The organism is Streptomyces nitrosporeus, from assembly GCF_008704555.1.
GTDB lineage: Bacteria > Actinomycetota > Actinomycetes > Streptomycetales > Streptomycetaceae > Streptomyces > Streptomyces nitrosporeus.
In genome coordinates, this window is record NZ_CP023702.1 from 2,513,452 (window position 1) to 2,571,122 (window position 57,671).

Consider the following 57,671-nt stretch of genomic DNA (forward strand, 5'->3'; position numbering starts at 1 on the left):
GAGGGCTTCTCGTGGACGGTCTCGGCCCGGGCGTTGATCATCCGGGCGGCGCCGTCCGGTGTCTTCGCCCAGGAGGGCACCAGACCCCATCTCAGCGTGCGCAGCTGGCGAACCGGACGCCGGTCCCCGGCGTCCTTCACAGGACGCTCGAGAACGGCGTGGACCTCCTTGGTCGGCGCCACGTTCCAGTCGGGCTCCAGGGCCTCGGCCGGTTCCCGTTTCTCCACTCCGAAGAGCCCGGCCAGTTCCTCCGGCCGCCGGCTCGCTGCATACCGTCCGCACATAAGTGCCAGACTGCCACGACCCGCGGGGCGAGCGGACGTCTTCGCCCCGCGTACACCTTCGTCCCGCGTACACACCTTCGTCCCGCGTACACCTTCGCCCCACATACACCGAGGAGCCGCCCCGTCATGGACAGCACCGAACTGGGCGGTCTGTGGGATCGCGTCTTCGGCACCCAGCCCGCGCCCGAGCAGTGGCTGGTGGTCGTCACCGCCACCGCCGCGCTCGTCGCCGTCGTACCGAACGGCCTGTGGCGGCTGACGCGCAACGCGATCACCATCGCGCACGAGGGCGGCCACGGGCTGGTCGCCCTGCTGACCGGGCGGCGGCTCACCGGCATCCGGCTGCACTCGGACACCAGCGGCCTGACCCTCAGCCGGGGCAAGCCGGCCGGTATCGGCATGATCCTCACCGCGGCGGCGGGCTACACCGCTCCCCCGCTGCTCGGGCTCGGCGGCGCCCGGCTGCTGGCCGACGGACGGATCACCCTGCTCCTGTGGCTGGCCACGGCGCTGCTGGCGGCGATGCTGGTGATGATCCGCAATCCGTACGGGGTGCTGACCGTCGTCCTCACCGGGGCGGCCTTCCTGCTGGTGTCCTGGCTGACCTCGTCCGAGGTCCAGTCGGTGTTCGCGTACACCGTCGTCTGGTTCCTGCTGCTGGGCGGGGTGCGCCCGGCCTTCGAGCTCCAGTCGGCGCGCCGCCGCGGCGGCGCGCCGGACTCCGACGCCGACCAGCTCGCCCGGCTCACGCACGCCCCGGCCGCGATGTGGCTCCTCCTCTTCCACGCGGTGTCGCTCTGCTCGCTGATCGGCGGGGGCGGCTGGCTGCTCGGGCGGTGACGGCACGGCACCCGGGGCCGCACCCACCGCCCCTGCCCGGCTCGCCCCGCACCGCCCCAGCCATCCTTGCGTTACGACCAGGTTTCGCCCCTTTTGTTGGAGATCTGTGTTCGTGGTGAGCCACTAAAGTGAGGGCATGACCGAGAGTTCCGTGCACCCCGCCCTCTGGCCTGCCCCCCACGCGACGGAGGCCGTCGACGCGACCGTCACCGTGCCCGGATCGAAGTCGGTCACCAACCGCGCCCTGGTCCTCGCCTCGCTGTCCTCGGAGCCGGGCTGGCTGCGCCGCCCGCTGCGTTCGCGGGACACCCTGCTGATGGCCCAGGCGCTGCGGGCGATGGGCGTGGGCATCGAGGAGGGTGTCGGCCCGGACGGCTCGGGCGAGGCCTGGCGGGTCATCCCGGCCGGTCTGCGCGGCCCCGCCTCCGTCGACGTCGGCAACGCCGGGACCGTCATGCGCTTCCTGCCGCCCGTGGCCGCCCTCGCGGACGGCCCCGTCCACTTCGACGGGGACCCCCGCTCCTACGAGCGCCCGCTGCACGGGGTGATCGACGCGCTGCGGGTGCTGGGCGCCCGTATCGACGACGGCGGCCGGGGCTCGCTGCCGCTCACCGTGCACGGCGCGGGGGCGCTGGACGGCGGAGCGGTGTCCGTCGACGCCTCCTCCTCGTCGCAGTTCGTCTCCGCGCTGCTGCTCTCGGCCCCCCGCTTCAACCAGGGCGTGGAGGTGCGCCACACCGGCTCGGCCCTGCCGTCCATGCCGCACATCCGGATGACGGTGGAGATGCTGCGCGCGGCCGGCGCCCGGGTCGACGAGCCGGAGACCGGCGGTGAGCCGGACGTCTGGCGGGTCTCCCCCTCCGCCCTGCTCGGCCGCGACCTGACGGTGGAGCCCGACCTGTCGAACGCGCAGCCGTTCCTCGCCGCCGCCCTCGTCACCGGTGGCCGGGTCACCGTCCCGGACTGGCCCCTGCGCACGACCCAGCCGGGCGACGCCCTGCGGGAGATCTTCACCGCGATGGGCGGCAGCTGCGAACTGACCGGGCACGGGCTCACCTTCACGGGCTCGGGCCGGATCCACGGCATCGACGTCGACCTGGGCGAGGTCGGGGAGCTGACCCCGGGCATCGCGGCGCTCGCCGCCCTGGCCGACTCCCCGTCCACCCTGAGCGGTGTCGCCCACCTGCGGCTGCACGAGACGGACCGGCTGGCCGCGCTGACCCGGGAGATCAACGCCCTGGGCGGTGACGTCACGGAGACCGCGGACGGCCTGCGGATCGAACCCCGCCCGCTGCACGGCGGCACCTTCCGCACCTACGACGACCACCGGATGGCGACGGCGGCCGCGGTCATCGGCCTCGCCGTGCCCGGCGTCCTGATCGAGAACGTCGCCACGACCGCGAAGACCCTGCCGGACTTCCCCGGCCTGTGGACGGGAATGCTCACCTCCGATCCGGACACGGTCGGCGTGTCGCCCGGCGCGCTCGGGATGTCCCCGGAGAGGTCCGGGGCCTGAGCAGATGCGCCGCTACGGGAAGAACCCCGACGAGGACGACATCCGCGTCCGCCCCAACCGCAAGGGCAACCGGCCCCGCACCCATATCCGCCCCAAGCACGAGGACGCCCAGGAGGGCATGGTCCTGACCGTCGACCGGGGGCGGCTCACCTGCCTCGTCGGCGACCGCACGGTGATGGCGATGAAGGCCCGTGAGCTGGGCCGCAAGGCGGCCGTGGTGGGCGACCGGGTCTCCCTGGTCGGTGATCTCTCCGGTGACAAGGACACCCTGGCCCGTATCGTGCGCATCGGTGAGCGCGCCTCGGTGCTGCGCCGTACGGCGGACGACGACGACCCCTACGAGCGGGTGGTGGTCGCCAACGCCGACCAGCTGGCGATCGTCACCGCGCTCGCCGACCCGGAACCGCGTCCGCGCATGATCGACCGCTGCCTGGTCGCGGCGTACGACGGCGGGCTCTCCCCGCTCCTCGTCCTGACCAAGTCCGACCTGGCCTCCCCGGACAAGCTGCTGGAGGCGTACACCCCGCTGGGTGTCCCGTACGTCGTGACCAGCCGGGCGGAGCTGGAGACCGGGGACGCGGCCGGCCGGGTGCGGGAGCTGCTGGACGGCAGGGTGACCGCCTTCGTCGGGCACTCCGGGGTCGGCAAGACCACGCTGGTCAACGCCCTGGTGCCCGAGGACCGCCGGCGTACGACCGGTTCGGTGAACGCCGTCACCGGCCGTGGCCGGCACACCACCACCTCGGCCCTCGCGCTGCCGCTGGACGGCGGCGGCGGCTGGGTGGTGGACACCCCGGGGGTGCGGTCCTTCGGGCTGCACCACGTCGATCCGTCCCGGGTCATCCACGCCTTCCCCGATCTCGAACCGGGGACCGAGAACTGCCCGCGCGGCTGCACCCACGACAGCCGCCAGGCCGAGTGCGCCCTGGACGCCTGGGTGGCCGAGGGCCACGCCGATCCCGCCCGGCTGGACTCGCTGCGCCGGCTGCTGTCGACCCGGGAGCGCCGCGAGGGCGACTGAGGGAAGACCCCTTCCGTCCGGAACTCCTGGTTGCGGCCGCCCGACTCGCGCATGTCTGCGGGTTCCGACGGCAGGTAAGGGCATAATCGCGTCGAGCGTGCGCGCCGGACGCCGCCGGGCGGGCGGTACAGCCCTTAGTGGTCACCTACGCGGGAGGCACCTGACGATGGCGTGGTTGCTGGTCGTGGTCGCCGGACTGCTGGAGACCGGCTTCGCCGTGTGCCTGAAGCTCTCCCACGGGTTCACCCGGCTCTGGCCGACGGTCGCCTTCTGCGCGTTCGCGCTCGGCAGTTTCGGCCTGCTGACCATGTCGCTGAAGAAGCTGGACGTGGGCCCCGCGTACGCGGTGTGGACGGGCATCGGCGCGGCCGGTACGGCGATCTACGGCATGGTCTTCCTCGACGACGTGGTCTCCACCCTCAAGCTGGTGTCGATCTCCCTGGTGATCGTCGGGGTGATCGGGCTGCAGCTGTCCGGTTCCGCGCACTGAGGGATCGCGCACCAGGGGCCGTGCGCGGGAGTCGTGCGCCGGGGAGCGCGCGCCGGTGGCGGGGCGCGGTCCCGCGTAGCCCGGCCGGGTGGCCGGTGGATACTGTGGCGGCATGCCCGATTACCACGATGACCTGCGCCTGGCCCATGTCCTGGCGGACGCCGCCGACGCGGCGACGATGGACCGGTTCAAGGCCCTGGACCTCCAGGTCGAGACCAAGCCGGACATGACCCCGGTGAGTGAGGCCGACAAGCACGCCGAGGAGCTGATCCGCGGTCACCTCCAGCGCGCCAGGCCGCGCGACGCGGTCCTGGGCGAGGAGTACGGCATCGAGGGCAGCGGCCCGCGGCGCTGGGTCGTCGATCCGATCGACGGCACGAAGAACTACGTGCGGGGCGTCCCCGTGTGGGCGACCCTGATCTCGCTGATGGAGGCCGGCGAGAACGGTTTCCAGCCGGTGGTCGGTGTGGTGTCCGCCCCGGCGCTGAACCGGCGCTGGTGGGCGGCGAAGGGCGCGGGCGCGTTCACCGGGCGCAGTCTCACCTCCGCGAGCCGGCTCGCGGTCTCGAAGGTGGAGCGCATCGCGGACTCCTCCTTCGCCTTCTCCTCGCTGACCGGCTGGGAGGAGCAGGGCAGGCTGGACGGTTTCCTGGACCTGACCAGGGCCTGCTGGCGCACCCGCGGATACGGCGACTTCTGGCCGTACATGATGGTCGCGGAGGGTTCGGTGGACATCTGCGCGGAGCCCGAACTCTCGCTGTGGGACATGGCGGCCAACGCGATCATCGTCCAGGAGGCGGGCGGGCAGTTCACCGGCCTGGACGGTGTCCCGGGTCCCGGCGGCGGCAACGCGGCCGCATCCAACGGTCTGCTCCACCGGGAACTGCTGGACTACCTCAATCCGCGCCATTGAGCCGGTGCGGCACCTCTTGTGCCGGTGCGTCCGGGGATGTCACCCTGGGGGACCCCCACTTGTGAACGTGTGAATCGGTTCGGGAGACCCGGTCCACCCGGTCACCACGACGCAGGAGGTGGCTCCCTTCATGCTCGTCCGTGACGCCATGAGCACGGTGATCCTCACCATCGGCCCGGCCCATACGCTCCGTCAGGCGGCCCGGCTGATGTCGGCCCGCCGCATCGGCGCGGCCGTCGTCCACGACCCCGACACCTGCGGCTTCGGAATCATCACCGAACGCGACATCCTCAACTCGGTCGGTGCCGGACAGGACCCGGACACCGAGACGGCATCGGCCCACACGACCGCGGACGCGGTCTTCGCCTCTCCCGCCTGGACGCTCACCGAGGCGGCCCAGGCCATGACACACGGCGGCTTCCGCCACCTCGTCGTACTGGACGGTGACGGGCCGGTGGGCATGGTCTCGGTGCGCGACATCATCCGGTGCTGGGTGCCCGCGGCCCGCCGGCCGGCGAACCTGACCGTCTGACGGCCGCTGCGGCCGGGCCCGCGAAGGGCCGCCCGGACACACCGGCGGGCCGGGTCCCCCAGGACTTCCTGGGGGACCCGGCCCGCCGGGTCACGGACGGTGCTCAGCCGCGCAGGGCCTGGACCGCGGCGTCGAGCCGCTTGCCGAAGTCCCCGTCGGCCTGGCGGAAGTTGTTGATCGCGCGCTCGGCGATGTCGTCACGCGACACCTTCGCGATGAACCCGGAGAGGTTGTCGATCAGACGGACCTTCTCCTCCTCCGTCATCAGCCGGTAGAGGTTGCCGGCCTGCACGAAGTCGTTGTCCTCGGCGTGGACCGGGGTCACGTGGTTCCCGGTGCCCCCGGTGAGGGGGACGGGCTGCCAGAGCGGCCGGTCCGTCTGGTGCGGGCCGCCGAAGCTGTTCGGCTCGTAGTTCTTCGCACCCTTGTGACGGCCGTCGTACAGGTAGCCGTCCCTGCTGTTGGTGCGCGCCTCGGTGGCGTGCGGACGGTTCACCGGCAGGTGGTCGGCGTTGATGCCGACGCGGTAGCGGTGGGCGTCGCCGTAACCGAACAGGCGGCCCTGGAGCATCTTGTCCGGGGACGGGCCGATACCGGGCACGAAGTGCGCCGGGCTGAAGATCGACTGCTCGACCTCGGCGAAGATGTTCTCCGGGTTGCGGTTGAGCTCCAGCTTGCCGATCTCGATCGGCGGGTAGTCCGCGTGCGGCCACACCTTGGTCAGGTCGAACGGGTTGAAGCGGTACGTGGCCGCCTCGGCCGCCGGCATGATCTGGACCTGGACCGTCCAGGTCGGGAAGTCGCCGCGCTCGATGGACTCACGCAGGTCGCGCTGGTGGCTGTCCGGGTCCGTGCCGGCGAGGAGGGCGGCCTCCTCGGAGGTGAGGTTCTTGATGCCCTGGTCGGTCTTGAAGTGGTACTTGACCCAGAAGACCTCGCCGGCCTCGTTGTTCCACTGGAAGGTGTGCGAGCCGAAGCCGTCCATGTGGCGGTAGGAGGCGGGGATGCCGCGGTCACCGAAGAGCCAGGTCACCTGGTGGGTGGACTCCGGCGACAGACCCCAGAAGTCCCAGACGTTGTCCGCCTCCTGGGACCCGGTGTACGGGTCGCGCTTCTGGGTGTGGATGAAGTCGGGGAACTTGATGGCGTCCCTGATGAAGAACACCGGGGTGTTGTTGCCGACGAGGTCGTAGTTGCCCTCCTCGGTGTAGAACTTCAGCGCCCAGCCGCGCGGGTCGCGCACCGCGTCGGCCGACCCGAGGTTGCCCGCGACGGTGGAGAAGCGCAGGAACGTCTCGGTCTCCTTGCCGACCTCCGAGAGGAACTTCGCGCGCGTCCACTGCGAGACGTCCCGGGTGAGCGTGAACGTTCCGTACGCGCCGGCGCCGCGGGCGTGCACCACGCGCTCCGGGATGCGCTCGCGGTTGAAGTGGGCGAGCTTCTCCAGAAGCAGCTGGTCCTGGACGAGAACCGGTCCACCCGGGCCAGCGGTCTCGCTGTTCTGGTTGTCGGCGACCGGCGCGCCGGCCTCCGTGGTGAGCGGTCCCTGCGTCACGTGCGCCTCCTGCGTCATGTCCTGCGCAGTCGTCGTCTTCTGCGCAGCCTGTCCCTTGGCGAATGCCGATACCGATCCTACGATGGACTTTGTCTAAGTCAAGTGAACATCCAAAGTCACACCTATTCGGGACTCGGTCCCCTCACTGTTAGGCTGGATTCCATGAGTGACCTCCTGGAACGACTTCGCGGGCGCGGCTGGCGCATGACCGCACAGCGGCGCGTCGTGGCCGAGGTGCTCGACGGGGAACATGTGCATCTGACGGCGGACGAGGTGCACGCCAGGGCCGCCGACCGCCTGCCGGAGATCTCCCGGGCCACCGTGTACAACACCCTGGGCGAGATGGTCTCCCTCGGTGAGGTCATCGAGGTCTCCACCGACCACCGGGCGAAGCGGTACGACCCGAACGCCCACCGCCCCCACCACCACCTGGTGTGCGCGCGCTGCAGCGCGATCCGGGACGTCCACCCCTCGGGCAACCCGCTGGCCGACCTGCCGGTGGACGAGCGCTTCGGCTTCACCGTCTCGGACGTCGAGGTGACCTACCGAGGGATCTGCCCGAGCTGCGCCAAGGCCGCCTGAGAACACCGGCCGCCCGCGGCCTCCGGCTCCGCCCGCACACGGCGGGGAGCCCTCACTTCGCCTCCGGTCCTGGCCGGATCACGGCCGAGGATGCCTGACGCGCCCACACGGACATACGACGGTGGCCCGGATCCTCGAAAGGATCCGGGCCACCGTCTTCAGTAGCGGGGACAGGATTTGAACCTGCGACCTCTGGGTTATGAGCCCAGCGAGCTACCGAGCTGCTCCACCCCGCGTCGTTGTGTTCATAACCTTACGTCACCCTGTGGACCAGCGCAAATCCATTGGAGGGACACAGGGCTCCCCGGTACGAGGGCCTTCCGGCAGGCGCGAGGGCCTTCCGGCAGGGAGGGACGCCCGGCTTCAGGCGGTGAGTTCCTGGTGCAGCGCCTCCAGGAGCCGGGCGGCGCGCTCGGCCACCTCGGCCGGCCCCAGTTCGACCGCCCGGGAGCACCACCGCTGCCCTTCCGTGAGTTCGCCCCGGCGGGCGGCGAGCAGCGCCAGGCGCAGCGCGGCGCGTCCGTGGCCGTCGCCCGCCGCGCGCGTCCACCACAGGGCGGCCTCCCGCTCGCTGCCCTCCCGGGCGAGGAGCAGACCGAGGTTGAACGCCCCGTTGCGGCTGCCGGACTCGGCGGCCTCGCGGTACCAGCGGGCGGCGCCGGACAGGTCGCCGCGTGCGGCGGCCAGCATGCCCGCCCTGACCTGGGCACGCCGGTGGCCCTGTTCGGCCGCCCTCTCGTACCACTCCTCGCATTCGGTCTTCTCGGGCACCGGTTCGCCCAGCGCCGGGCGGTCGGGCGGCGGCTGGCGCAGGTCGAGCAGTCCGGCCAGCCGGAACGCGGCCTCCGCGCTGCCGCCTCCGGCGGCACAGCGCAGATGGCGTTCGGCCTCCTGCTCCTCGCCGTCGCGCAGCAGAGCCATGCCGACCTGGAGCGCGGCGTCGGTGTGCCCGGCCGCGGCGGCCCGCCGGTACCAGCCGAGCGCCGCGTCGTCCTCGTCCCGCCCGGCGTGCAGGATGCCCAGGTTGAAGGCCGCGTCCACGCTCCCGGCTTCGGCCGCCTTGGAGAACCAGGGCTCGGCTCCCGCCGCGTCGCCCGCCTGGAGGAGCAGCACGGCCAGCGCGTTGGCCGCTTCGCGGTGACCCGCGTAGGCGGCCCGGCGGTACCACTGCTCGGCCTGGGCCACCCGGTCCTGGGCCGCGCAGAGCAGGCCGAGGTTGTAGGCGCCGTTGACGTCCCCCGCGTCCATGGCGGTGCGGTACCAGCGCTCCGCGGTCTGCTGTTCGCCGCGGGCGGCGTGCAGCGCGCCCAGCGCGTTGGCGGCGTTGCCGTCGCCGTCCTGGGCGGCGCGCAGCCACCACACGGCCGCGCTCTCCTCGTCACCGGCGTCCCTCAGCAGGAAGCCCAGGGCGCAGGCGGCCCGGGGCTCGCCCTCCTTCGCCGCGGTCAGGTACCAGCGGCCGGCCTCCTTCAGCTCACCGCGCGCCTCCAGGATCGATCCGAGGTGCAGGGCCGCCCGGCAGTGGCCGCGTGCGGCGGCCTGGCGGTACCACTGCTCGGCCTCGGCGCGGCCCGTAGCGGAACCGTCCCGCTTCTCCGCGACGCCGGGTACGAGCGCGCTCAGACCCATGACGGCGCCCGCACCGCCGTCGCGTATACCGGAGGCACGGGCGCCGAAGGGGTCGGACCCGCCTCCGGACGCCCGGCGCTCCAGGGCGCGGGCCAGCCGGTAGGCGGCCTCGCGGTGGCCCTGTTCGGCGGCGGCCCGGAGCCAGCGCTCCGCTCCGACGTCCCCGCGGTGCTCCAGGAGGTCGGCCAGGGCGTAGGCGCCCAGCGCGTGCCCCTCCTCGGCGGACTGGCGCAGCCAGTACTCGGCGCCGGGCTCGTCACCGCGCTCCCTGAAGTGGCGGCCCAGGGCGTGCGCGGCCGCGGCCGAGCCGGCGACCGCGGCGATGCGCCACCAGCCGGCGGCCTCGTCGGCGTACCCGCGCTGGTGGAGCAGGACGCCCAGGTTGTTGGCGGCGGCACGGTCGCCCTCCCCCGTGGCCGCGCGCAGATATGCCTCGGCGCCGTCCAGATCCCCGCGGCGCAGCAGGAGCGCGCCCAGGACGCTCATCGAGGCGGTGTCACCGGCGTCGGCGGCCTTGCGGTGGCGGGCCTCGGTCTCCGCGGGGTCCACGGCCTCCGTGGCGTCCGGGACGGCGGCGTCCGCACCCGGCGCAGCGGCCTCCGCGGCCAGGGCACCGGTCCCCGCGGCCGGGCCCGTGCCGGTGGCGGGGCGACCCGCGGGGCGCCGGGCCGGGGAGGGCGCTCCCCCGGCACGCGCGCGGGGGACGGCTCCGGCCGGTGCGACCGTCGGGACGGGCACGGCCGGGCCGGACACGCCGGTACGGGTGTCCTGCGGGGCCATGACGGATTCCGCGGCCTCGGCGACGGCGGCGGCGAGCACCTCATCGGCCACGTTCTCCGCCGTCCGGACCCGTCGCTGCACAAACCGCCCTGTCTCCAACAGAGTTGCCCTGTCCCCCATAAATACCATCGTCCCACCACCTACAACCCGCGCACACCTGGTATACCGCGGCCAGGTAGGTCACTTCGGCGTTTTGTCGACATGCCCACAGAGAGACAAGTGAAACACGTCCGGTCTCAACTCGTGCCCCGCGAACCGCGCTTCACACGGCCGGCTTGACAAAGTCGTCCACCACATGATGAAGGCCCGGATCCTCGAAAGGATCCGGGCCTTCATCTTTCAGTAGCGGGGACAGGATTTGAACCTGCGACCTCTGGGTTATGAGCCCAGCGAGCTACCGAGCTGCTCCACCCCGCGTCGTTGTGTTCAAACCGTACCACGACGCGGGGTGGAGCCTTCTCAGCTGCTCCGGTCGCCGGCCTCTCCACCGGACCCGTCGGACGCTGCGGCGTCGGCCTTGACGGCGTCCGCCTCGTCCGCACCGGCCTTCTCGGCGTCCGCCCCGCCGGCGCCCGCGGCATCGCCCCCGGAACCGCCGGCTCCCGAACCGCCGGCCTCGGGCTGGGCCGCGGCAGCCCGCTTGAGCGCCGCCTCCAGATCCGCCTGGGCCTTGCCGTAGGCCTCCCAGTCCTGTTCCTGGAGCGCCTTCTCGCCCGCCGTGTACGCCTTCTGGGCGTCCGCGATGGCCTTCTTCAGCGCGGCGTCACCGGTGGCCGGGGGCTCGGTGGTGTCACCCGGCTCGTCGGGCTCCGTCGGCGGTGTCGGCGTATCGGAGTCCTCGACCCCGAAGACCGCGTTCAGCGCCTCCCCGAGACTGTTCTCGAAGACGATCTTCGAACCGTACGAAGCGGCCACCTTCCGCAGCAGCGGGTAGTTCTGTGTGCCACCGCGCGTGTACACCGGCTCGATGTAGAGGAAGCCCCCGTCGAGCGGGACCGTGAGCAGGTTGCCGTACTCGATGTCCGAGTCGGTTCCCTTGAGGTTCCTCACGAACTCGGCGACGTCGTCGTTGCCGTTGAGCTCACTCTGGACCTGGCCCGGCCCCTTCACCGTACTGGTGACCCTCAGCAGTCTGATGGTGCCGTAGTCCTTGCTGGCCGCGTCCGCGTCCACCGCCATGAACGCCCCCAGGTTGGGGCGCCCCTTGGGGGTGAAGGTCGTGGTCAGGGAGAACGTCTGGGTCTCCTGGCCGGGCATCTTCATGCTCAGGTAGTACGGCGGGACGGACCCCGGCTCCTTGTTGGTGGGGTCGTCCGGCACCTGCCAGGCGTCACTGCCGCTGTAGAACTGCCGGGGGTCCTCGACGTGGTAGCGGGTGAGCAGCTCACGCTGGACCTTGAACAGGTCCTGCGGGTAGCGCAGGTGGTCCATCAGGTCCTGCGGGATGTCCGCCCGGGGTTCGACCGTGCCGGGGAACGCCTTGCGCCACGTCTTGAGCACCGGGTCCTCGGTGTCCCACTCGTAGAGCTTGACCGTACCGTCGTAGGCGTCGACGGTGGCCTTCACGGAGTTCCGGATGTAGTTGACCTGGTTCTGCTGGGCGACGACCGCGCGCTGGTTGGTGGTCAGCGAGTCGGCCGTGGTGTCGCCGAGCGTCGTACGCGAGGCGTACGGGTAGCCGTTGGTGGTGGTGTACGCGTCGACGACCCACTGGATCCGCTTGCCGACGACCACCGGGTAGGCGTCGCCGTCGATGGTCAGCCAGGGGGCGACCGCCTCGACGCGCTCCTTGGGGGTGCGGTTGTAGAGGATCCGCGACCCGTCGCCGATGGCTCCGGAGTAGAGGATCTGCGGCTCGCTGAAGGACACCGCGTAGGCCGCCCGGTTGAAGGCGTTGGAGAGGCTGACGCCGCTGTCGCCCTTGTAACTGGTGGTCTTCTCACCGTCCTGCTCGTAGTCGAGCTCCTTCTGGGGCCCGCCGACGATGGAGTACTGCTCGGTCTTCTCGCCGTAGTAGATCCGCTGCTCGTACCCCTTGTCGAGCTCGCCGGTGGTCGGCAGGCCCGACTCCGTGAAGTCCGGGGAGCCCACCGGGTTGGTGCCCGTGGTGGTGCCCCGGGCCGCGATGGCGCCGTAGCCGTGGGTGTACGTGAAGTGGTCGTTGATCCAGTTCCGCTTGGGGAGGCCGTCGAGGTTCAGCTCGCGCAGGCCGATGACGGTGTCCTGCTCCTTGCCGTCGGCCCCCTTGTAGCGGTCGACGTCCAGCGTCTTGGGGAACTGGTAGTAGTTCCGCTTCTGCTGGAGCTGCTGGAACGCGGGTGAGACGACGTTCGGGTCCATCACGCGGTAGCTCGCGGCGGCGTCGGCGCCGGCCCGCAGCTTGGCGCTGTCCTCGGTCGTGCTGGTGCCCGTGTAGTCGTCGACCTTCGCGTCGTCGATGTCGTAGGCGTCCCGCGTGGCGTCGATGTTCTTCTGGATGAACTCGGCTTCCTTGGCCTGCTCGTTCGGCTGGACCTGGAACTTCTGCACGATCGCCGGGTAGAGGCCGCCGATCAGGATCGCCGAGAGCACCATCAGACCGAAACCGATCACCGGCAGCTGCCAGGTCCGGCGCCAGAGGGTCGCGAAGAACAGCACCGCGCAGATGACCGCGATGCAGAAGAGGATCGTCTTGGCCGGGAGGTAGGCGTTGGCGTCGACGTACCGCAGGCCGGTCCAGTTGTCCGTGGCCTTGAAGTCACTGGACTTCACGGCGAGGCCGTACCGGTCGAGCCAGTACGCGACCGCCTTCAGCGAGACGAAGATGCCGAGCAGCACCGAGAGGTGGCCGGTGGCCGCGCCCGTGGCCCGCGCGCCGGGGCTGGTGATCCGCAGCCCGCCGTACAGGTAGTGGGTCAGCGCGGCGGCGATCAGCGACAGCACCGCGGCGGCGAACCCGAAGCCCAGCAGGAAGCGGTACCACGGCAGGTCGAAGGCGTAGAAGGCGACGTCCAGTTCGAACTGGGGGTCCTTCTGGCCGAACGGCACACCGTTGACGTACATCAGCCAGGTCCGCCACTGACCCGAGGCGGAGGCCCCGGCGATCAGTCCGACGAGCGCGGTGATCGCGAGCAGTACCCACTTCTTGAACGGGGCGACGCTCATCCGGTAGCGGTCCAGGCTCTGCTGCTCCAGCGACATCGCGCTCAGCGGCGGCCGCAGCCGGTGCGCCAGCCAGATGTTCAGACCGACGGCGAGCGCCATCAGCAGTCCGAAGACGAGGAACAGTCCGATCTTGGTCCACAGGGTGGTGGTGAAGACGGACGAATACTCGACCGACCTGTACCAGAGCCAGTCCGTCCAGAACCCCGCGAACATGACGAAGGCCATGGCGAGAACCGCCAGGACCCCCAGTGTCATGAGCAGGGTACGGACGCGCCGGGACGGGCGGCCGACTCTGATCCGTGGCCCGGTCGGGCCTCCGCCGCGGTCCGGCATCTGGAAAGCCAACGTGCGCACCTCGAAGTTCGCGGTCGTGTGTAGCAGGCCCAGCGATCGTAGAGCCCACCTATGCAACTTACTGAGGCTTTACCTAGTTCCCGTTACCGGGGCGGAAGGAGGCAGGATATTGACCATGTCCAACGTTTCCCCCTCAGGTCCCCCGATGGCGTCCGGTCCGCTGACCGTCGCCGTCCTCGAAATCGACACATATGCCGCGAGTCTCGGCTGGGACCAGCCGGCACGGCTGTTCGCGCTCGTCGACACCGCCCGGCTGCGCGCCCAGGAGCCGGGGCTAGCCGCCCAGCTGGGCCTCGACGACCCGTCCTCGTCCGGGTCCGCCCTCACCCCCGTGGAACAGGAGGAGATCCCGGCCGGCACGGCGCTGGACGAGTTCCTCGCCACGATCGCCTGGCCCGACGCCGTGGCCGGCTGCGCCCTGACGGTGGAGCGGCTGATGCTCCCGCCGTCCGCGGAGGCGTCCGTCCCGCAGGGCCTCGACGACGGCGAACTCACCGCGTGGGTGGCCCGCCACCCCGACCGGCAGGAGGTGCGGATGACCGTGGCCGTGATGCGCGACGGGTCGCGCGACTCCGCCGTGCGCCTGCGGGAGAAGGACTCCCCCACCGAGGTGCTGACCGGTGCGGGCCTGGTGCCCGGGCTGGCCGAGGCGCTCGCCGCCACCTTCGAGTCCTGACACGGGCGCCCGGGCCGGGGCCGGGCGGTCTCAGCCCGCCGAGCAGCTCGGCAGGCCGGCCGTCTCCCCAGCGCGGATCCTGTCCAGGGACTTCTTCGCGTCGTCCAGGGTCTTCACCCGCACCAGGGTGAGGCCGTCGGGTGTGTCGGAGGCGGCCGCGGTGCAGTTGTCGTCGGGGGTCAGGAAGTAGCGGGCGCCCGCGTCGCGCGCGCCGACCAGCTTCATGTTGATGCCGCCGATCGGGCCGACCGCGCCGTCGTCGTCGATGGTTCCGGTACCGGCGATGAACTCGCCGCCCGTCAGCTTGCCGGGCGTCAGCTTGTCGATGATGCCCAGCGAGAACATCAGTCCCGCGCTGGGGCCTCCGACGTCGGCCAGCGTGATGTCGATCTCGAACGGGAAGGTGTGGTCGGTTCCCGCCTGGATGCCGACGATCGCCCGGTCCTCCGAGGGGTTCGCCGGGTCCGCGGGGGCCTTCCGCGTGGTGAGGGTGACGTCCTTCGAACCCTCGGGTTCCCTGCCCGCCTTCTCCGCCGCTGCGGCGGCCTTCGCGGGCACGACCGTGAAGACGGTCTTCTCGCCGGGCTCGTGGCGGGTGACCAGCTTCGCCACGTCCTCCGGCTCGTCCACCGCGGTCCCGTCGACGGCCTCGATCACGTCGCCGGCGTGGAGCTTCCCCTCGGCCGGGCTGTCCTTGACCACCGTGGAGACCACGACCCTGGAGGTGACGGGGATGTCCAGTTCCTTCAGGGCGGCGACCTTGGCGCTCTCCTGGGACTGGCTGAACTCCTCGGCGTTCTCCTGGGTGGACTCCTCCTCCGTCTTGCCGTCCGGATAGAGGGTGTCGTGCGGCACGATCACGCTGTCGTGGGCCAGCCAGCCGTAGACGGCCTCGACGATGTTCATGTCGTAGTCGGCGCCGGTGACCCGGACCGTCGTCATGTTGAGGTGCCCCGACGTCGGATAGGTCTTGTGACCGGAGATCTGCAGGACGGGCTCGCCACGCGCGTCACCGAGCGTGTTCACCGTCGGGCCGGGAGACATCTCCGAGTACGGCACGGGGATCAGCACGCCCGCGCAGAGCAGCGCGATCAGGACGAGTGTGGAGGCGAGCATCGTCGCGGTGCGGCGTGGCATGGAACGACAGTACGGGAAGGGCCTGTCGGCGCACCGTCGGGGCCGGTCCGTACGGAGCGGTGACGGGGGTGCCCGCCGCGGACCCCGGGCGGTTCACGCGAGGGCGGGCGGGGTGCGGGATCTGCGATTGCGTACAGCCGCCGCCTGCTCAGGCGGCTCCGGAACCGGAGTGCGTCTTCTCCATCGCCTCACGGAACCGGGCGTAGCCGGCGAGTTCGGTGACATCGCCCGTCGTGCGGTTGCGGGCCGCCCACCCTCCCCATATCGCCGCGCCAAGAGCAGCGAAAAGCGGAATCAGAAGCCAAGCGAGTACTGCCATCACGACCTCCCTACCCCATGAGCGACCGCAACGGGACGATCAGAAGATTAGCTGCGTGCGGAACCAACGCTGGTGGCAGGGGTGGGGTTACGCAAATCGGGGCTGATGTCGCCGTGGGCGGTTTGCGGTCAGCGGGCCCCGACCCATTCCTCGGTGCCGTCCGAGAAACGCTGGTGCTTCCAGATCGGAACCTCGTGCTTGAGGTCGTCGATGAGCTTGCGGCACGCCTCGAACGCCTCACCCCGATGGGCGCAGGACACGGCGACGACGACCGCCAGATCGCCCACCGCCAGATCACCCACCCGGTGGACCGCGGCGAGGGCCCGCACCGGGTGGTCCGCCACGACCTTCTCGGCCACGCGCCGCAGCTCCGCGAGGGCCGTCGGGTGGCAGGAGTACCCGAGCGCGCCGACGTCCTGGCCGCCGTCGTGGTTGCGCACCGTGCCGACGAAGAGCGCGGTGCCTCCGGCGGCGTCGTCGCCGACGGCCCGGAAGACCTCGTCGACGCTCAGCGGCGTCTCCCGGATGTCCAGGAGCCGGATCGGGTCGTGGGATGCCTGCTCACCGGGGTGATCGTGGGTGCGTGCCATGGCCCCATCGTGCCGTACGCCACCGGCGTCGTGGAACAGCCGTTTCATCCTGTGGCGCGCCTGCCTTCCCGAAGGCTCCTGCGAAGACGGCGCACGGCCAGGCGGCCGCCCCGCTCAGAACCGGCGGCGGGCCTTGCGGGCCCGCCTGACGAGCGCGGCCGTGCCCAGGAGCGCGACGGTCGCGCCGGCGGCGCCCGCGGCGGTGGCGTCCTTGCGGCCGAGCCGGCGTCCGGCGACGGTGTGGCGCCCCTCCACCTCCTCCAGGAGCGCGGCGAGCACCTCCTCGTTGGTCCAGCGGGGCCGCCAGCCGGCGTCGTGCAGCCGGCTCACGCTGACCACCCAGGGGTGCATCGTGTAGGCGAGGTCGCCGGCCGGTGAGGGGGTGAGGCCGATGCGGTGCAGCCGGGCCGCCGCGCCGAGCGCGACCGCGGACGGCAGTTCCATCCGGCGTACCCCGGAGAGCTCCTCCACCTGCTCCTGTTCGAGCCAGCCGTCGCAGCCGACCGCGAACTCCCCGTCGATGCGTTCCAGGGCGGCGTACTCCAGGGCGGTGACCAGGTCGTCGACGTGGCAGAACTGCCAGGCCGGGCGGGAACCGGCGACGACCAGCAGTCTCGGCGACTCGAAGTAGCGGGTCAGGGCGGTGTCCGTCCCGCCGACCAGGACGGTGGGACGCACCACGGTGACGTCGAGGCCGGGGTGGGCGCGCGGGGCGCGCCGTCCCAGCCGCTCGATCTCCAGCAGGTCCCCGACGCCGGTGGCCTCCGCGGTGGCGCGCAGTTCGGCGTCCTCGGAGAGCGGGATGTCGTTGTCGGGCAGGGCGCCGTAGACCATCGCGGAGGTGCAGAGCACGACCCGGCGCACCCCGACGGCGGCAGCGGCCGTCAACACGGTCTGGGTTCCGCGCACGTTGTACGCGGTACGCGCCGCGGGGTCGGTCTCCAGGTCGAGGTCGAGGGCCAGGTGCACGACGACGTCGGCGCCGCGCATCTTCTCGGCGATCGCCGGGTCGCGTACGTCGAGGGTGTGCCAGGTCGCCTCGGGGACGTCGCCCCGCCGTTCGTCCATGGCGATGACGTGCCTGATCTCGTCACTGGCGGCGAGGTGCGCGGTGAGGAGGGCTCCTACGCCGGTCGCGGCGCCGGTGACCGCGACGACGGGACCCCGGCTTCCGGGCCGGTTCTTCGTGGGTTTGCTTTCGGGCGAGGGGTCGGCCAGGTTTCGCGCTGCGCGAACCTGAGGATCTGGGGAACTCACCGGGCGTCTCCAGCGGTTGTCTTCAGTACGTACCGGAAAGGCGCGTACGTACCAGGTGGCGTCCATCCTGCCGCAGGCCGGGTGCCGGCGGAGCACCGAGGCCCTGAGCGGCTTCAGGTGTCTACGCTGGATGGTGATGTCGGGCAGCCGCCGTCGGTTCCAGCCGGCGGCCCTACGAGCCGAGGAAACCCGTGAGTGACACCCCATTCGGATTCGGCCTTCCGCCGGAGGAGCCGGGAGACGGCGACGAGGGCAAGAAGAAGGACCCCACCGGAGGTGGGCAGGGCTCGGGCGGGCCGGCGAACCCGTTCGGCTTCGGACCCGGCGCGGGCGGGGACAACCCGTTCGCGGCGATGTTCGGTTCCATGAACCCGAACGACCTGGGGGCGGCCTTCCAGCAGCTCGGCCAGATGCTGAGTTACGAGGGCGGTCCCGTCAACTGGGACATGGCCAAGCAGATCGCCCGCCAGACCGTGTCCCAGGGCACGCCGGACGGCAGCAAGGACGCCAGTGTCGGCCCGTCGGAGCGGTCCGCGGTCGACGAGGCGCTCCGTCTCGCCGATCTGTGGCTGGACGGGGTGACCTCCCTGCCCTCCGGTTCGGTCTCGGCGGTGGCCTGGAGCCGCGCGGAGTGGGTCGAGGCGTCGCTGCCCGCCTGGCAGCAGCTGGTGGACCCGGTCGCGGAGCGGGTCGGCCTGGCCATGGGCGATGTGCTGCCCGAGGAGATGCAGGCCATGGCGGGTCCGCTGATCGGCATGATGCGGTCGATGGGCGGCGCCATGTTCGGTCAGCAGATCGGGCAGGCCGTGGGTGTGCTCGCCGGCGAGGTCGTCGGCTCGACGGACATCGGGCTGCCGCTGGGTCCGGCCGGCAAGGCGGCACTGCTCCCGCTGAACGTCGAGCGGTTCGGCAAGGACCTCAGCGTTCCGCAGGACGAGGTGCGGCTGTACCTGGCGCTGCGTGAGGCCGCCCACCAGCGGCTCTTCGCCCATGTGCCGTGGCTGCGCTCGCACCTCTTCGGCGCGGTCGAGGCGTACGCGCGCGGCATCAAGGTCGACACGAGCAAGCTGGAGGACGTGGTCGGTCAGTTCGACCCGTCGCAGCCCGAGCAGTTGCAGGACGCTCTTCAGCAGGGCATGTTCCAGCCGGAGGACACGCCGGAGCAGAAGGCGTCGCTGGCCCGCCTGGAGACCGCCCTCGCCCTGGTCGAGGGCTGGGTGGACGCCGTGGTGCACGAGGCCGCGAAGAGCAGGCTGACCTCGGCGGACGCGCTGCGGGAGACGATGCGGCGGCGCCGGGCGTCCGGCGGTCCCGCCGAGCAGACCTTCGCCACCCTGATCGGGCTCCAGCTCCGGCCGCGCCGGCTGCGGGACGCCTCCCGGCTGTGGGCCTCGCTCACGGACGCCCGGGGCGTCGACGGCCGGGACGGTCTGTGGGAGCACCCGGACATGCTGCCGACCGCGCGTGACCTGGACGACCCGGACGGCTTCGTGCACCACGAGCAGCTGGACTTCTCGGAGCTGGACAAGATGCTCGGTGAGGCCGCGGAGGGCCGCCGGACGCAGGACGGGAAGGAGCCCGGGGACGGGCCTTCGGCCCCCGGGGACGACGGCAAGGACGACGACGGCCGGTGACCCTGCACGACGACGCCGTCCTCGTCCTCAAAGGGTACGAGGTGGAGGACCCGCGGCAACGGGAACTGCGGCAGACGTATCTGGACCATCTGGCCGCCCGTCCCGACGGGATGTGGAAGGCATGCGGGGGCGGGCACCTCACGGCGAGCGCGCTGGTGATCGACCCCGAGGGCGGCCGGGTCCTGCTGACACTGCACAGGAAGCTGCGGATGTGGCTGCAGATGGGCGGCCACTGCGAGCCCGGTGACACGGCTCTGGCCACGGCCGCTCTGCGGGAGGCCGCGGAGGAGTCGGGGATCACCGGGCTGACCCTGCTGCCCGGCGGTCCGGTGCGGCTGGACCGGCATCCCGTTCCCGCCCCGTGCGAATGGCACCTCGACGTGCAGTACGCGGCGACGGTTCCGCCGGGCGCCACCGAGCGGATCAGCGACGAGTCGCTGGAACTGCGCTGGTTCCCCTACGACCGGGTGTCCGAGGTCGCGGACACCTCCGTCGTACGTCTGGTGGAAGGGACCCTGGCCCGGCTGGGGGCTCTGCCCGGGGTGTGACCCGGGCTCCGGGCCCGCCGGCTGACGGCGGGCCCTTGCGGCCCATGGCACCGGTCCCGGGCGGGGCGGTCTCCGCATGTACACGGAGAACGCCCCGGCCGGATCCGTCCGCCCCGGGCGGCTCGTGCCGGGGGCCTGGCTGCTCATGCCGGGAGCCGGGCGGCTCGTTCCGGGGGCCGGGCGGTCCGGAGGGCCTCAGTTCCAGGAGTTGTTCTGGTTCTGACCGTGGGAGCCGTGCTGGCCCATGCCGAACTGGGCTGCCGCGCCCTGGCCGATCTGGGCGTTCTGCGGCGGCATGACCTCGCTCGGCTGGACGAGCGCGAAGCCCTGGCCGAGGAAACTCAGCTCCCAGCCCTCGCCCGTGTCGCCACGGCGCCGGAACACCCCGGAGGAGTGGGTCTGCGCCTGCATCTGCACCCGCAGCCCGCTCGACCAGGCGACGACGGCGTCGGCGTCGGCGTTCACGTACTTCTCCGGCGTCACCTGCATCATCAGCGGTTGGCCCGAGGTCATCAGGGCGACCTTGCCGGTGCCGGAGATGTTGAGCTGGTACTTGCCGGTCCCGGAGATCCCGTACTGGCTGTCCACGGCGATGACCTCGGTGTGCAGCGAGGAGTCCAGGGCCAGGACGTACGCGCTGTCGACCGTCATGCCCTCGTGGTCGACGTCGACCACATGGATGTACTGGGCGAGGTTCGCGAGGTAGACCGTGCCCTGGCCGGAGCAGCGCATGAGGTCGAGGCCCTCGCCGGTGCGCCGGCGGGCGTTGCGCTGCGAGTGCGACTGGTACTCGCCGTCGAACTCCATGAGCCCCTGGTAGGCGACCATGGCGCCCTTGCGGGCCAGCACGTCGTCGTGACCGGTCAGCGAGACCCGCAGCATCTGCGGGTTCTGGACCGTGTAGCGGTCCATCGACTGCTGCTCGGTGTGGCTGAAAAGTGGACTCTGCATGGTGTTTCCTCCCCCGCTCAGTGCCGGACGCGCAGGCGGTCGGTGCTGTCCTCGCTCGGCTGGACCACGACGATCCCCTGGCCGGAGAACGCCATCTGGTAGGCCTCGCCGCTGCCCCGTCCGATGAGGGAGCTCGCCTTGAAGCTGCGCTTCCCCTTCACCTTGAGGTTCGGGGACCAGGCGACGAGGGCGTCGGGGTCGACGTACGTCTCGTCCTCTCCGCGGCCGCAGTCGACGACGATCGGTGTACCGCGTGAGGTGATGGCCACCCAGCCGGTGCCCTGGATGCTGACGTTCCACAGGCCCTGGCCGGCGAACTTGGCGAGGCCCTTGACGCGCTCGACCCCCCAGCTGAGGTGGCTGTCGAGGGCGAGGAGGTTGGTGCCGTTGACCGACAGCGAGTCGTTGTCCAGGTTGATGACGACCACGTCGGCGCCGTAGTCGGCGAGGTAGAGAAGCCCGTCGCCGGCGCACTTCATGAGGGGCGCGCCCTCACCGGTGATCCACTGCGAGGCGATCTGGCGGACGGCCGGCGGATTGGGCTCGTACTGGATGAAACCCTCGTAGGCCACCATCGAACCGGTACGTGCGTAGAGGTCCTGGCCGGTGGCCATGGCGACCTTGAGCATCGTACGGCCGTGGTTCTCCATCCGGGCCGTGACGGGGGTCGGGGCGAAGCCCGCGAGTTGCTGGTTCATGACGGGCTCCCTCAGACCTCGTAGGGCTGGACGACGATGAAGTTTCCGGGCGCTCCCCGGAACTGGAGGTTCACGGTCTCACCGCTGTGTCCGGGGTAGGCGTTGCGGCGCAGCCGTACCTGGCTGGAGATGATCACCTGGGACGCCGAGGACCAGGCCACCACCGCGTTGCAGTCGGCGAAGGTGGTGGGGGTGACGGGGAGGACGACCGGTACGCCGTGGGTCTTGACGACGACGGTGCCGGTCCCCTGGAACTGCATGGTGAACAGCGCGCCGCCGGGGATCCCGTGGCCCTCGATGCGGCGCACCTCGTACTGCAGTGACTCGTCGAAGGCGAGGACGTTCTCCGCGGAGACGCAGATGCCGTCGCCCTGCAGCTCGATGGGGTGCAGATGCGATCCCTCATCGGCGAGGAATACCTGGCCGCGGCCGGTGCAGCGCATCAGCTGCATCTCCTGGCCGGTGGCGTTGCCGACCATCCGTCCCGTGAAACCGGCTCCCTTGTAGCCGAAGTCGACCTTGCCCTGGTACATCACCATGCTGCCCTGGCGGGCCAGGACCGGGGTGCCGCCCATGGTGAGGTCGGCCCGCATGAGCTGCTGGTTCTGCGAGGTCCAGCGCTGCCCGGTGGCGGCCTCCTTGTACGGCTGCAGCGCGGCCCGCAGGCCCGCGCCCGCCTGCGGTACGCCCTGGGGCACGCCGTGCGGCTGCCCGCCGAACTGCGCAGGGGGCTGCTGGCCGAACGGCGCGGGAGGCTGCTGTACGAACGGGGGTGCCGCGGGCGGGGCGCCCTGTCCCGGGACCTGTCCGAACTGCGGCTGCTGGAGCGGCTGTCCGTACGGGCCGGGAGCCTGGGGGGCCATCGGAGGCTGGGGGGCCTGGGGGACCATCGGGGCCTGGGGGGCCATCGGAGGCTGAGGGGCCATCGGGGCCTGGGGCGCGGCCGGTGCCTGAGGCGGCATCGGTGCGGCGATCGTGGGCGCGGCGTGCACCGGCTGCGGCTGCTGGTACGGGCCGGGGGCGGCCGGGGCGCCGAATCCCGGCGCGGGCTGCGGGGGCTGGGGAGCGGCCGCCGGTGCGCCGAAGGCCGGGGGCGCCGCCTGGGCCGGGGGTGCGAACGAGGGGACGGCTGCCTGTTGCGGTGCGGGCTCCTCCGCGGCGACCTCGCCGCCGAAGTTGCGCAGCAGGGCCTCCAGTCCGCCGTCGAAACCCTGGCCGACCGCGGCGAACCGCCAGACGTCCTTGAGGTAGAAGTCGCCGAGCATGACCGCGCGCTCGGTGGTGAACTCCGAGCCGGTGAAGGAGTACTTCACCACTTCCTCGCCGCCCGCGACGATCCGGATGTATCCGGGCCCGACCTGCGACATCTGTCCCGCGCCGTCGATCGTCGCGGTGAACGACAGCTTGTGGATGTCCGCCGGAATGCGGTCGAGGGTGACGCGGAAGGACTCGGTGTCACCGGCCTGGGCGCCGAGAAGCTGAATGGACTCCTCAGGTGACTTCGGCTGATTGAAGAAGATGAAATACCGGTCGTCGGACAACTGCTCATTGGCGTCGAGACCGAAGCAGCTGATGTCGAACGTCAGGCCCGGGGCATTGATCTGCACACCTACGTACAGATCCGTCCCAGCCGTCAGATCACTGATCTTGGCCTTGTGGCCCCGTTGAAATTCCCTGGCCATGCGTAACGACCGTCCCCCATCCCGAAGGTGAATACGTCGCGTCAGGCTAACCGCAAACCGCGCCGCCGGGCCAAGCCGGTACAGACCCGGTACACAACCACCGCGCGCTCACTCGTCACGCGAGGCGGGCAGCTGCGGCAGCCGGTCCGCCGCGACGACTCCCTCGAGGTAGCCGCGCGCCCGCTCGGTGCGGGGGTACGGCTCCAGCAGGCGCCAGAACCGGGGGCCGTGGCCCGGCACCAGCAGGTGGGCCAGCTCGTGGAGGAGCACGTAGTCGACGACGTACTCCGGCATGCCCTGCAGCCGGTGCGAGAGGCGGATGCTGCCCTCGGCCGGGGTGCAGGACCCCCAGCGGGTGTTCTGGTTGGTCACCCAGCGCACCGACGCGGGCCGGGCCCGGCCCTGAAGGTACTGGCCGGACAGCCGCTCCGCCCGCTCGGCGAGCTCACCGTCCCCGATCACGCGCTTGCTCTCCTGGGCGGCGAGCTTGTCGAGCATCACCCCGACCCAGCGCTGCTCCTCCGCCTCGGACATCCGGGCGGGGATCAGTACGACGGTGCGGTCGCCTTCCCGGTAGGCGGAGACCGTCCGGGAGCGCCGGGAGCTTCTGCGGACCTCCACCGCGCCCGTCACCGTGGCGCGGGGCCGGTGGGCCGCCGCGCTGTGTCGTGGGCGCACGGCGCTGCGCTCGGGGGTCTCCCCGGCGAGGCCGAATGAGGGGTCGGCGGGCACGCCCCGACGTTACCCTCCGGGAGAGCGGGAAGTCCCGCCCCGCCCACGGTCCGGGTTGATCGACTTCTCTTCCCGCGCCATTTGAACGATTAATGCCCGCCCCTGTGGATAACTTTCGGCACGTATCTCCCCTCGCGTTGCATTCTGGCAACGGATCTGGACACCACGACCGGGGAGAAGTCATGCATCCGATGCTCAAGCCCGCACTGCGCCGGGCCTGGCGCGGGCGGAACACCGTGCAATTCGGTGTGACCCCCGCGCACGCCGTGACGTTGGGCCCGATGGATATCGCCACGGGGAGTTTCCTCGAACTGCTCGACGGAACACGGGGCATGCCTCTGCTGCGGGAAGAGGCCAGAGCTCTGGACCTGTCGGATCGCCATGTCGACATCCTGGTGGCACGGCTGGCGGCGGCGGGGCTGTTGGACGATCCGGAGGCGGGCGGCCCGGAGGCCGCGGCGTTACGCCGGCGGGCCGAGGTCCTGGACCGGCAGCGTTCCGACGCGGCGTCGCTCTCCGTCGTCCATCCCTCACCCGGCGGCGGACTGCGCAGACTTGCGGCGCGGGGCGCGATGAGGGTCCAGGTCAGGGGCGCCGGCCGGGTCGGTGCGGTGATCGCGTCCGTGCTCTCCGCGTCGGGAGTGGGCCATGTCGATGTGCTCGACGGAGGCCGCACGGAGCCGTGGGACGTCGCTCCGGGGGGACTTCCCGCCTCTGCGGTCGGGGAGCGGCGGGACGTCTCGGCCCGGCAGTTGGTCCGGCGCTCCGCGGTGGGAGGTCCGCGCAGGACGGCCGGGGCGGACGGCGCGACCGGAGCCCGCCCGGCGGAAGAGGCGCCGTTGTCCCTCGTCGTACTCGCCCCCAGGGACGGTCTCTCGGTGTACGCCCCCGAGCCGGACGCGTCGGCGTCCTGGATCGCCTCGGGCACCCCTCACCTCTACGCCGGCGTGATCGAGGCCACCGGGGTGGTCGGCCCGCTGGTGCTTCCCGGCGGAACCGGCTGTGCGGGCTGTCTGGCCCTGCACCGGGCGGATCGCGATCCGCAGTGGCCCCGGATGCTGGCGCAGTGGAAGTCGGGCCGTCGGCGCGCCGCGGTACCGGCCTGTGACCTGGGGCTGGCGACGGCGGTGGCCGGGCTCGCCGCGGCGCACGCGCTGTGCTTCCTGGACGGCGAACTGCCGGCCAGCACAGGGGCCCGGTGGGAGGCGGCCCTGCCCCTCCTGGAGTGGCGTACGGAGCGGCTCGGGCCCCATGTCAACTGTGCCTGTGGCGCCGGTGGGCAGACTGAGGGAGAGCTCACCTCCACGTCGGGTGCGGCTCGGGACACAATGGCCGGGTGACCGCTGCCGGCGGAGCAGGGCGAGATGCACGCGCGGCACGGCAGTCTGTGAACTGGAGGGGCACATGTCTGATCTTCCCCGCAAGGCGGTCACCCGCACCGCGAAGCTGGCCGCGCTGCCGCTCGGCTTCGCCGGCCGCGCCACCTGGGGCCTGGGCAAACGGATCGGCGGGAGGTCCGCGGAGATCGTGGCCCGTGAGGTCCAGCAACGCACGGCGGAGCAGCTCTTCAAGGTGCTCGGTGAACTGAAGGGCGGGGCGATGAAGTTCGGGCAGGCTCTGTCCGTCTTCGAGTCGGCTCTGCCGGAGGATCTCGCCGGCCCCTACCGCGCGGCGCTGACCAAGCTCCAGGAGGCCGCCCCGCCGATGCCCGCCCGCACCGTGCACAAGGTGCTGGCCGAGCGGCTCGGGGAGGACTGGCGGGAACTGTTCATCGAGTTCGAGGAGAGTCCTTCGGCCGCCGCGTCGATCGGCCAGGTCCACCGTGCCGTCTGGCACGACGGTCGCGATGTCGCGGTGAAGGTGCAGTATCCGGGTGCCGGTGAGGCACTGCTTTCCGACCTGGCCCAACTCGGCGTATTCGCACGGCTGCTCGGTCCGCTCATCCCTGGGATGGATGTCAAACCGCTCATCACGGAGTTGCGGGACCGCGTCTCGGAGGAACTCGATTACGCCTTGGAGGCCCACGCCCAGCAGGTGCACGCGACGGAGTTCGCGGGCGACCCCGACGTGGTGGTCCCCGGGGTGGTGCACCAGTGCGAGCAGGTGCTGGTCACCGAGTGGATGGAGGGGATACCGCTGTCGGAGGTGATCGCCGACGGCACTCCGGAACAGCGGGACCGCGCGGGGCAGTTGCTCGCCCGGTTCCTCTTCTCGGGCCCTGCCCGCACCGGCCTGCTCCACGCGGACCCCCACCCCGGCAACTTCCGGTTGCTGCCCCCTGCGGCGCCGGACGAGGAGAGGGACGAGGCCCTGGGCGCCTCGGATGCTCCGGACGACCGGGACATCGGTGGTGGCGTGGCCACGGCGGCCGAGCCGGGGGGCGAATGGCGATTGGGTGTCCTCGACTTCGGCACCGTGGACCGAGTGCCGGGCGGGCTTCCCCGCCCCATCGGCGAAGCGCTCCGGATGACTCTGGACGGCGAGGCCCAGGCGGTCTACGAGATGCTCCGCGAGGAGGGCTTCGTCAAGGAGTCCATCGATCTCGACCCGGACGCCGTGCTCGGTTACCTCCTGCCGGTCATCGAGCCCGCGCAGACCGAGGAGTTCACCTTCACCCGGTCCTGGCTGCGTTCCCAGGCGGCTCGGATCGCCGATCTCCGTTCACCGGCGCATCAGCTGGGCAAGCAACTGAATCTGCCTCCCTCCTACCTGCTGATACACCGGGTCACCTTGAGCACCATCGGGGTGCTGTGCCAGCTGGGCGCGACCGTCAGGCTTCGCGGGGAACTCGAGTCCTGGCTACCGGGCTTCGTCCTCGACCCGGAGAGGGAGGAGGGAACTCCGGCCGATATCTGACCCCTGAGCGCCACGACGGTCCGCACAGCAGCGCCCCGGCCGCGATCACCCGCCATCCGATCATCCGGCGTCCGACCGTCTGGTGTCCGGCGTCCGACCGTCCGGCATCCGACCGTCCGCATCCGACCGCCTGTCGGCTGATCAGTTCCGTTCCGCCTGCCGGTGGTTGTCCGACCGCCGCTCGTCCATCCGTCCGCCGCCGCTCGCCCGCCCGTCCGCCGCTCACACGCCCGTCGTCGGGACGCCGCTCCGGCGCCGTCCACCACAGGATCGCCTCTCCGCGGGAACGCACCGCGGGGCCGGTCCGTCGGACCGGCCCCGCGGTGTGGGGTGGGTGGCCGCCGGGACAGAGCGGTTGCCCCGGCGACTGTGAAGCAGGTGGTGCGGGCAGTGCAGGTGGTGCGTGGTACAGGTGGTGCGTGGTACGGGCGTTTCACCGTGCGGGCGGTGGGAGCGGTGGCCTTTTCGGCTCAGGGAGCATCCGGCACGGTTCCTGCCGGGGCCCTCCCCACGCCGTCGGGCATCTCCTCAGTGCATGACCGCCATGGCGAGGGCTCGGCGGGCACGCATCGAGGCGCGCTCCGCCCTGCGCTGCATCCGCCGGGCCGCCACCAGACGCATGGCCTGGCGGTCCGACTCGGCTTCCCTCAGGCGGTCGTGCATATGCGCACGCGCCAGGGCTTCTGGAATGAGTTGCATTTCGCGGGTCCTGTTCTGACGCGAGTCGTTCGCGCCGATGATGGTGACGTCCGGTGTCGCGGAGCCGACGGGCTCCTTCGTGGGCGTGGTCATGAGAGCTCGATTTCGCGGGTCATGGGTCTGGGGACGATCGATACTTCCGAGGCGCTTGTCTCGCGAGGGGGACATGACCCCCAGGCCGGCGGTCACGCTGCGACCGGGTTCTTGCGCGGACGGCCACGCGGCCGCTTCCGGGCTACGACGACGCCCTGGACGAAGAGTTCGCCGCCCCAGACGCCCCACGGCTCGCGCCGCTCCTTGGCGCCGGCGAGGCATGCCTCGACGAGCGGGCAGGTCCGGCAGAGGGACTTGGCGTACTCGACGTCGGCCGGCGACTCGGCGAAGAAGACCTCCGGGTCGTAGGAGCGGCAGGGGACGGGCACACCGAGGTTCTCGATGGCGTCGTCGAGCGCGGTGAGCGCGGTGAGGGGGATCAAGGTGGAGTCCTCCGTGAGGCCGGGCGGGGAGATCGTGTCGGAAGGCGGTACGGACGGGGCGTGCGTCTCGATGGGCACGGGGTCGTTGTCCTCGTCTGGTCGTGCCGGCCTGTTGGCCGGTTGGCGGCTGGTACCAGGTCCTGCTGTCCCGAGGCTCCTTCGTCACGTCTCGTCCGTTCGGACAAAACAAAAGGGCCGCGGATCCCGAGTGGGGTTCCGCGGCCCTGAAGGCGCCGGCCTGACTGATCAGGCTGGATCACTCCAGGGTTCAGGCCCACGGAAGGCCCACATCGTGTGGTGGTGCTGCGTCATCTGCTTCTTGGCGGCTCCGGCACCGGCTGCCGCAAAGGCATAGGCCTGCGCCTGTGCCTTCGCTACTGCTGCCGCCGGTGCCTGGGTCGGTCGCTCATTGCGCTCCCGCACGGGAAGGGAGGCCAGAGGCAGCGGGCTGACGGCGGAGATGCCGGACACACCGGTGCCACGGAGCGAGATTTCCGAGGAACGCGCGACGTCGAGTGAGCAGGTGGAGACGACCGAGAGATCGGTCATTTTGATGGTGTTGATGATGCTGATCACTTCAATCGCCTCCTCTCGGCGTCTCGGGGGACCGGCGGGCCGGTCCTGCGGTATTCGGATAAGTACAGCACGGAGTCAGGGCTTCAGAGAAGTCGCTGTTCCCGTGGTTAAGAACCTATGGTGATTGCCGCTGCGGGCGCAAACTATTTTTCCGACGAGTTTTCCTCACCCGTCCAGCCCACCGCCCGGATCCTCGTCACCTACCGTCCGACCTGCGCAGATCGCCAGAACGTCGGCCCCGAACCGGGTCAGCTTCCGGTTGCCGACGCCCGGGATGACGACCAGTTCCGACTCCGTGTCCGGCGCCGCCTCCGCGATCGCCATCAGGGTCTTGTCGGTGAAGACGCACCAGGCGGGCTGCCTGGTCTCCTGCGCCCGCGCCGCCCGCCACTCCCGCAGCCGCTCGTACAGCCCCTCGTCCATGTCCGAGGGACAGTCCTCGCAGCGCATCAGTTTCATCTCCCCGGCGCCGGTGAGGGTCCTGCCGCAGACCCGGCAGCGCACGGGGCCGCGCCGGCGGGGGCGGTCCTCCCGGCCGCCGCCGGCCGTACCGCGTCCGGCGGCGGTGCCGCGGTCGATCCCGCCCCCTCCCCCGGTGCCACCCCGGGTGCCGAGGGCGGTGGAGCCGGGCCGCAGGCCGTTCAGGAACCGGGTCGGCCTACGGCTGGAGCGCCCACCGGGGGAACGGGACAGCGCCCACGAGAGCGAGAGATGGAACCGGGCCCGGGTGACCCCGACGTACAGCAGCCGGCGTTCCTCCTCGACCTGCTCGTCCGTCCTGGCGTACGCGATCGGCATCATGCCCTCGGTCATCCCGACCAGGAACACGGCGTCCCATTCCAGCCCCTTCGCCGAGTGCAGCGAGGCGAGGGTGACGCCCTGGACCGTCGGGGCGTGCTGGGCCGCCGCCCGTTCGTCGAGCTCCGCCACCAGGTCGGAGAGCGTGGCGCCCGGCTTCGCCCGCTCGAAGTCCTCGGCCAGCCGCACCAGCGCGGCGAGCGACTCCCAGCGGTCCCGTGCCGCGCCGGAGCCGGTGGGCGGTGTGGTGGTCCAGCCCTTGGTCGAGAGCACCGCCCGGACTTCCGCCGGCAGGTCGTCGGCCCCGTCGAGCAGGGGGTCGTTGCCTCCGGCGCGGGCGGCCCCGCGGAGCGCCACGCCGGCCTCGCGCACCTCCGCCCGGTCGAAGAACCGTTCCGCGCCACGCAGCTGGTAGGGCACCCCGGCGTCCGCGAGTGCCTGCTCGTACACCTCGGACTGGGAATTGACCCGGAACAGCACCGCGATCTCACCGGCCGGCACCCCGGCGGCGATCAGGTCACGGATCCTGCGGGCGGTGCCCTCCGCCTCCGCGGGCTCGTCCTGGTACTCCGTGTAGACGGGTTCCGGGCCCTTGTCGCGCTGCGAGACCAGCTCCAGCCGGTGCTCGGCCGCCCGGCCGTGGGCCTGGCTCAGCAGTCCGTTCGCCAGGTGGACCACCTGGGGTGTGGAGCGGTAGTCCCGCACCAGTTTGACGACCGTGGCCTGTGGGTGGCGGGTGCGGAAGTTCAGCAGGTGTTCGGGGGTGGCCCCGGTGAAGGAGTAGATCGTCTGACTCGCGTCGCCGACGACGCAGAGATCGTCCCGGTCCCCCAGCCAGAGGTCGAGCAGGCGCTGCTGGAGCGGGCTGACGTCCTGGTACTCGTCCACGACGAAGTGCTGGTACTGCCGGCGCACATGGTCGGCGATGTCGTGCCGGTCCTGGAGGATGCCGACGGTGAGCAGCAGGACGTCCTCGAAGTCGATCACCGACCGGTCGCGTTTCAACTGCTCGTACGTGGAGTAGATCTGTGCCAGCTCGGCGGGGTCGCGCGGGGCGTCGCGCAGGGTCTTGGCGACCGCCGCCGGATAGTCGGCGGGCACGGTCTGGGTGACCTTGGCCCACTCGATCTCGCTGGTGGCGTCCCGCAGCTCGTTCCTGTCGAGGCGGATACCGCAGCGGGCGGCCGCCTCGGCGACCAGCTGGACCTTGCGCTCCAGCAGCCGGGGCAGCTCACCACCGACTGCTTTCGGCCAGAAGTACTGGAGCTGGCGCAGGGCGGCGGAGTGGAAGGTGCGCGCCTGGACGCCGGTCGCGCCGAGCTGCCGGAGACGGCCGCGCATCTCGCCCGCCGCGCGGTTGGTGAACGTGACGGCGAGCACGGTCGTCGGCTGGAGGATCCCGGCGCGCACCCCGTAGGCGATGCGGTGGGTGATCGCCCGCGTCTTGCCCGTCCCCGCTCCGGCCAGCACGCACACGGGCCCGTTGACGGCCAGCGCGACCTCGCGCTGTTCCGGGTCGAGGCCGTCCAGCACGGCGTCGGCGGACTCGGGGACCCGGGGGAAGAGGGTGGAATGCGTTGCTGCTGTCACCCCGCCATGCTGCCAGGTCGCCGGGGGCGGGCGCGGAGGTTGTCCACAGGGACCGGCGTTCGTCGTACCGGTGGGGCGCCGGTACGGGAATGGCGGTGGGGTCACGTACGTTTCCTGATACGGGAACGACTACTTCCTCCCTGCGGGAACGCACGGGACCGGGCTGTCCGCCTCCGGGCCGGACGGACGAGACAAGGAGCACCGACGACATGCCGGGCACTGTGACGATGTACAGCACCACGTGGTGCGGCTACTGCCGCCGGCTCAAGGGCCAGATGGACCGCGAAGGCATCCCGTACACCGAGGTCAACATCGAACAGGACCCCGCGTCGGCGGCTTTCGTCGAGAAGGCGAACGGCGGAAACCAGACAGTGCCCACGGTTCAGGTGGTCCCCGCCGGCGGGGGCGCCGAGGTCGTCATGACGAACCCGAGCCTGGCACAGGTGAAGCAGGCGCTCGGCGTCTGACCCCGCTCGCACCACGGCCCCCGGCCGGCACGGGACCCCCGGGTCCCGCGCCGGCCGGGGGTTCTGTGTATCAGCGGTCCGTCGGTGGTCTTTGCCGCCCCCGGCGGGAGACGCCCCGGGCACGGTCCGCGGCGGGCGGCCGGAGGTGCCGGCCCGCAACGGGCGGCCGGAGGCACCGCAGCGGGCGGTCGGAGATACCGCAGCGGGCGGCCGGAGGGACCGGCCCGGGCAGGAGGCACCGCGGCAGGCGGCCAAAGAGACCGGCCCCGGTCCGGACATGCCGTCTCAGACCGGGCGTCCCGACCGGGCCGGGAGCGGCTTGCCGTACCAGAGCTCGACCAGCCGGGCCGCGATGGAGAGGCCGAAGGGCGGCAGGATCTCGCCCGACTCGAAGGCCTCGGCGAGTTCCTCACGGGAGAACCAGCGGGCCTCCTCGATCTCCTCGCCGTCCACGTTGATCTCCTCCGTCTCCGCGCGGGCCATGAAGCCCAGCATGAGACTGGACGGGAACGGCCAGGGCTGACTGGCGACGTACTCGACCTCGGAGACGGTGATACCGGCCTCCTCGAAGACCTCGCGGGCCACCGCCTGCTCGATGGACTCCCCCGGCTCGACGAAGCCGGCGAGGGTCGAGAAGCGGCCCTCGGGCCAGTGCACCTGGCGGCCCAGCAGGGCGCGGTCCTGGCCGTCCGTGACCAGCATGATCACGGCGGGGTCGGTCCGCGGGTAGTGCTCCGCGCCGCAGGCGGGGCAGCGGCGGATGTGGCCGGCCGCCGCGATGACGGTCCGCTCGCCGCAGCGTGAGCAGAAGCGGTGCAGCCGCTGCCAGTTCTCCAGGGCGACGGCGTGCGCCATCAGGGCCGAGTCACGGGCGCTGAGGAGCATTCCGGCCTCGCGCAGCCCGGCGGGGCGCGCCGACTGGTCCATGCGGCCGGGCAGCGCGTCCTTCTGGAGCGCGAAGTAGCGCACGCCTTTCTCGTCGGTGCCCAGGAAGTAGCGGTGCGTCTCGGTCATCGGCGCCTCGAAGGCGGGCGTCATGAGGAGTTCCGTGCCGCCGTCCGGGGTGTCGTCGATCAGCGCCTGGCCTCCGGACACGACGAAGACCCGGGTCGTCGGGTGGCTCCAGGCCGCGGCGAGCCAGGCCTCGTCGAGCCGGTGGTGCGCGGCGCGGTCGATGCCGCTGGGCGCGGTGAGACCGATGGGACGGTCTGCGGTGGCGTTGTCGAAGGTGCTCACAGGTGCTTCCTACTCCCCCGGGGGTGGATCGGGTGTTCAGAGATTCAGCGGAGTGCCGTGGCCAGCTCACCCCAGAGGTGGGCGGCGGTCTCCGCACCTTTGAGGAGGAGACCGGTCTCGGCCTTCTCGTCGGGGCCGTGCCAGCCGTCGGACGGTACGGAGACGCCCAGGAAGAGGACCGGGGCGCCGAGTACGTCCTGGAGGTCGGCGGCGGGGCCGGAGCCGCCCTCACGGGTGAAGAGGATCTCCTTGCCGAAGGCACGGCCCATGGCGCGGGTCACCGCCTGGAGGGCGGGGTGGTCCAGCGGGGTCAGGCAGGGGCGGGTGGCCGGGGAGAAGGTGATCCGGTGGCGGATGCCCGCGGGGATCCGGGCCTCGGCCCAGGCGCGTACGAGGTCCTGGACACGGTCCGGGTCCTGGCCCGCGACGAGCCGGAAACTGATCTTGGCCAGCGCCGACGAGGGGACGACCGTCTTGCTGCCGGCGCCCTGGTAGCCGCCGCCGATGCCGTTGACCTCGGCGGTGGGGCGGGCCCAGACGCGTTCCAGGGTGGAGTAGCCCTTCTCCCCCGCGGTGGCCCCGGAGGCCGCGGTGCGCAGCCAGGCGGCCTCGTCGAAGGGCAGCCGGGCGAAGAGGGCCCGTTCGGCGTCGGTGAGTTCGGCCACGTCGTCGTAGAAGCCGGGGACGGCGACTCCGCCGTCGTCGTCGTGGAGGGCGGCGACCAGCCGGGCCAGGACGGTCGCCGGGTTGGGGACGGCCCCGCCGAACGACCCCGAGTGGATGTCGTGGGCGGGCCCGCGCAGTTCGATCTCGCACTCGGCGAGGCCGCGCATGCCGGTGCAGACGGTGGGGGTGTCCTCGTCCCACATGCCGGTGTCCGAGACGATCACGGCGTCGGCGCGGAGCCTGCCGGCCCGCTGTTCGACCAGCGCGCGGAAATGCGGGGAGCCGGACTCCTCCTCGCCCTCGATCAGCAGTTTGAGGTGCACGGCGGGGGTGGTACGGCCGGTGGCCGCGAGATGGGCGCGCACTCCCAGGGTGTGGAAGAGCACCTGGCCCTTGTCGTCGGCCGCGCCCCGCCCGTACATCCGGCCCTCGCGTACGACGGGCTCGAAGGGGTCGCTGTGCCAGCCGTCCTCGCGGGCGGCGGGCTGCACGTCGTGGTGGCCGTAGACGAGGACGACGGGCGCGTCCGGATCGGCGGAGGGCCACTCGGCGAAGACCGCAGGTGCGCCGGGCGTCTCCCAGATCTCGGTGACCGGGAAGCCGGTCTCCGACAGCTCGGCGGAGAGCCACTCGGCACTGCGCCGTACGTCCTTCTCGTGCTCGGGCTGGGCCGAGACGGACGGGATGCGGAGCCACTCCGCGAGGCTGTCGAGGAATGCCTCGCGGTGCTGCTCGGTGTACAGACGGACGGCGCTGTCCGGGGTGTCGCTCATGCTTCGAGCCTATCGGCCCCGCGGAGGTGGCTCGTCCAGCAGGAGCCTCTCCAGCTCCGCCCGCCCCGGCAGCCGGGCCGGGCGGACGGTCTCGCCGGTGCGTACGTAGAGGAAGGTCGCGGTGACCGCCTCCGGGTCCAGGTGGTGGAGTTCGGCCCAGGCCAGGCGGTAGACGGCGAGCTGGAGCGGGTCGGCCGTGCGGTGCCGGGTGGTCTTCCAGTCGACGATCTCGTAGGTGTCCCCGGTGCGGTACACCGCGTCGATACGGCCGCGGATCACCCGGCCCGCGAGGATGATCTGGAACGGGGTTTCCACCCGATAGGGAGTGCGCCGGGCGTACGCCGTGCGCTCGAAGGCCTCCTTGAGCTCGGCGAGGTCGCGTTCGTCGGCGATCTCCGTGTCGTCGCCCCCGGGCAGCTCGTCCGGGCCGAGCATGGGCAGCGGCAGCTCCTCGAACCGGGATTCCACCCAGGCGTGGAAGCGGGTCCCCCGGCGGGCCGCGGGCTGCGGCGGCTTGGGCATGGGGCGGGCCAGCTCGCGCGCGAAGCCGTCGGGGTCGTCGGCGAGGTGCAGCAGCTGGGTGGCGGAGAGCGAGGCGGGTACGACGACGTCGTGCACGGCCGCGCGGGCGCGGCGCAGCTCACCGGCGAGGGCGTCGAGGTCACGGTCCCAGGAGGCGAGGGTCCGCAGCTCCTCCGGGGTGAGGTCCGGCCCGTCCGACGGGAGTCCCGCCCCGTCCGGCGCGGCGGCCGTCCCCGCGGTGAGGGCTCCCGCCTCCTCGACGGGCGCCCGGGCGGCGGGCACGCGCGGGCGTGCGGGACCGCCCGCGGGCGCGTCGTGGCCGTACGGGGTCCCCCCGCCGTGGGGCTCACCCTCTCCGTGGGGCTCACCCTCTCCGTGGGACGGCTCCTCGTCGCGGAGCGGCTCCACGTGACCCGGCAGTCCGTCGCCCGGCAGTCCGTCGTACGGAGGTTCGTCGTACACAGGTTCGCCGTACGGGGGTTCCTCGTCGTAGGGCGGAGGCTCCTCCTCGTCGTAGGGCGGCTCCTCGTCGTACAGAGGCGGCTCCCCGTCGTGCGGCAGGGCGGCGTCGTGCGGTGGCCGCCGGGCCGCCGGCCGGTCCGGTGTCCCGTACGCGCCGGGTGCCGGGGCGGCCGACAGTGCCTCCAGGTGGGCCAGCACCGTGTCGCGGGCGGCCCGGCGGCGGGCCAGGGCGCGCTCGTCCAGCGGGAGGGGCCAGGCCTGCTCCGCCTCCTGTTCCCGGAGTGCGGGGTTCTCCTCGTCCGGTTCCGGCTCGTCCGCCCAGACCTCGATCTCCCCGTATCCGGCCGCGCAGTGCTCGTACAGCGCGTCCAGGAAGGCGGACGGGCCGTGCGGTTTCTTCTGGGTGGGCCCCCACCAGTGCCCGGAGCCGAGGAGCAGCCGGCGCGGGCGGGTGAAGGTGACGTACCCCAGGCGCAGTTCCTCGGTGTGCTGGTGGGCCTTCATCGCGTCCTTGAACGCCTTGAGGCCCTTGGCGTCCCAGGAGCCGACGGCCGGGAGGGTCGGGGCGTCTCCGCGCAGGGCGTGCGGCAGCACCTTGGACTGCGAGGTCCAGGCGTCCCTGGGCCGGGTGCTGGGGAACTGGCCGGTGACCAGCCCGGGGACGGCGACCACGTCCCACTCCAGGCCCTTGGACTTGTGCGCGGTGAGGACCTTGACGGTGTTCTCGCCGCCGGGCAGGGCGTTGTCGAGGCCCTTCTCGTACTGGGCGGCGGTGCGCAGGAAGGCGAGGAAGGCGAGCAGGGACGCCTCCTTGTCGACGGCGGCGAACCCGGCCGCGACGTCCAGGAAGTTGCCGAGGGTCTCGCGGCGCCGGGCGGCCAGGGCCTGCGGCGAGGCGGAGAGTTCCACCTCGAGGCCGGTGGCGGCGAGGACCCGGTGGAGTACGTCCATGAGCGGGTCGGCCAGCGAACGGCGCAGCTCCCGCAGCTCGGTGGCGAGGCGGGCGTACCGCACCCGGGCCTCGGTGGAGAAGGGCAGCTGGTCGTCCTCGTGGCCGCCGGAGTCCAGGAAGGTGTCGAGGGCGTCCGCGAGGGAGATGACCTCGGCCGGGTCGGTGCCCTCGACGGCCTCCGCCAGCCGGCGGTCGGGGTCGGCGCCGTCGCCCTGCCCGGTCCGGTGGACGAGGAGCCGGGCGCGCCGTCCGAGCAGGGCGAGGTCGCGGGGGCCGATCCGCCAGCGCGGGCCGATGAGCAGCCGGACCAGGGAGGCGTTGGCCCCCGGGTCCTGGAGGACCTCGCAGACGGCGACGAGGTCGGCGACCTCGGGGAGGTGCAGCAGCCCGGACAGGCCGACGACCTCGACCGGGATGTCGCGGGCGACGAGCGCGGCCTGGATGCGGGGGAAGTCTCCGGCGGTCCGGCACAGGACGGCGATCTCGCCGGGCGGTGTACCGGTGCGCACGAGGTGGGCGAGGCTGTCGCCGAGCCAGTCGATCTCCTCCGCGTGCGTACGCAGCAGGGCGCACCGGACCGTGCCGTCCCGTTCGGCGCCGGGGGCGGGGCGCAGTGCCTCGACGCCCTCGTGCATGGCGCGCAGGGGGTCGGCGAGGCCGTTGGCGAGGTGGAGGAGCCGGCCGCCGCTGCGCCGGTTCTCGCTGAGGGAGTAGCGGGTGGCGGGGGTGCCGTCGGCGTGCGGGAAGTGGCGGGGGAAGTCGTCGAGGTTGGCGACGGACGCACCGCGCCAGCCGTAGATCGCCTGGCAGGGGTCGCCGACGGCGGTGACGGCGTGTCCGGTGCCGCCGTCGGGGCCGCTGCCGAAGAGGGCGGAGAGCAGCAGCCGCTGGGCGACGGAGGTGTCCTGGTACTCGTCGAGCAGGACGACCCGGAACTCCTCGCGCAGCAGCGCGCCGACCTCGGGCCGGGTGAGGGCCAGCTCGGCGGAGAGGGCGATCTGGTCACCGAAGTCGATCAGGTCCCGGCTGCGCTTGGCCTCGCGGTAGCGCCGGGTCAGTTCGAGCAGTTCGCGGCGGGCCTCGGCGGTCTCGGGGATCTTGCGCAGGTCGGCGTTGGTGAGCTTGGCCGTGGCGAGTTCCCGGAGCAGCCCGGTGTCGTACCGGGCGAGCTGTTCGGGGCGTACGAGGTGCTCGGCGAGTTCGGCGTCCAGGGCCAGCAGGTCGCTGACGAGGGTGGGGAAGGACCGGGTGAGGGCGGGGTAGGGGCCGGGGGCCTCGCGCAGGACCCGGGCGGCGAGCTGGTAGCGGGTGGCGTCGGCCAGGAGGCGGGTGGTGGGTTCGAGTCCGATCCGCAGCCCGTGGTCGGTGAGCAGCCGTCCGGCGAAGGCGTGGTAGGTGGAGATGCCGGGTTCGCCGGGGGGGTTGTCCGGGTCGATGGTCTCCGGGTCGGTGATCCCGGCGGCGACGAGGGCCTTGCGGACGCGCTCGGCGAGCTCACCGGCCGCCTTGTTGGTGAAGGTGAGGCCGAGGACCTGTTCGGGGGCGACCTGCCCGGTCCCGACCAGCCACACCACCCGGGCGGCCATCACCGTCGTCTTGCCCGAGCCGGCCCCGGCCACGATCACCTGCGGGGCGGGCGGCGCGGTGATGCAGGCCGTCTGCTCCGGGGTGAACGGGATCCCGAGGAGCTCCTTGAGCTGTTCCGGGTCGGTGAGGCGCGGGGACACCCACAGAGGCTAACCGGAGGCGCCGACAGCTCCGCCCGACGGGGACGCGGACGGACCCCGGCGGCGGACGCGGACGAGGGGCGCAAGGGGCGGAGGACGGGGCACGGGGCGGGCGTCACTCCGCCCGGCGGGCAGGGCCCCCGCCGGGCGGAGCGGTGGCGAACACCTCGGCCGGGCGTCCGCTCACTCGACGATCTGCCGGCCCTCGGGCTGGGCGCTGCACGAGGCCCGGAAGGCGCAGTGGGCGCAGTGCTGGCCGCTGGTCGGGGTGAACCGTTCGTCCAGGACCTTGCCCGCGGCGGTGGCCAGCAGCTCGGGCACCCACTCCCCGGACAGCGGTTCCTGGCTCTGGACCTTGGGCAGGGCGTCACCGCCCTCCTTCTTCGGCGCCGCCTGGCGCAGGTGGACGAGTTCGGCGCCGCCGGATTCCGGGCGGCCTTCGAACACCTCGTCCACGGCGCCCTCCCGGACGGCGAGCTGGTAGACGGCGAGCTGGGGGTGGACGGCCACCTCGTCCTTGGTCGGGGCGGTCCTGCCGGTCTTGAAGTCGACGACGTAGGCCCGGCCTTCGGTGTCCCGTTCGACCCGGTCCATGGACCCGCGGATCCGTACGGCGTACTCGCCCGCCTCCAGGGTCACGTCGAACGCGTGCTCGCCCGCGACGGATGTGCGCCCGGCGCGGTCCATGACGTGCCAGCGCAGGAAGCGCTCCAGTGCGGCGCGTGCCTGCTCCTTCTCCTGCTGGGACTTCCAGGGGGCGTCGAAGACCAGCCCGTTCCAGACGGAGTCGAGACGTTCCATGAGGACGTCCAGGTCGGCGGGGGTACGCCCGGACGCCACCTCGTCGGCGAGTACGTGGACGACGTTGCCGAATCCCTGGGCGGCCGTCGCCGGGGCGTCGGCCTTCACCTCGCGGCCCAGGAACCACTGGAGGGCACAGGTGCGGGCGAGCTGGTCGAGCGCGCTGCCGGACAGGACGACGGGGCGGTCCCGGTCGCGCAGGGGCACCTCGGAGCGGGTCGGTTCGTTCAGTCCCCACCAGCGGTACGGGTGCGCGGCGGGCACCAGGGGCTGCCCCTCGTCGTCGGTGAGCGCGGCGAGCCGGGCGAGGCGGCGGGCGGCCGCGTCGCGGAGCGCCGGCGAGGCGGCCGGGTCGACGGTCGTCGCCCTCAGTTCGGCGACGAGCGCGGCGACGGCGAGGGGCCGCCGGGGCCGGCCGGTGACGTCCCGGGGCTCGACACCGAGTTCGGTGAGGAAACGCGACGGCTGGTCGCCGTCGTCGGCGGGTGCCTTGACCGCGGTGACGACGAGCCGGTCCCGGGCGCGGGTGGCGGCGACGTAGAAGAGGCGGCGCTCCTCGGTCAGCAGGGCCCCCGGGGGCAGCGGATCGGCCAGGCCGTCGCGCCCGATCCGGTCGGCCTCCAGGAGGGACCCCCGGCGCCGCAGGTCGGGCCAGAGCCCTTCCTGCACACCGGCGACGACGACCACCCGCCACTCCAGGCCCTTCGAGCGGTGCGCGGTCATCAGCCGTACGGCGTCGGGGCGTACGGAACGCCGGGAGAGGGTGTCGGCGGCGATGTCCTGGGCGTCGATCTCCTCCAGGAAGTTGAGCGCCCCCCGCCCGCCGGTACGTTCCTCGGCACGGGCCGCGGTCTCGAAAAGGGCGCACACGGCGTCGAGGTCGCGGTCGGCGTTGCGTCCGCCGGCGCCGCCGCGCAGGGCCGCCCGCTCCAGCCGGCCCGGCCACGGTGTGCCGTTCCACAGGGTCCACAGCGCCTCCTCGGCGGTTCCGCCGCCTTCGAGGAGCTCGCGCGCCTTCTGCAGGAGCGCGCCGAGCCGCTGGGCGCCCCGGGCGTACGCCGGATCGTGGGTGGCCAGGCGCTCGGGCTCGGCGAGCGCCCGCGCGAGGAGTACCCCGGACGGCGGTGGCAGCGGGTTGCCCGCCGCCCTCTCGTCGTCCCGCAGCGCCCGGCCGAGGCGGCGCAGGTCGGCGGTGTCCATGGCGCCGAGAGGGGAGGTGAGCAGGGTGAGCGCCGTCTCGGTGTCGATCTCCGTGGCGGTCTCGGTGCCGGCCTCCGTGGCGGTCTCGGTGCCGGCCTCGGTATCGATCCGGCTCGCCATGGGGGCCCCGCCCGCCATGGGGACCTCGTCCGTCCCCGGGCCCTCGTCCGCCCCTGGGCTTTCACCCGTCTCCGGGCTCTCGTCCGCCCCCGGGCCCTCACCCGCCTCCGGGCTCTCGTCCGCCCCCGCCCTCCCGTCCGCCGCAAGGACCTCGTCCGCCCTGGGAGCACCCTCCTCCCCGTCCGCACCGGGCGGGGTCCCGTCCGTCGCGGTGTCGGGGCTCAGGGCCGCCGTGGCGACGGTGCGCAGGGCGGTCAGCAGGGGTGCGACGGCGGGTTCGTGGCGCAGGGCGAGGTCGTCGCCGTCCACCTCCAGCGGTACCCCGGCGGAGGTGAGGGCCCGGCGCACGGCCGGGATCGAACGGCCGCCGGCGCGCACGAGGACCGCCATGTCCCGCCAGGGCACCCCGTCCTCCAGGTGTGCGCGCCGCAGCAGATCGGCGATGTTCTCCAGCTCGGTGGACGCGGTCGGGTAGGTGTACGTCTCGACCTGCCCGCCCCGGCGTACGGCGGACAGCTCCCGGTGGGCGCGGACCTTGTCGGAGGGCAGACGCGTCAGCGGCATCCGCCGGGTGAGCAGGCGGGTGGCCTCCAGCAGCTTCGCCCCGGAACGGCGCGAGGTGGTGAGGACGCCGACCGGTGCGGGGGAGCCGTCCTGGCGCCGGAAGGTGTCGGGGAAGTCGAGGATGCCGTTCACATCGGCGCCCCGGAAGGCGTAGATGGACTGGTCGGGGTCGCCGAAGGCGATCAGCGTGCGGCCTCCGCCGCCCGCGCCGGGTGTGGCCGTGCCGTTGCCGGCCAGTGCGTGCAGCAGCCGTACCTGTGAGGGGTCCGTGTCCTGGTACTCGTCGACGAAGACCGCGTCGTAGGCACCGGCCAGCACCGTGGCGACTTCGGGCCGTTCGGCGAGCAGGACCGCCCGGTGGACCAGTTCGGCGTAGTCCAGGACGCCCTGTGCGTCGAGGACGTCCAGGTATTCGGCGAGGAACTGCGCGGCCGCGCCCCAGTCCGGGCGGCCGGTGCGGCGGGCGAAGGCGGCCAGCGCGTCGGGGCCCAGGCCCAGTTCGCGGCTGCGGGCCAGGACCGCGCGTACCTCGTCGGCGAAGCCCCGGGTGGTGAGGCAGGCCCGCAGTTCGTCGGGCCAGCGGACGTGTGCGAGCCCGGCCTTCTCCAGACCCGCCTGGCCGGCCAGGAGTTCGCGTACGGCGACGTCCTGCTCGGGGCCGGAGAGCAGGCGCAGCGGGTCGGCGAACAGCTCGGCGTCCTGGTGGGCGCGGACCAGGGCGTAGCAGTACGAGTGGAAGGTGGTGGCCTGCGGGCCCCGGGTACCGCCGAGCCGGGCCGCCATGCGGTCGCGCAGTTCGACCGCGGCCTTCCGGCTGAAGGTGAGGACCAGTATCCGGGCGGGATCGCCGCCCGCCGTGACCCGCGCGGCGACCGCTTCGACGAGTGTCGTGGTCTTGCCGGTGCCCGGCCCGGCGAGGACCAGCAGCGGCCCGTCCCGGTGGTCAACCACCGCGCGCTGCCCTGCGTCCAGGAGGGGGGGCTCCACGGAGCCCGGCGGCGTGCGCACCAGCCGGTAGGCGCCCGGGGGCCGCCGCCGTGCCTGAGGGTGCGGGCCGTTCCGGGTGGTGGAGGAGGAACTCACGTGGGTCGCCGGTCCTGGTGGGTGTGCTCGGTCTGCTCGGGGCTGGGCATGCTGCGGACGGCAGGCGGGCGGAAAGAGGCCCGGGTGCCGTGCGCTGATGACGCTACGCGAGCCGTGGGGCGGAGCGCAGCGGGTGTGCGCCGCCGCTCCTCCCGGATACGGCCGTGGCACCGGGGCGGCGGCCGTATCCGGCCCGGCGCACCGGTCCGTACGGCGCGATGGCCGAAGCTGTCACATGTGAGCTTTCTCGCCCCGGCTCGGCCCGCCGCCACCGTCCGGTCCGTCACCACCCCGCGGCCCGCCACCGTCCGGCCCACCACCACCCGGCCCGTCACCGTCCCGCGGCCCACCACCGTCCGGTCCGTCACCGTCCCGCGGCCCGTCGCCGCCCCGCTCCCCGGGGCCGGCGCCGGGTCCGCCGGGCGCGCCGGAACCGGGGCCGGGACCGTCCGGCCCCGGAGGGCCGGGCGTGCCGGAACCGGGAACCGCGTCCCCGGCTCCGCCCGCGCCGTCCCACCGGGCGCGCCTCATGTCGAGACGCGGGAGGTGCCCGTCCGCGTTCCGGGAGGCGCCGCGCAGGGGGGTGCCCTCCTCGCGGTAGTGGTCCAGGGCCCGCAGTCCGTGGCCGGGCAGCAGTGTCCCGTCGGCCCGGACGACCCGCCACCAGGGGGCGAGGCCGCCGTACAGCGCCATCACGCGGCCGACCTGCCGGGGCCCGCCCTCGCCGAGCCACTCCGCGATGTCGCCGTAGGTCATCACGCGGCCGGGCGGGATCAGGTCCGCGACATCCAGGACCCGCTCCGCGTACCCGGGCAGTTCGGTCACCCGCGACGCGTCTTCGCGGGGAGCGCCGCCCGTCCCGTCCCCGCTCCCGTCTTCGCTCATCCGGCACATCTTGCCGTACTCCACCGACAACGGTGCCGGTTCGGTGTCGTGATGATCACACCGCGTGCGCGCCGGAGCAAAGGGGCGTATGTTGCGCTTCTCTCGCCCGCGCGACGCACCCTGATGCCCTCCCGTGTCCGCCGGCCGTGCCACCATCATGCGGGCGGTGACCGGTGATACGAGAACACGAAGAGCAGTCCGAGGCGATGAAGGAGCGGGGCGTGCAGCCACCGAAGGCGGCCGACGCCTCCGACGACGGGGAGCCGCGCCAGGAGGGTCCCGGCGGACCGGGGAGCGCCGGCTCCACCGGCCGGGCCGGCCTCCCGGACGCCGGGGAAGGCGCCCCGGACGGTTCCGGCGAAGGTGCTCCCGGGGGCTTCCACGGGCACCTCGCGGGTTCCACGCTCGTCCCGGCCGACGCCGATCCGGCCGACCAGGTCTCCGGCGACGAGCCGCTGCTGCCCGCCCGGGTGCACCGCCCGTCCGACCTGATGCGGCTCCTCATCGGCGTGGCGGCCGTCGCCCTGCTCCTCGCCGTCGCGGCCTTCGCCCAGAACACCACCACCGGCCTCGAGGACGACATCTCCAAGGGCACGGACCAGGCGCCCGACCTGCTGATCAAGCTCGCCGGTCTGGTGTCCAGCATCGCCGTCCTGCTCGTCCCGGTCGCCTTCGCGATCGAACGGCTCGTCAAGCGGGACGGGCTGCGCATCGCGGACGGGGTGCTCGCCGCGGTGCTCGCCCACGGGGTGACCCTGGCGACCGACCTCTGGGTGGCCCGGTCGGCACCCGGCACCATCCGGGACGCGCTGACCCAGCCCCAGCCGGGCGACGCGCTCACCGACCCGGTGCACGGCTATCTCGCTCCCGTCATCGCCTATATGACGGCGGTCGGGATGGCGCGCAGACCACGGTGGCGGATCGTGCTGTGGTTCGTGCTCCTCCTGGACGCCTTCGCGATGCTCGTCGGCGGCTACACCACGCCGTTCTCGATCGTGCTGACCGTGCTGATCGGCTGGACGGTCGCGTACGGCACCCTGTACGCGGTCGGCTCGCCGAACGTACGCCCGACCGGCCAGCATCTGATGGCCGGTCTGCGGCACGTCGGGTTCCGGCCGGTGGCGGCGATGCGCGCCGAGGAGGGGCCCGAGAACCTCGACCAGGCCGACCGGGGCCGCCGTTATCTCGTCACCCTGGAGGACGGCCCGCCCCTGGACGTGACCGTCGTCGACCGGGAGCAGCAGGCGCAGGGCTTCTTCTACCGGCTGTGGCGCCGGCTCACCCTGCGCAGCATCACCCAGCGGCGGTCCATCCAGTCGCTGCGCCAGGCCCTGGAGCAGGAGGCGCTGCTGGCGTACGCGGCGATCGCCGCGGGGGCCAACGCCCCCAAGCTGATCGCCACGTCCGAGCTCGGTCCGGACGCCGTGATGCTGGTCTACGAGCACATCGGCGGGCGCTCGCTGGACGCCATGGAGGACGAGGAGATCACCGACGGGCTGCTGCGCGGTGCCTGGCAGCAGGTGAAGGCCCTCCAGTCGCGGCGGATCGCCCACCGCAGGCTCACCGGGGACGCGATCCTGGTGGACCGTTCCGGCGCGGTGTTCGTCACGGATCTGCGGGGCGGTGAGATCGCCGCCGGCGACCTGATCCTGCGTATGGACGTGGCCCAGCTGCTGACCACGACCGGGCTGCGGGTGGGTGCCGAGCGGGCGGTCGCCGGGGCGCTGGCCGTCCTGGGGCCCGACGCCGTGGCCGACTGCCTGCCGCTGCTCCAGCCGATCGCGCTCAGCCGTTCCACCCGGGCGACGCTCCGCAGGCTCGCCCGGGAGCGTTCGCAGCGGGAGCGCGAGGCCGTTCTGGAGGCGTCCGGGGCCGCCAAGCAGGAGCGGACGCGGGAACAGGAGCCGGCCGGGGCGGCGGGCGGAGCCCGCAAGGCGGCCCGCAAGTCGCTGCGTACGGAGAAGCAGGCCGAGAAGCGGGCGATGGACGATGCCCTGGAAGAGGCCCGCGAGGAGGACATGCTGGCCCAGATCCGCCGCCAGGTGCTGCTGATCCGGCCTCAGGCGCCGGTCGAGCCGGTCCGGCTGGAGCGGATCAAGGCACGCACCCTGATCAGTTTCATCGCCGGGGCCATCGCCGCGTACTTCCTGATCTCGCAGGTCACCGAGGCGGACTTCGGCACGGTGGTGGAGCAGGCCGAGTGGGGCTGGGTGGCCGCGGCCCTCGGCTTCTCCGCGCTCAGCTACGTCGCCGCGGCGATGAGCCTGCTGGGCTTCGTGCCCGAACGGGTGCCGTTCGGGCGCACGGTGCTGGCGCAGGTCGCCGGTTCCTTCGTGAAGATCGTCGCCCCGGCGGCGGTGGGCGGTGTGGCGCTGAACACGCGCTTCCTCCAGCGCGCGGGCGTACGCCCGGGGCTCGCCGTCGCGAGTGTCGGGGCGTCCCAGCTGTTCGGGCTGGGCTGCCACATCCTGCTGCTCGCCCTGTTCGGCTACCTCACCGGTACGGAACGGACGCCGGACTCGCTCACCCCGTCGAGGACGGTGATCGCGGGCCTGCTCACGGTCGCCGTGCTGGTCCTGGTGGTGACCGCGATCCCGTTCCTGCGGAAGTTCGTGGTGACCCGGGTGCGATCGCTGTTCGCCGGGGTGGTGCCGCGCATGCTCGACGTGGTGCAGCGTCCGCAGAAGCTGGTCACCGGCATCGGCGGGATGCTGCTGCTGACGGGCCTGTTCGTGCTCTGCCTGGACGCGTCGATCCGCGCCTTCAGCGGTCCGGACGTACCGCAGCTGAGCTACGCCAGCATCGCGGTGGTCTTCCTCGCGGGCAACGCCCTGGGGTCGGCGGCGCCCACCCCGGGCGGCATGGGCGCGGTGGAGGGTGCGCTGACCCTGGGACTGATCGCGGTCGGCCTGCCGAAGGAGGTCGCCGCGCCGGCCGTGCTGCTGTACCGCGTGATGACCCTGTGGCTGCCGGTGCTGCCCGGCTGGATCTGCTTCAACCAGCTGACCCGCAAGGGCGAGCTGTAGCGGTACGCGGGGCGGCACGCCACCGGGCCGCCCCGCCCCCCGCGCGGGCCGCGCCCCGCCCACGCGCATGGACCGCGGCCCCGGGCCGCCCCCGCCCACTCGCATGGACCGCGGTCCCGGGCGGCCCCCGGCGCGCCGACCCACGATGGGGGCATGAGGACTCCCCCTGCTCTGCGTGCCACCGCCCTCGCCGCCACCGCCACCGTGCTGCTGCCCCTGGCAGCCTGTTCGGGCGGGGACGACGGGGGTACGGACCGGGCGCGGCCCTCTGCCGCGTCGACCGCCTCCCCCACGGCGACGCCCCGCGACCTGGCCTCCCAGAAGCTCAGCTGGAAACGCTGTTCCGCCCCGAGCGAGGCGCAGGGCAGCGGCACCGCCCCCTCACCGCTTCCCGGCGGCACGGCGTGGGAGTGCGCCTTCATGGACGTGCCCCTGGACTACGGGGACCCCGGTGGCCGCACCATCGAGCTGGCGCTCGTCCGGGCCAGGGCGAAGGAGCGGGACGAGCGCATCGGTTCGCTGGTGTTCAACTTCGGCGGGCCGGGTGCCTCGGGCGTCGCCACCCTGCCGTCCTTCGGCACGGCGTACGACGCGCTGCGCACCCGGTACGACCTGGTGAGCTTCGACCCGCGCGGGGTGGGCCGCAGCGAGGGTGTGGTGTGCTCGGACGACGAAGCCCTCGACGCCCGCTACCAGATGGACGGCACCCCGGACAGCCCCGAGGAGGAGAAGGCCTTCGTGGAGGACCTGAAGTCCTACACCGCGGACTGCGAGAAGAACTCCGGGGAGGAGCTCCCCTACGTCGGCACGGTGAACGCGGCCCGGGACATGGACCTGCTCCGCCAGGTGCTCGGCGACGACGAGCTGTACTACTTCGGGATCTCCTACGGGACCGAACTGGGCGGTGTCTACGCCCACCTGTTCCCCCGGAAGGTCGGCCGGGCGGTGCTGGACGCCGTCGTCGATCCCACCGAGGACGCCGAGCAGTCCTCCCTCGGCCAGGCCGAGGGCTTCCAGCTGGCCCTGGACAACTTCACCTCCGACTGCGCGGAGCGGGACGACTGCCGGCTGACGGGCTCCACCTCCCAGGAGGTGGAGGAGTGGATCGCCGGTCTGCTGGCGAAGCTGGAGAAGGAGCCCGTACCGGGGCTCGGCGAGCGGAAGCTGACCCAGACCCAGGCCACCACGGGCATCGCCGCGTCCCTCTACTCCCAGGAGACCTGGCCCCTGCTCGAACAGGGGCTCGACGAGGCGGACGGCGGGAACGGCGGGCTGCTCCTGGCGCTGGCCGACTCGCTGAACGGACGTTCCCAGGACGGCCGCTACGACAACTCGAACGCGGCCAACACGGCCGTCAACTGCGCGGACTCGGCGCAGCGGTTCGACCTGGAGCGGACGAAGGCCGCGCTGCCCGCCTTCCGCGAGGCGTCCCCGGTCTTCGGCGACTACCTGGGCTGGGGGCTGATGTCGTGCACCGGCTGGCCCGTGGCGGGCACCTGGAAGACCCCGGACGTCAGCGCACCGGGTGCCGCCCCCGTCCTGGTCATCGGCAACACCGGCGACCCCGCGACCCCTTACGCGGGTGCGAAGGCGATGGCCGGGGAACTGGGCGAGGGCGTGGGGGTCGAGCTCACCTACAAGGGTGAGGGGCACGGCGCGTACAACGCGGGCAACAGCTGTGTGCAGAAGGCGGTGGACGGCTATCTGCTGGACGGGAAGGTCCCGGCGGCGGGGACCGTCTGCGAGTGACCCGCGGCGGGACCGCGCCCGCTGCCGCGGACGGGGTCGTCAGCACGGCCGCGCACCACCACCGGTGCGCGGCCGTGCCGGTACGGAGCGGGCGGCGGGGCCGGGCGCACGAGGGGGAGATGAACCTTGCGGATACGGGGACGGACCGGCCGCGACCGGCCTGCCGGGTGCACGGGGCGGCCCGCCCGGGCCCGGGCGGCCACACCGCCGGGGCCGGCCGTCGCTCTGGTGCTGGCCGTCGTGCTGGCCGCCTGCGGCACGGCGGACTCCGGGCCGTCCTCCACCGTGCCGGGCTCCCCCTCCGGCTCGCGGGCCTCCTCCGACCCGTCCGCCCCGGGGCCGGCCGGGCCGGGGCCGCTGGAGTGGAAGCGCTGCGAGGCCCCGGAGGGCGGCAGCGCCCCCGGGCCTGACTGGCGGTGCGCCACCCTCGAAGTGCCCCTGGACCACGCGGAGCCGGAGGGCGGCACGATCGGCGTCGCGCTGGTCCGCAAGCAGGCCACCCGGCGGGGCGAGCGGCTCGGGTCGATGCTCTTCGACTTCATCGACGGCTACTTCCTGGACGGGAAGGTCCCGGCCGACGGGCGCGCCTGTTCCTGAGCGGGCGCGCGGAAAGGGGGCCGGCCCCGTGTGGGACCGGCCCCCTTTCTCCGCGTGTGCGAAGCCCTGAAGGCTGGAGCGGAACGTCCGGGACGGCCTTCAGTAGACCGGCTTGGCCGGCTCGATCTGGTTGACCCAGCCGATGACGCCGCCGCCGACGTGCACCGCGTCGGCGAAGCCCGCCGACTTGAGGACCGCGAGGACCTCCGCACTGCGGACGCCCGTCTTGCAGTTCAGGACGATGCGCCGGTCCTGCGGGAGGTCCTGGAGGGCGTTGCCCATCAGGAACTCGTTCTTCGGGACCAGCCGGGAGCCGGGGATCCGGACGATCTCGTACTCGTTGGGCTCACGGACGTCGATGATCTCGATCTTCTCGTCCGCGTCGATCCACTCCTTGAGCTGCTTGGGAGTGATCGTCGAACCGGCCGCCGCCTCCTGGGCCTCCTCGGACACGACGCCGCAGAAGGCCTCGTAGTCGATGAGTTCGGTGACGGTGGGGTTCTCGCCGCAGACCGCGCAGTCCGGGTCCTTGCGGACCTTGACCTGGCGGTACTGCATCTCCAGCGCGTCGTAGATCATCAGACGGCCGACCAGCGGGTCGCCGATACCGGCGAGCAGCTTGATGGCCTCGTTGACCTGGATGGAGCCGATGGACGCGCAGAGCACGCCCAGGACACCGCCCTCGGCGCAGGAGGGGACCATGCCGGGCGGCGGCGGCTCCGGGTAGAGGCAGCGGTAGCAGGGACCGTGCTCGGACCAGAAGACGGACGCCTGGCCGTCGAAGCGGTAGATCGAGCCCCAGATGTAGGGCTTGTTCAGCAGGACCGCGGCGTCGTTGACGAGATAGCGGGTGGCGAAGTTGTCCGTGCCGTCCACGATCAGGTCGTACTGGGCGAAGATGTCCATCACGTTGTCGGCCTCGAGCCGCTCCTCGTGAAGGACCACGTTCACCAGGGGGTTGATGCCCTGGACGGTCTCCTTGGCGGACAGCGCCTTGGACTTGCCGATGTCGGCCTGACTGTGGATGACCTGGCGCTGCAGGTTCGACTCGTCGACCTCGTCGAACTCCACGATGCCGAGCGTGCCGACACCGGCCGCGGCCATGTACATCAGGGCCGGCGAGCCGAGGCCGCCGGCACCGACACAGAGCACCTTCGCGTTCTTCAGCCGCTTCTGTCCGTCCATCCCGACATCCGGGATGATCAGGTGGCGGGAGTACCTGCGGACCTCGTCGACGGTGAGCTCGGCAGCGGGCTCGACCAGGGGTGGCAGCGACACAGGAACCTCAACAATGCAGGTGGTCGGTTTCTACGTACTTCATCTGCGTACGGTTGTTCTCCCGTAACACTGCCACGCGCCTTCTCATTCCGAGATACCAGGTCCGATCCGCGAGACGAATTCGTCCCAGTAACTGGGCAGTGTCGCGAATGGATCGGTTTGCCCCCTCGTTCCGTCCCGGTCGGTGAAGAAGACCGTGCCCGCTCCCTGCCGGCGGGCGATCCGTATGGCCTCCTCCAGGTGCGTACGCGGCAGCCCGTGGACGAAGTGCGCGAAGCGGCCGGGCCCGTAGGCGGCCGTCCACTCGGCCGCCTGTGACCAGCGGTAGTCGGCCCATCCCCCGCGGAAGGTGACGAGCTGGTCGGCGGCCTCGGCGTATCCCGGGTACGGGTGGGTGCCGTGGCCCAGGACCAGCCGCCCGCCGCCCTCCTGCTCCGCGCCGTCGTCGAGGAGGGCGGCCAGGGTGCTCGTGAGCCGGCGGACGGCGGGCAGGCCGGCGCGGTCGGCCGGGCAGCGGTCCAGGTAGAAACCGCCGACCCGGTACCAGTCGAGGAAGGACCGGGCGTCCTCGACCAGCTCCCCGTGGGGACGGCGTCCGTACGCCAGGTCGAGGTGGCCGAGCAGCCTGCCGCCGGCCGCCCGGGCCGCCTCGTCCGGCATCTCGCCGCGCAGGGCCCGGCGGCGGGCGTCACGCAGCCGGCCGGCGGCTTCCAGGCAGTGCGGGTCGGGCCGGTACCCGGGCCCGTTGTCGATGTTGAGCACGGCCCAGTGCAGGGGCGTCCCGGGCCGGCCCAGTTCGGCCCATTCCCCGGGCGCGAGCAGCGGATGGCCGTAACCGGGGACACCGACGCCGGGCTGCGGACCCCTGCCGGTCCGCAGCCCGGGACCCGTGCCGGTCAGATGCGGCACGCCGCCTCCATCCAGATGTCGGCGAGGGACTCCTCCAGGTTGATCCGGGGGCGCCAGCCGAGCCGGTCCCTGGCGGTCCGTACGTCCGCCTGCTGCCAGGCCCCGCAGCCGTCGGGGTAGGGGGACGGGGTGACCGGGTGGTGTTCGACGGCGGACTCGACGGAGGTGCGGGGGGCGCCGATGGGCAGCCGGCCGGGCGGCGCGTCGAGTTCGTGGAGCGCGCCGCCGTATCCGGCGACCCGGGCGAGGACGGCCGCCGCGTCCCGCAGCCGCACGGCACGGCCGGTGCCGATGTTGACGACCCCCTGCGCGGCGGAGAGCGAGGCGGCGTGCACGGCGCGCGCCACGTCCCGTACGTCGACGAAGTCACGCTGGACGCCGAGGCCGCTGAGTTTCAGTTCGGGGTCGCCGGACTGGATGGCCCGCCGCATGGTCTCGGCGAGCCGCCCGAGTGGGGAGCCCGCCGGGGTGCCGGGGCCGACCGGGGAGAAGACCCGGAGCACGACGGCGTCGAGCCCGGATCCCAGGACGAGTTCGGTGGCGGCCAGTTTGCTGACGCCGTAGGGGCCGCCGGGACGGGGCACGGCGTCCTCCGCGGTGGAGGAGCCGGGCTGCGAGGGCCCGTATTCGGAGGCGCAGCCGACCTGGACGAGCCGGGCGCTGCACCGGCTGCGGCGCATGGCCTCGCAGACGGTGGCGACCGCGACGGTGTTGTGGCGGGTCAGTTCCCTGGCCCCGCCCCGGGTGGCGCCCGCGCAGTTGACGACGACCCCGGGATGGACGGCGTCCAGGAAGCGGGTGAGCGCTCCCGGGCTGCCGCCCGCGAGGTCGAAGCGCACGTCGGCGTCGTCGCCGCGGCCGAGCGCGGTGAGGTGGACCGCGGGGTCGGCGAGCAGGCGGTCGGCGACGAACCGGCCGAGAAACCCGTTGGCTCCGAGCAGTAGAACCCTCATCACGCGCCCCCTCGCTGCCGACGGCGGGTTGCCGGTGCTGGGGTCTGGGGGGTCATGTCCGGTATCTCCTTTGAGGAAGGTGTGCTGTACGGAAGGTCCGCGGCGTCGGCTCCGCGGCGGGACGGGCTCTGCGGCTACGCGTTCGCGTGGGCAGAGGCCCGGGTGAGGACGGTCGGGGCGTGGATCAGCAGCCCGAGGGCTGCGGTGCCACAGGCGAGGACGGGGACCCCGCCGGGGCCGGCCGCGGCGACCAGGAGGTCGACCGGCCGGGAGAGGAGGCCGAGGCCGGGCAGACGCCCGGCCAGGACCAGGCAGACGGCGGCCGTCTCGGTGGCGCAGGCGGCGGCCAGGGCGGTGGCCCCGGGCTCCGGGAAGCCGTGGACGGCCAGCAGCCGGGCCAGGAAGATCAGGGTGCCCAGTGCGGCCGGGGCCACCAGGGGTCCGCCTCCGTAGCCGAGTCCGGCGAGGTGGAGCAGTGCGGTGGTGGCGCCCGTCTGGAGCGCGACCACCCCGAACAGCAGGGGGCGCACGCCGGCTCCGGATTCCGCCGGCGCATGGTTTCCGGCCGGGGCCCGGCGCACGGGTACGGCGTACAGGCGGGCGCACCAGACGGCGGGGGCGACGGCCAGGGCCAGCCCGAGGAGCGGGGCGGGGGTGGCGTGCCAGCCGCCCTCGGGGCCGCCGCTGATGACCTGGGCGAGCAGGTCGTCGCCGTACACGGCGTACCCGAGGAGCCAGCAGACGTACAGAGCGGTGCGGGAGCCGGGCCCGGTGCACAGCGGTCCGCCGCGCAGACAGAGCTTCAGACCGGCGAGGACGAGGAGCGCACCGGCGGCCGTGACGGCGAACCGCGCCCGGCCGCCGAGGATCCCCTCGGTCAGCCGGAGGACTCCGGCGGTCGCGAGGCAGGCGGCACCGGGCAGCAGGGCGAGCAGGGCCCGGCCCGCCGCCCGTGCCTCGGAGGCAGGCCCGGCGGGGCGGGCGGGGCCGGTGGAGCGCGTGGGGCCGGTGGGACAGCCGGACCCGGCGGTACCGGGCTCACGGGCGTGGAGCCCCTCGGCGGGTGAGAAGACGTCACGGCGCCGGCAACCGGCGGCGGCGCGGTCGGTGACACCGCGCGCCTCCAGGCCCGCGGCGGTCTCCAGCGGGCCCGCGGTCCGCTCGCGGAGGTCGCGGTGGCGGTGCGTCAGGGCCTTCCCCGGATCGGCGGATCCTCGCCGAGCCCCGGCCCGGCGGAAGGAGTGGCCGGCGATCTCCGGCGCCCGCGACTCCGGGGCCGCGGAAGCCGTCCCGCCCGGAGCCACGGGGGTCGTCCCGCCCAGGGCCACAGGGGCCGCCTCGTCCGGGGCCACGGAAGCCGTTCCGTCCGGGGCCACGGGAGCCGTTCCGTCCGGGGCCGGTACGCGCGTACCTCCGGGTCGGCCCCGGGGGGCGCCCCGGCGCTCGTCGTCGGTCATGGGGTCACGCATGGCCGCCACCCGCCCCGCGTGCGCCCGCGCACACGCCTTCGGGCCGCGCCCCGAAGGTCCGGCCGGGCTCCTCCGGCGCGCCGGAGGCCACCGGACGGGCGGGGGGCGGCTGCCCCGGCAGGTGGGCTCCGGGGGGCGGGGCGGAGGGGCGCGGCCCTCCGGCGCATCCGCCCGGACCGGCTTCCCCCGCCCGGCGCGCCGGGGTCTTCGCCACCGGGTCCGGACAGATGGGGGCGAAGGCCGCGAGGTGCTGTCCGACGGTGAGGAGTCCGAGCGCCCGGGCGCGCACCGGCGCGCAGAACGCGCCCCCCGGCCCTGCGGGACGGTGCGCGCGCGCCGGAACCCGGCGCTCCGCCACCGGCGGCGGCGCTCCGAAGAAGCGTTTGGCCAGCAGCCCGGGAAGGACCGCGGCCCCGCCGGACGCGGCACGGCAGAGGCCGCCCTCACCCGGATCACCCTCGTCGTACCGGCCGGGGAGGAGCGGGCGCGGACCGCGCACCGGACGATCGCACCCGAGCCTGGACCCACCGGGCGCATACGGATGACCAGCATCCGCGAGAAGTCCGATCCGCACGAGCACACCCCCGATCTCCCTTGTGCGCGGCTGCCGTTGATCGGCAACCAGCCAGCGGGACGACCGTAAGCGGATACGCCGGTGGCACGACGGACGGTTGTCCGCCGCACCACCGAAAGGGGTGAACCGGCGTAACTTTCCCGCCCCGGTCGCGTTCTGTCGCGGTACAGAGCGTTTCGAACACACGAAGTCAGGCCGTGGCCTTCTTTCCGGCGGACCGCACCGGGACATCGGCGGACCGCACCGGGACGTCAGCTGCCGGGATACACCCACGGGTTGGCCCGGCACTTGACGCCTTCGAGCTCCAGGGTCTTGGTCTGCTGCTGCATCACGGGCGCGAGGGCGCCGGGCGTACGGCAGCTCTCGTGGTTGTGGCCCAGCCGGTGGCCGACCTCGTGGTTGATCAGCATCTGCCGGTAGGCCAGGAGCTGGTCCGGACCGAAGGTCGCCGCGCCCTGCGCCCACCGGTAGGCGTTGATCATCACGCGGTCGGTGGCCGCGGAGTCGCAGGAGACGTTGTCCTCGGTGGTGTCCAGGCCGGACTTCTCGCACCAGTCCGCGGTGGTCCCCGGACTGGCCAGCGTGATCACGAAGTCGGGCGTGCCGGAGGAGATGCGCTCGAAGGTCATGGCGCCGCCGTGCGCCCAGCTCCGGTCGTCGTTCAGGGTCCGCTGCACGGCCTGGGCGAAGAGCTCCGCGTCGAGGCCGAGCCCCTTCTCGACATCGATGCGGTACCGGTGCTTCTGGCCCCTGCCCGGCGCCTTCGCCGTCCCGGGCACCGCCTCGAACTCCCCCGATGCCTTCATATCCGCCGCCAGAGGATAGGCCGCGGCCATCTTCTCCTCGTACGAGAGGGACTTCGTCTGCGCCTTCTGCGGCTTCGGGTCGGAGCGGTCGTCGCGGGAGACGTCGCCGGATCCGTCCCGGCCGGCGTCCGCGGCCTGTGATGCGGCCACCTGGCCGGAGTCCTGGGCGACCTGCCCGGCGACCACCACCGCCAGCACCGTGGTGACGGCCGCCGCCGCGACCCCGGTGAGCGTGCGGCCCCAGCCGCCCCTCCCCTCCCGGGCGGAGCCGTCGGCGGGTTCACCGCCCCCGTGTCCGCCGCCGGCGTCCCGGCCGGCTTCTCCGCCGCGGGCGCCGCCGGTGCCGTCGGGCCCGGAGCGGGGACCGCCGTCGTCGCTCCGGGCGGGCGGCGCCGGCTCGGCGCCGAAGGCCTCGACGAACTCCTTGCGGGGGCCCGGTATCAGGGGGGCGCCGGAGGACGGACCAGCCGTCTGCGCACGTCCGGCGGCCGCACGCTGCGCGGCCTGCTGCGCGGTCAGCTGACGGATCACCGCCTGCCGGGCGTACGCCTCCTGGCTCCGGTCCTCCGGACCGCCGTCGTGGCGGGGCTGCGGACCGGTGCCCCAGCCACCGCCCGGCTCACGCTGCTCGGGGTGTCCGCCGCGCACCTGCGGGGCGTCCCGGAAGGGGGTGTGCCCGTCACCGGCGGCAGGGGCGGCCAGGTCGCGCCTGCGCCGTCCGGTGCCGGGGCCGGCCCTGCCGGTGTCCGCCGTGCCGTCGGCGGCGGTCCCGCGCCCCTTGGTCTCAGGGCCCTTGCGGCTGTGTCGTCCCACGCCCCGGATCAGCTCCCGCCGCATTCGTCCAGCAGTTCCCGGAACGCCTGGGCGACCGCCTCCGGGTACTCCATCATCGCCACATGCCCGGCGTCGGGCAGTGTCAGCAGCCGCGAGTCCCGAAAGGCCGCGGACGCCCTGCGCGCCATCCGGTACGAGACGAGCTGGTCCCTGCCGCCGTACACCAGAAGGGTCGGCGCCAGCACCCGCTCGGCCTGGCGCCACAGCCCGTGCTGTCCGCCCAGGGTGTAGGCGTCGACGATGCCCCGGGCCGAGCGCGCCATGGCGTCCCAGAAGTACGGCAGCTCCAGTCGTCGCTCCATCTCGGCCACCGCATGGCGGAAGGCCTCGTCGGAGACGCGTGCCGGATCGCCGTAACAGAGTGCCATGACACCGCGGGTGCGCTGCTCCGCGGTCCACTCACGGGTGAGCCTGGCGAACAGGGAAGCGACGCCCGGGAGTGCGAGGAGTCCTGTCGGTACGGCGGGCCGCTGCACCCGGATCTCGGGCAGGGCGGGCGAGACCAGCGTCAGGGTGCGCACCAGATCGGGCCGGACCGCGGCGACCCGGGTGGCAACGGAGCCGCCCAGTGAGTTGCCGAACAGGTGGACGGGCCCGCGTCCGCCCGCGTCGAGCAGCCGGATCACCGCCCTGGCGTGGCCGGTGACCGAGTAGTCGCCGTCGTCCGGCGGCGGGGAGTCCCCGAAGCCGGGCAGGTCCACCGCCTCCCCGTCGACCGCGTCGGCCAGCAGGGGCATGAGCGCCGACCAGTTCTGCGAGGAGCCGCCCAGTCCGTGCACGTAGAGCGCGGGGGGCGCCCCCGGGTCCGGCGCGGGGCGCGAGCGGACACCCAGCGTGAGGCCGGGCAGCTCGACGGAGCGCGTCTCCTCACCCGCCGTGGTTCCGGCGGCGCCGGCCGGCGGGGCGGCGGCAGCAGCGGCGGCGCGGATCCCGGGCAGCTCGGTCGAAGACATGCGGCAATGTTACGAGACGATCACGCGCCGGTTCATGTGTTCGCGGTCACAGGACGCATCGCATCGCGGGAGGGTTGCTCCTACGCTGCAAGGGAGGAAGGGAGTGCTCCATGACGGTCGACCCCACCGATCCGCGGACCTTCGAGGACGCCGGATCCAACGAGCAACCCGCCGAGCCGACCCGCGAGGCATCCGAGGCCGACGCGGCGGAGCAGGAAACCGACCTCCGGCAGGAGGAGCCCGACGAACCCCTCACGGAGATCGACCGGACCAGGATGAACGAGGCGGACGCGGCGGACCAGCGGCGCGTCGTCCGGCACGACGAGGACGATTACCGGTAGTACATTCCGCTTTGTCGTACCGCCCGGCGGAACGACGGCTACCGCAGCCGTCCGGTCCGTGAAATTCTGCGTCCGCGCCGCACACACCCGGGTTACCGAAAAGTACGATGTCCGCACGGCGCAGCATGCACAGAACGGCTGTGTCCGATCACGAATTTGGGAGGCGGCGTGACAGCCATCGAGCAGACCGAGGCAGCGCGCCCACGGGGAACCCGGCTCCCCCGCCGAGCCAGGCGCAATCAGCTGCTGGGCGCCGCGCAGGAAGTCTTCGTCGCGCAGGGTTACCACGCCGCCGCGATGGACGACATCGCCGAGCGGGCGGGCGTCAGCAAGCCGGTGCTCTACCAGCACTTCCCCGGCAAGCTGGAGCTCTATCTCGCCCTGCTCGACCAGCACTGCGAGTCACTGCTCCAGGCGGTGCGTACGGCGCTGGCCTCGACCACCGACAACAAGCTGCGCGTCGAGGCGACGATGGACGCCTATTTCGCGTACGTGGAGGACGAGGGCGGTGCCTTCCGGCTCGTCTTCGAGTCCGACCTGACCAACGAGCCCGCGGTGCGCGAGCGCGTCGACCGGGTGTCCCTGCAGTGCGCGGAGGCCATCTCCGACGTGATCGCGGGTGACACCGGGCTGTCCAAGGACGAGTCGATGCTGCTCGCGGTCGGTCTCGGCGGCGTCTCGCAGGTGGTCGCCCGCTACTGGCTCTCCAGCCGGTCGGCCATCCCCCGGGACTCGGCGGTGCAGTTGCTGACCTCGCTGGCCTGGCGGGGCATCGCGGGATTCCCGCTGCACGGCACCGAGCAGCTCTGAGGGCACCCGGCGACGCGGCGGGGGCGTGCGCCGGGCGCCGCGGGCCGGACGTCCTTCCCGTCCGGGGCTCCGGGAAGGGGCGGCTGTTCGCTGCGGGCGTTGCCGGTCGGGCTCTGACCGGTCCCTTCACCGGGCTAATGTGGGCTGGGTACGGCGCGGTTCACCGCGCACAGACGGACCGTCGGAGGGACATAGCCGTGGAGGTCAAGATCGGGGTGCAGCACACGCCCCGGGAGATCGTTCTGGAGAGCGGACTTTCCGCCGAAGAGGTCGAGAGTGCGGTCGGCGAGGCGCTCACCGGCAAGGCGCCGCTGCTCAGCCTCACGGACGACAAGGGCCGCAAGGTCCTGGTGCCGGCCGACCGGATCGCGTACGTGGAGATCGGCGAGCCCGCGACCCGGCGTGTGGGGTTCGGCGCGCTGTAGACGGCGGACGAGGAGGGGCCCGGCGGACGGATCCGCCGGGCCCCTCCTCGTTCCCCCGGCCCTTCCGGGGCGCCGGGCCGCGTGTCCGCCGCCGGTCGCCGGTCGCCGGTCGCCGGTCGCCGGTCGCCGGTCGCCGGGGAGGGTTGCGTTCCGCGGGTGCCGGGTAGTACCGCCTAGGACCGATCCTCCTGCCGCGTACTCAAGCGAGGTGACCGCCTGTGCTCTGGGAATCCATCAGCTCCGTCGTGCTCGGACTCGCCCTGGCCTGGGTGGCGCTGCGGGTGATGCCGGGCAGGCTCCCGTCCGCCGGCCCGGTCCTCCTCGCCGGAGCGCTCGGTGCCCTGTTCGGGGCGTTCCTCACCCACTCGACGCTGGGTTCCGTGCACGTCCTGGCGACATACGCCGGCGCGGTGCCGGTGGCGGCGGTGGCGGTGTCGCTCCTGATCCGTCCGCGCGGGCGCCGTCCGGTGCGGCCGGCGCCCGCGCGGTGATGGTCCGGTCCCTCAGGCGGCGAGACCGAGCGCGGCCATCCGCTTGGTGTGCGCCTCGGTGATCCTGGAGAACATCCGGCCGACCTCGGCGAGGTCGAAACCGTCCGCCACACCGCCCACCAGCATCATCGACAGGGCG

Annotated in this window: 48 protein-coding genes and 2 tRNA genes (2 of these 50 only partly in view); 20 read left to right on the forward strand and 30 right to left on the reverse strand. The window is 72.7% G+C overall.

Annotated features, from left to right (window positions below; translation table 11 throughout):
- Positions 1–284: the 5' portion of an SOS response-associated peptidase gene (locus tag CP967_RS10885; protein WP_150487787.1), read on the reverse strand. 532 nt of this gene lie to the left of the window's left edge; the window shows 284 of its 816 coding nt (coding positions 1–284); it begins with the start codon at positions 282–284; its stop codon lies beyond the left edge, outside the window.
- Positions 285–410: 126 nt separating this feature from the next.
- Here CP967_RS10885 and CP967_RS10890 point away from each other — a divergent pair, with 126 nt between their 5' ends.
- The 6 genes from CP967_RS10890 (at position 411) to CP967_RS10915 (ending at position 5,596) form a co-directional block, all read left to right on the forward strand.
- Positions 411–1,124 carry a M50 family metallopeptidase gene (locus tag CP967_RS10890; protein WP_150487788.1) on the forward strand — a complete coding sequence of 238 codons (714 nt, stop codon included), beginning with the start codon at positions 411–413 and terminating at the stop codon, positions 1,122–1,124.
- A gap of 136 nt (positions 1,125–1,260) precedes the next feature.
- Positions 1,261–2,640 carry a 3-phosphoshikimate 1-carboxyvinyltransferase gene (gene aroA, locus CP967_RS10895; protein ID WP_150487789.1) on the forward strand — a complete coding sequence of 460 codons (1,380 nt, stop codon included), beginning with the start codon at positions 1,261–1,263 and terminating at the stop codon, positions 2,638–2,640.
- A 4-nt stretch (positions 2,641–2,644) separates the two neighbouring features.
- Positions 2,645–3,661 (forward strand): ribosome small subunit-dependent GTPase A, encoded by a 1,017-nt coding sequence (gene rsgA, locus CP967_RS10900; protein ID WP_150487790.1) that lies wholly within the window; start codon positions 2,645–2,647, stop codon positions 3,659–3,661.
- A 166-nt stretch (positions 3,662–3,827) separates the two neighbouring features.
- Positions 3,828–4,151 (forward strand): DMT family transporter, encoded by a 324-nt coding sequence (locus CP967_RS10905; protein WP_150487791.1) that lies wholly within the window; start codon positions 3,828–3,830, stop codon positions 4,149–4,151.
- Between the two features lie 112 nt (positions 4,152–4,263).
- Positions 4,264–5,064, forward strand: a complete 801-nt coding sequence (gene hisN, locus CP967_RS10910; protein ID WP_150487792.1) for a histidinol-phosphatase — start codon at positions 4,264–4,266, stop codon at positions 5,062–5,064.
- Between the two features lie 130 nt (positions 5,065–5,194).
- Positions 5,195–5,596, forward strand: coding sequence for a CBS domain-containing protein (locus tag CP967_RS10915; RefSeq protein ID WP_150487793.1), 402 nt, complete (start codon positions 5,195–5,197; stop codon positions 5,594–5,596).
- 103 nt (positions 5,597–5,699) lie between these two features.
- Here CP967_RS10915 and CP967_RS10920 read toward each other — a convergent pair whose 3' ends face one another.
- A complete protein-coding gene (locus tag CP967_RS10920) occupies positions 5,700–7,151 on the reverse strand; it encodes a catalase (protein WP_190174969.1) in 1,452 nt (483 codons plus the stop codon).
- 162 nt (positions 7,152–7,313) lie between these two features.
- On the opposite strand from CP967_RS10920, the gene CP967_RS10925 reads away from it, so the two are divergent.
- The gene (locus tag CP967_RS10925) at positions 7,314–7,733 is read left to right on the forward strand and encodes a Fur family transcriptional regulator (protein ID WP_150487795.1); all 420 of its coding nucleotides are present in this window, start codon (positions 7,314–7,316) and stop codon (positions 7,731–7,733) included.
- 162 nt (positions 7,734–7,895) lie between these two features.
- Here CP967_RS10925 and CP967_RS10930 read toward each other — a convergent pair.
- The 4 genes from CP967_RS10930 to CP967_RS10945 all read right to left on the reverse strand — a co-directional run bounded on the left by CP967_RS10930 (position 7,896) and on the right by CP967_RS10945 (position 13,619).
- A tRNA-Met gene (locus tag CP967_RS10930) sits at positions 7,896–7,969 on the reverse strand.
- Positions 7,970–8,096: 127 nt separating this feature from the next.
- The gene (locus CP967_RS10935) at positions 8,097–10,271 is read right to left on the reverse strand and encodes a tetratricopeptide repeat protein (RefSeq protein ID WP_150487796.1); all 2,175 of its coding nucleotides are present in this window, start codon (positions 10,269–10,271) and stop codon (positions 8,097–8,099) included.
- A 214-nt stretch (positions 10,272–10,485) separates the two neighbouring features.
- A tRNA-Met gene (locus tag CP967_RS10940) sits at positions 10,486–10,559 on the reverse strand.
- 42 nt (positions 10,560–10,601) lie between these two features.
- Positions 10,602–13,619, reverse strand: a complete 3,018-nt coding sequence (locus tag CP967_RS10945; protein WP_190174994.1) for a UPF0182 family membrane protein — start codon at positions 13,617–13,619, stop codon at positions 10,602–10,604.
- Between the two features lie 136 nt (positions 13,620–13,755).
- Here CP967_RS10945 and CP967_RS10950 point away from each other — a divergent pair, with 136 nt between their 5' ends.
- Positions 13,756–14,316 (forward strand): PPA1309 family protein, encoded by a 561-nt coding sequence (locus CP967_RS10950; RefSeq protein WP_150487798.1) that lies wholly within the window; start codon positions 13,756–13,758, stop codon positions 14,314–14,316.
- Positions 14,317–14,346: 30 nt separating this feature from the next.
- On the opposite strand, the gene CP967_RS10955 is transcribed toward CP967_RS10950, so the two are convergent.
- The 4 genes from CP967_RS10955 to CP967_RS10965 all read right to left on the reverse strand — a co-directional run bounded on the left by CP967_RS10955 (position 14,347) and on the right by CP967_RS10965 (position 17,619).
- Positions 14,347–15,453 carry a YlbL family protein gene (locus CP967_RS10955; protein ID WP_150487799.1) on the reverse strand — a complete coding sequence of 369 codons (1,107 nt, stop codon included), beginning with the start codon at positions 15,451–15,453 and terminating at the stop codon, positions 14,347–14,349.
- Between the two features lie 148 nt (positions 15,454–15,601).
- On the reverse strand, positions 15,602–15,772 hold the full coding sequence (locus CP967_RS33940) for a hypothetical protein (protein WP_167535366.1): 171 nt from the start codon (positions 15,770–15,772) through the stop codon (positions 15,602–15,604).
- Between the two features lie 128 nt (positions 15,773–15,900).
- Positions 15,901–16,362, reverse strand: a complete 462-nt coding sequence (locus tag CP967_RS10960; RefSeq protein ID WP_150487800.1) for a molybdenum cofactor biosynthesis protein MoaE — start codon at positions 16,360–16,362, stop codon at positions 15,901–15,903.
- A gap of 114 nt (positions 16,363–16,476) precedes the next feature.
- Positions 16,477–17,619, reverse strand: a complete 1,143-nt coding sequence (locus CP967_RS10965) for an SDR family oxidoreductase (protein WP_150487801.1) — start codon at positions 17,617–17,619, stop codon at positions 16,477–16,479.
- A 191-nt stretch (positions 17,620–17,810) separates the two neighbouring features.
- Between CP967_RS10965 and CP967_RS10970 the strand changes: the two genes are divergently transcribed.
- Together CP967_RS10970 and CP967_RS10975 are read left to right on the forward strand one after the other, a co-directional pair.
- The gene (locus CP967_RS10970) at positions 17,811–19,253 is read left to right on the forward strand and encodes a zinc-dependent metalloprotease (RefSeq protein WP_150487802.1); all 1,443 of its coding nucleotides are present in this window, start codon (positions 17,811–17,813) and stop codon (positions 19,251–19,253) included.
- Entirely contained in the window at positions 19,250–19,801 is a 552-nt protein-coding gene (locus CP967_RS10975; protein WP_150487803.1) for an NUDIX hydrolase, read from the forward strand. Before CP967_RS10970 ends, CP967_RS10975 begins: the two co-directional genes overlap by 4 nt.
- A 195-nt stretch (positions 19,802–19,996) precedes the next feature.
- On the opposite strand, the gene CP967_RS10980 is transcribed toward CP967_RS10975, so the two are convergent.
- The 4 genes from CP967_RS10980 to CP967_RS10995 all read right to left on the reverse strand — a co-directional run bounded on the left by CP967_RS10980 (position 19,997) and on the right by CP967_RS10995 (position 23,864).
- Positions 19,997–20,752, reverse strand: coding sequence for an AIM24 family protein (locus tag CP967_RS10980; protein WP_150487804.1), 756 nt, complete (start codon positions 20,750–20,752; stop codon positions 19,997–19,999).
- Positions 20,753–20,769: 17 nt separating this feature from the next.
- Entirely contained in the window at positions 20,770–21,450 is a 681-nt protein-coding gene (locus CP967_RS10985) for an AIM24 family protein (protein WP_150487805.1), read from the reverse strand.
- Between the two features lie 11 nt (positions 21,451–21,461).
- Entirely contained in the window at positions 21,462–23,132 is a 1,671-nt protein-coding gene (locus CP967_RS10990) for a TerD family protein (protein ID WP_150487806.1), read from the reverse strand.
- A gap of 108 nt (positions 23,133–23,240) precedes the next feature.
- Positions 23,241–23,864, reverse strand: coding sequence for a M48 metallopeptidase family protein (locus tag CP967_RS10995; RefSeq protein ID WP_150487807.1), 624 nt, complete (start codon positions 23,862–23,864; stop codon positions 23,241–23,243).
- Positions 23,865–24,046: 182 nt separating this feature from the next.
- Between CP967_RS10995 and CP967_RS11000 the strand changes: the two genes are divergently transcribed.
- Both CP967_RS11000 and CP967_RS11005 read left to right on the forward strand, forming a co-directional pair.
- Entirely contained in the window at positions 24,047–25,204 is a 1,158-nt protein-coding gene (locus CP967_RS11000) for a ThiF family adenylyltransferase (protein WP_150487808.1), read from the forward strand.
- Between the two features lie 64 nt (positions 25,205–25,268).
- On the forward strand, positions 25,269–26,720 hold the full coding sequence (locus tag CP967_RS11005; protein ID WP_150487809.1) for an ABC1 kinase family protein: 1,452 nt from the start codon (positions 25,269–25,271) through the stop codon (positions 26,718–26,720).
- A gap of 528 nt (positions 26,721–27,248) precedes the next feature.
- Here the strand turns inward: CP967_RS11005 and CP967_RS11010 are convergent.
- The 4 genes from CP967_RS11010 to CP967_RS11025 form a co-directional block, all read right to left on the reverse strand.
- Positions 27,249–27,608: a hypothetical protein gene (locus tag CP967_RS11010; RefSeq protein ID WP_150487810.1), complete on the reverse strand. Its 360-nt coding sequence runs from the start codon at positions 27,606–27,608 to the stop codon at positions 27,249–27,251.
- A complete protein-coding gene (locus CP967_RS11015; protein ID WP_150487811.1) occupies positions 27,605–27,973 on the reverse strand; it encodes a WhiB family transcriptional regulator in 369 nt (122 codons plus the stop codon). The genes CP967_RS11010 and CP967_RS11015 overlap by 4 nt, the downstream gene beginning before the upstream one ends.
- 168 nt (positions 27,974–28,141) lie before the next feature.
- A complete protein-coding gene (locus CP967_RS11020; RefSeq protein ID WP_150487812.1) occupies positions 28,142–28,471 on the reverse strand; it encodes a hypothetical protein in 330 nt (109 codons plus the stop codon).
- A gap of 165 nt (positions 28,472–28,636) precedes the next feature.
- A complete protein-coding gene (locus CP967_RS11025; protein ID WP_150487813.1) occupies positions 28,637–30,859 on the reverse strand; it encodes an ATP-dependent DNA helicase UvrD2 in 2,223 nt (740 codons plus the stop codon).
- 209 nt (positions 30,860–31,068) lie between these two features.
- Between CP967_RS11025 and CP967_RS11030 the strand changes: the two genes are divergently transcribed.
- Entirely contained in the window at positions 31,069–31,326 is a 258-nt protein-coding gene (locus CP967_RS11030; protein ID WP_150487814.1) for a mycoredoxin, read from the forward strand.
- Positions 31,327–31,611: 285 nt separating this feature from the next.
- Here the strand turns inward: CP967_RS11030 and nudC are convergent, their stop codons facing one another.
- The 5 genes from nudC to CP967_RS35385 all read right to left on the reverse strand — a co-directional run bounded on the left by nudC (position 31,612) and on the right by CP967_RS35385 (position 42,317).
- Positions 31,612–32,562 (reverse strand): NAD(+) diphosphatase, encoded by a 951-nt coding sequence (gene nudC, locus CP967_RS11035; RefSeq protein WP_150487815.1) that lies wholly within the window; start codon positions 32,560–32,562, stop codon positions 31,612–31,614.
- 44 nt (positions 32,563–32,606) lie between these two features.
- Positions 32,607–34,001 carry a dipeptidase gene (locus CP967_RS11040; protein WP_150487816.1) on the reverse strand — a complete coding sequence of 465 codons (1,395 nt, stop codon included), beginning with the start codon at positions 33,999–34,001 and terminating at the stop codon, positions 32,607–32,609.
- A gap of 9 nt (positions 34,002–34,010) precedes the next feature.
- Complete coding sequence (locus CP967_RS11045; RefSeq protein ID WP_150487817.1) at positions 34,011–37,664, reverse strand: ATP-dependent helicase; 3,654 nt, start codon at positions 37,662–37,664, stop codon at positions 34,011–34,013.
- Positions 37,665–37,847: 183 nt separating this feature from the next.
- Positions 37,848–41,432: an ATP-dependent DNA helicase gene (locus CP967_RS11050; RefSeq protein WP_150487818.1), complete on the reverse strand. Its 3,585-nt coding sequence runs from the start codon at positions 41,430–41,432 to the stop codon at positions 37,848–37,850.
- 231 nt (positions 41,433–41,663) lie between these two features.
- On the reverse strand, positions 41,664–42,317 hold the full coding sequence (locus CP967_RS35385) for an MGMT family protein (RefSeq protein WP_150487819.1): 654 nt from the start codon (positions 42,315–42,317) through the stop codon (positions 41,664–41,666).
- Positions 42,318–42,538: 221 nt separating this feature from the next.
- On the opposite strand from CP967_RS35385, the gene CP967_RS11060 reads away from it, so the two are divergent.
- The 3 genes from CP967_RS11060 (at position 42,539) to CP967_RS11070 (ending at position 47,689) form a co-directional block, all read left to right on the forward strand.
- Positions 42,539–45,343 carry a lysylphosphatidylglycerol synthase domain-containing protein gene (locus tag CP967_RS11060; RefSeq protein WP_150487820.1) on the forward strand — a complete coding sequence of 935 codons (2,805 nt, stop codon included), beginning with the start codon at positions 42,539–42,541 and terminating at the stop codon, positions 45,341–45,343.
- 153 nt (positions 45,344–45,496) lie between these two features.
- Positions 45,497–47,092, forward strand: a complete 1,596-nt coding sequence (locus tag CP967_RS11065; protein ID WP_150487821.1) for an alpha/beta hydrolase — start codon at positions 45,497–45,499, stop codon at positions 47,090–47,092.
- A gap of 228 nt (positions 47,093–47,320) precedes the next feature.
- A complete protein-coding gene (locus CP967_RS11070) occupies positions 47,321–47,689 on the forward strand; it encodes a DUF3558 domain-containing protein (protein ID WP_150487822.1) in 369 nt (122 codons plus the stop codon).
- A gap of 99 nt (positions 47,690–47,788) precedes the next feature.
- Here CP967_RS11070 and moeZ read toward each other — a convergent pair whose 3' ends face one another.
- The 6 genes from moeZ to CP967_RS11100 form a co-directional block, all read right to left on the reverse strand.
- Positions 47,789–48,967: an adenylyltransferase/sulfurtransferase MoeZ gene (gene moeZ / locus CP967_RS11075; protein WP_150487823.1), complete on the reverse strand. Its 1,179-nt coding sequence runs from the start codon at positions 48,965–48,967 to the stop codon at positions 47,789–47,791.
- An 84-nt stretch (positions 48,968–49,051) separates the two neighbouring features.
- Positions 49,052–49,876 (reverse strand): spherulation-specific family 4 protein, encoded by an 825-nt coding sequence (locus CP967_RS11080; protein ID WP_150487824.1) that lies wholly within the window; start codon positions 49,874–49,876, stop codon positions 49,052–49,054.
- Positions 49,864–50,829: an NAD-dependent epimerase/dehydratase family protein gene (locus CP967_RS11085; RefSeq protein ID WP_150487825.1), complete on the reverse strand. Its 966-nt coding sequence runs from the start codon at positions 50,827–50,829 to the stop codon at positions 49,864–49,866. The genes CP967_RS11080 and CP967_RS11085 overlap by 13 nt, the downstream gene beginning before the upstream one ends.
- Positions 50,830–50,963: 134 nt before the next feature.
- Complete coding sequence (locus CP967_RS11090) at positions 50,964–52,181, reverse strand: hypothetical protein (RefSeq protein ID WP_373300314.1); 1,218 nt, start codon at positions 52,179–52,181, stop codon at positions 50,964–50,966.
- A gap of 942 nt (positions 52,182–53,123) precedes the next feature.
- Positions 53,124–54,491 (reverse strand): DUF3152 domain-containing protein, encoded by a 1,368-nt coding sequence (locus CP967_RS11095; RefSeq protein WP_373300313.1) that lies wholly within the window; start codon positions 54,489–54,491, stop codon positions 53,124–53,126.
- A gap of 8 nt (positions 54,492–54,499) precedes the next feature.
- Complete coding sequence (locus CP967_RS11100) at positions 54,500–55,465, reverse strand: alpha/beta fold hydrolase (RefSeq protein ID WP_150487827.1); 966 nt, start codon at positions 55,463–55,465, stop codon at positions 54,500–54,502.
- A gap of 110 nt (positions 55,466–55,575) precedes the next feature.
- Between CP967_RS11100 and CP967_RS11105 the strand changes: the two genes are divergently transcribed.
- From CP967_RS11105 to CP967_RS11125, 4 genes are all read left to right on the forward strand, one after another.
- Positions 55,576–55,806, forward strand: coding sequence for a hypothetical protein (locus CP967_RS11105; RefSeq protein ID WP_150487828.1), 231 nt, complete (start codon positions 55,576–55,578; stop codon positions 55,804–55,806).
- Positions 55,807–55,974: 168 nt separating this feature from the next.
- Positions 55,975–56,616, forward strand: coding sequence for a TetR/AcrR family transcriptional regulator (locus CP967_RS11115; protein ID WP_150487829.1), 642 nt, complete (start codon positions 55,975–55,977; stop codon positions 56,614–56,616).
- A 197-nt stretch (positions 56,617–56,813) separates the two neighbouring features.
- The gene (locus CP967_RS11120) at positions 56,814–57,041 is read left to right on the forward strand and encodes a DUF3107 domain-containing protein (RefSeq protein ID WP_190174968.1); all 228 of its coding nucleotides are present in this window, start codon (positions 56,814–56,816) and stop codon (positions 57,039–57,041) included.
- Between the two features lie 218 nt (positions 57,042–57,259).
- On the forward strand, positions 57,260–57,532 hold the full coding sequence (locus tag CP967_RS11125; protein WP_150487831.1) for a hypothetical protein: 273 nt from the start codon (positions 57,260–57,262) through the stop codon (positions 57,530–57,532).
- Positions 57,533–57,544: 12 nt separating this feature from the next.
- Here the strand turns inward: CP967_RS11125 and CP967_RS11130 are convergent, their stop codons facing one another.
- On the reverse strand, positions 57,545–57,671 hold the end of the coding sequence (locus CP967_RS11130) for a ferritin-like fold-containing protein (protein WP_150487832.1). It continues 620 nt past the right edge of the window; the window shows 127 of its 747 coding nt (coding positions 621–747); its start codon lies off the right edge, out of view; its stop codon occupies positions 57,545–57,547.

Bases quoted from the DNA above. Each gene is read 5' to 3' on its own strand.
- CP967_RS10890 (WP_150487788.1), top strand. From the start codon at position 411: ATGGACAGCACCGAACTGGGCGGTCTGTGGGATCGCGTCTTCGGCACC.
- aroA (WP_150487789.1), top strand. From the start codon at position 1,261: ATGACCGAGAGTTCCGTGCACCCCGCCCTCTGGCCTGCCCCCCACGCG.
- rsgA (WP_150487790.1), top strand. From the start codon at position 2,645: ATGCGCCGCTACGGGAAGAACCCCGACGAGGACGACATCCGCGTCCGC.
- CP967_RS10905 (WP_150487791.1), top strand. From the start codon at position 3,828: ATGGCGTGGTTGCTGGTCGTGGTCGCCGGACTGCTGGAGACCGGCTTC.
- hisN (WP_150487792.1), top strand. From the start codon at position 4,264: ATGCCCGATTACCACGATGACCTGCGCCTGGCCCATGTCCTGGCGGAC.
- CP967_RS10915 (WP_150487793.1), top strand. From the start codon at position 5,195: ATGCTCGTCCGTGACGCCATGAGCACGGTGATCCTCACCATCGGCCCG.
- CP967_RS10925 (WP_150487795.1), top strand. From the start codon at position 7,314: ATGAGTGACCTCCTGGAACGACTTCGCGGGCGCGGCTGGCGCATGACC.
- CP967_RS10935 (WP_150487796.1), bottom strand. From the start codon at position 10,271: ATGGTATTTATGGGGGACAGGGCAACTCTGTTGGAGACAGGGCGGTTT.
- CP967_RS10945 (WP_190174994.1), bottom strand. From the start codon at position 13,619: ATGCCGGACCGCGGCGGAGGCCCGACCGGGCCACGGATCAGAGTCGGC.
- CP967_RS10950 (WP_150487798.1), top strand. From the start codon at position 13,756: ATGTCCAACGTTTCCCCCTCAGGTCCCCCGATGGCGTCCGGTCCGCTG.
- CP967_RS10955 (WP_150487799.1), bottom strand. From the start codon at position 15,453: ATGCCACGCCGCACCGCGACGATGCTCGCCTCCACACTCGTCCTGATC.
- CP967_RS33940 (WP_167535366.1), bottom strand. From the start codon at position 15,772: ATGGCAGTACTCGCTTGGCTTCTGATTCCGCTTTTCGCTGCTCTTGGC.
- CP967_RS10960 (WP_150487800.1), bottom strand. From the start codon at position 16,362: ATGGCACGCACCCACGATCACCCCGGTGAGCAGGCATCCCACGACCCG.
- CP967_RS10980 (WP_150487804.1), bottom strand. From the start codon at position 20,752: ATGCAGAGTCCACTTTTCAGCCACACCGAGCAGCAGTCGATGGACCGC.
- CP967_RS10985 (WP_150487805.1), bottom strand. From the start codon at position 21,450: ATGAACCAGCAACTCGCGGGCTTCGCCCCGACCCCCGTCACGGCCCGG.
- CP967_RS10990 (WP_150487806.1), bottom strand. From the start codon at position 23,132: ATGGCCAGGGAATTTCAACGGGGCCACAAGGCCAAGATCAGTGATCTG.
- CP967_RS11000 (WP_150487808.1), top strand. From the start codon at position 24,047: ATGCATCCGATGCTCAAGCCCGCACTGCGCCGGGCCTGGCGCGGGCGG.
- CP967_RS11005 (WP_150487809.1), top strand. From the start codon at position 25,269: ATGTCTGATCTTCCCCGCAAGGCGGTCACCCGCACCGCGAAGCTGGCC.
- CP967_RS11030 (WP_150487814.1), top strand. From the start codon at position 31,069: ATGCCGGGCACTGTGACGATGTACAGCACCACGTGGTGCGGCTACTGC.
- CP967_RS11040 (WP_150487816.1), bottom strand. From the start codon at position 34,001: ATGAGCGACACCCCGGACAGCGCCGTCCGTCTGTACACCGAGCAGCAC.
- CP967_RS35385 (WP_150487819.1), bottom strand. From the start codon at position 42,317: ATGAGCGAAGACGGGAGCGGGGACGGGACGGGCGGCGCTCCCCGCGAA.
- CP967_RS11065 (WP_150487821.1), top strand. From the start codon at position 45,497: ATGAGGACTCCCCCTGCTCTGCGTGCCACCGCCCTCGCCGCCACCGCC.
- CP967_RS11085 (WP_150487825.1), bottom strand. From the start codon at position 50,829: ATGAGGGTTCTACTGCTCGGAGCCAACGGGTTTCTCGGCCGGTTCGTC.
- CP967_RS11100 (WP_150487827.1), bottom strand. From the start codon at position 55,465: ATGTCTTCGACCGAGCTGCCCGGGATCCGCGCCGCCGCTGCTGCCGCC.
- CP967_RS11105 (WP_150487828.1), top strand. From the start codon at position 55,576: ATGACGGTCGACCCCACCGATCCGCGGACCTTCGAGGACGCCGGATCC.